The 54949-nt window shown below is 70.8% G+C and carries 51 protein-coding genes and 1 pseudogene; 28 read left to right on the top strand and 24 right to left on the bottom strand.

The window, feature by feature from the left end:
- A partial coding sequence (locus tag L942_RS05980; RefSeq protein ID WP_051165745.1) for a LysR family transcriptional regulator occupies positions 1-763 on the bottom strand: 763 nt, incomplete at its 3' end.
- Between the two features lie 110 nt (positions 764-873).
- Here L942_RS05980 and L942_RS41915 point away from each other — a divergent pair.
- From L942_RS41915 to L942_RS05960, 4 genes are read left to right on the top strand one after another with little or no spacing between them, the layout of a single operon-like run.
- Positions 874-1659, top strand: coding sequence for an alpha/beta fold hydrolase (locus L942_RS41915; RefSeq protein WP_051165744.1), 786 nt, complete (start codon positions 874-876; stop codon positions 1657-1659).
- A complete protein-coding gene (locus tag L942_RS05970; protein ID WP_051165743.1) occupies positions 1652-2452 on the top strand; it encodes an SDR family NAD(P)-dependent oxidoreductase in 801 nt (266 codons plus the stop codon). The genes L942_RS41915 and L942_RS05970 overlap by 8 nt, the downstream gene beginning before the upstream one ends.
- A complete protein-coding gene (locus L942_RS05965; protein WP_037355873.1) occupies positions 2449-3294 on the top strand; it encodes a sugar phosphate isomerase/epimerase family protein in 846 nt (281 codons plus the stop codon). The genes L942_RS05970 and L942_RS05965 overlap by 4 nt, the downstream gene beginning before the upstream one ends.
- 33 nt (positions 3295-3327) lie before the next feature.
- The gene (locus tag L942_RS05960; protein WP_051165742.1) at positions 3328-4587 is read left to right on the top strand and encodes an MFS transporter; all 1260 of its coding nucleotides are present in this window, start codon (positions 3328-3330) and stop codon (positions 4585-4587) included.
- A 32-nt stretch (positions 4588-4619) separates the two neighbouring features.
- On the opposite strand, the gene L942_RS05955 is transcribed toward L942_RS05960, so the two are convergent.
- From L942_RS05955 to L942_RS05915, 9 genes are all read right to left on the bottom strand, one after another.
- Positions 4620-5762, bottom strand: a complete 1143-nt coding sequence (locus L942_RS05955; protein WP_037355870.1) for a low temperature requirement protein A — start codon at positions 5760-5762, stop codon at positions 4620-4622.
- A gap of 261 nt (positions 5763-6023) precedes the next feature.
- Complete coding sequence (locus tag L942_RS05950) at positions 6024-7964, bottom strand: hydantoinase B/oxoprolinase family protein (protein WP_037355867.1); 1941 nt, start codon at positions 7962-7964, stop codon at positions 6024-6026.
- A complete protein-coding gene (locus L942_RS05945) occupies positions 7957-10032 on the bottom strand; it encodes a hydantoinase/oxoprolinase family protein (RefSeq protein ID WP_235078910.1) in 2076 nt (691 codons plus the stop codon). The genes L942_RS05950 and L942_RS05945 overlap by 8 nt, the downstream gene beginning before the upstream one ends.
- Before the next feature lie 11 nt (positions 10033-10043).
- Positions 10044-10268, bottom strand: coding sequence for a hypothetical protein (locus tag L942_RS05940; RefSeq protein ID WP_051165741.1), 225 nt, complete (start codon positions 10266-10268; stop codon positions 10044-10046).
- Positions 10269-10306: 38 nt separating this feature from the next.
- Positions 10307-12052 carry a class I adenylate-forming enzyme family protein gene (locus L942_RS05935; protein WP_037355864.1) on the bottom strand — a complete coding sequence of 582 codons (1746 nt, stop codon included), beginning with the start codon at positions 12050-12052 and terminating at the stop codon, positions 10307-10309.
- Positions 12049-12915 (bottom strand): SDR family NAD(P)-dependent oxidoreductase, encoded by an 867-nt coding sequence (locus L942_RS05930; RefSeq protein ID WP_037355861.1) that lies wholly within the window; start codon positions 12913-12915, stop codon positions 12049-12051. The genes L942_RS05935 and L942_RS05930 overlap by 4 nt, the downstream gene beginning before the upstream one ends.
- Positions 12916-12932: 17 nt before the next feature.
- Positions 12933-14414 (bottom strand): aldehyde dehydrogenase family protein, encoded by a 1482-nt coding sequence (locus tag L942_RS05925; protein ID WP_081654952.1) that lies wholly within the window; start codon positions 14412-14414, stop codon positions 12933-12935.
- A gap of 40 nt (positions 14415-14454) precedes the next feature.
- Positions 14455-15612 (bottom strand): CaiB/BaiF CoA transferase family protein, encoded by a 1158-nt coding sequence (locus L942_RS05920; RefSeq protein ID WP_037355858.1) that lies wholly within the window; start codon positions 15610-15612, stop codon positions 14455-14457.
- Positions 15612-16697, bottom strand: a complete 1086-nt coding sequence (locus L942_RS05915) for an NAD(P)H-dependent flavin oxidoreductase (protein ID WP_200862710.1) — start codon at positions 16695-16697, stop codon at positions 15612-15614. Before L942_RS05915 ends, L942_RS05920 begins: the two co-directional genes overlap by 1 nt.
- 218 nt (positions 16698-16915) lie before the next feature.
- Between L942_RS05915 and L942_RS05910 the strand changes: the two genes are divergently transcribed.
- Entirely contained in the window at positions 16916-17605 is a 690-nt protein-coding gene (locus L942_RS05910) for a TetR/AcrR family transcriptional regulator (protein ID WP_063695722.1), read from the top strand.
- A gap of 4 nt (positions 17606-17609) precedes the next feature.
- Here L942_RS05910 and L942_RS05905 read toward each other — a convergent pair whose 3' ends face one another.
- The 3 genes from L942_RS05905 to L942_RS05895 all read right to left on the bottom strand — a co-directional run bounded on the left by L942_RS05905 (position 17610) and on the right by L942_RS05895 (position 20132).
- The gene (locus L942_RS05905) at positions 17610-18062 is read right to left on the bottom strand and encodes a nuclear transport factor 2 family protein (RefSeq protein WP_037355855.1); all 453 of its coding nucleotides are present in this window, start codon (positions 18060-18062) and stop codon (positions 17610-17612) included.
- 123 nt (positions 18063-18185) lie between these two features.
- The gene (locus L942_RS05900) at positions 18186-19049 is read right to left on the bottom strand and encodes a helix-turn-helix transcriptional regulator (protein WP_037355891.1); all 864 of its coding nucleotides are present in this window, start codon (positions 19047-19049) and stop codon (positions 18186-18188) included.
- A 138-nt stretch (positions 19050-19187) separates the two neighbouring features.
- Complete coding sequence (locus L942_RS05895; RefSeq protein ID WP_037355853.1) at positions 19188-20132, bottom strand: alpha/beta hydrolase; 945 nt, start codon at positions 20130-20132, stop codon at positions 19188-19190.
- A 313-nt stretch (positions 20133-20445) separates the two neighbouring features.
- On the opposite strand from L942_RS05895, the gene L942_RS05890 reads away from it, so the two are divergent.
- The gene (locus tag L942_RS05890; RefSeq protein ID WP_037355851.1) at positions 20446-21786 is read left to right on the top strand and encodes an MFS transporter; all 1341 of its coding nucleotides are present in this window, start codon (positions 20446-20448) and stop codon (positions 21784-21786) included.
- Between the two features lie 135 nt (positions 21787-21921).
- Here the strand turns inward: L942_RS05890 and L942_RS05885 are convergent, their stop codons facing one another.
- Genes L942_RS05885 through L942_RS05875 form a run of 3 tightly spaced genes read right to left on the bottom strand, consistent with a single transcriptional unit; the run spans position 21922 to position 25522 of the window.
- Positions 21922-23082, bottom strand: coding sequence for an acyl-CoA dehydrogenase family protein (locus tag L942_RS05885; protein WP_037355849.1), 1161 nt, complete (start codon positions 23080-23082; stop codon positions 21922-21924).
- Entirely contained in the window at positions 23079-25028 is a 1950-nt protein-coding gene (locus L942_RS05880; RefSeq protein ID WP_037355848.1) for an AMP-binding protein, read from the bottom strand. The genes L942_RS05885 and L942_RS05880 overlap by 4 nt, the downstream gene beginning before the upstream one ends.
- A gap of 17 nt (positions 25029-25045) precedes the next feature.
- Positions 25046-25522, bottom strand: a complete 477-nt coding sequence (locus L942_RS05875) for a MaoC family dehydratase (RefSeq protein ID WP_037355847.1) — start codon at positions 25520-25522, stop codon at positions 25046-25048.
- 198 nt (positions 25523-25720) lie between these two features.
- On the opposite strand from L942_RS05875, the gene L942_RS05870 reads away from it, so the two are divergent.
- On the top strand, positions 25721-26698 hold the full coding sequence (locus tag L942_RS05870) for an AraC family transcriptional regulator (RefSeq protein WP_037355846.1): 978 nt from the start codon (positions 25721-25723) through the stop codon (positions 26696-26698).
- Between the two features lie 9 nt (positions 26699-26707).
- On the opposite strand, the gene L942_RS05865 is transcribed toward L942_RS05870, so the two are convergent.
- Complete coding sequence (locus L942_RS05865) at positions 26708-27865, bottom strand: CaiB/BaiF CoA transferase family protein (protein ID WP_037355844.1); 1158 nt, start codon at positions 27863-27865, stop codon at positions 26708-26710.
- A 274-nt stretch (positions 27866-28139) separates the two neighbouring features.
- Between L942_RS05865 and L942_RS05860 the strand changes: the two genes are divergently transcribed.
- Together L942_RS05860 and L942_RS05855 are read left to right on the top strand one after the other, a co-directional pair.
- The gene (locus L942_RS05860; protein ID WP_051165740.1) at positions 28140-28967 is read left to right on the top strand and encodes an acyl-CoA thioesterase domain-containing protein; all 828 of its coding nucleotides are present in this window, start codon (positions 28140-28142) and stop codon (positions 28965-28967) included.
- Positions 28968-29046: 79 nt separating this feature from the next.
- Positions 29047-29748, top strand: coding sequence for a GntR family transcriptional regulator (locus L942_RS05855; protein WP_200862709.1), 702 nt, complete (start codon positions 29047-29049; stop codon positions 29746-29748).
- A gap of 67 nt (positions 29749-29815) precedes the next feature.
- Here L942_RS05855 and L942_RS05850 read toward each other — a convergent pair whose 3' ends face one another.
- Positions 29816-30394, bottom strand: coding sequence for an HpcH/HpaI aldolase/citrate lyase family protein (locus L942_RS05850; protein WP_268745712.1), 579 nt, complete (start codon positions 30392-30394; stop codon positions 29816-29818).
- Positions 30395-30402: 8 nt separating this feature from the next.
- Here L942_RS05850 and L942_RS05845 point away from each other — a divergent pair, with 8 nt between their 5' ends.
- From L942_RS05845 to L942_RS05830, 4 genes are all read left to right on the top strand, one after another.
- Positions 30403-30729 carry a hypothetical protein gene (locus tag L942_RS05845; protein ID WP_037355835.1) on the top strand — a complete coding sequence of 109 codons (327 nt, stop codon included), beginning with the start codon at positions 30403-30405 and terminating at the stop codon, positions 30727-30729.
- Positions 30730-30838: 109 nt separating this feature from the next.
- Positions 30839-32302, top strand: a complete 1464-nt coding sequence (locus L942_RS05840) for a PKD domain-containing protein (protein ID WP_037355832.1) — start codon at positions 30839-30841, stop codon at positions 32300-32302.
- A gap of 41 nt (positions 32303-32343) precedes the next feature.
- Positions 32344-32640 carry a DUF1905 domain-containing protein gene (locus tag L942_RS05835; protein WP_037355829.1) on the top strand — a complete coding sequence of 99 codons (297 nt, stop codon included), beginning with the start codon at positions 32344-32346 and terminating at the stop codon, positions 32638-32640.
- A 311-nt stretch (positions 32641-32951) separates the two neighbouring features.
- Positions 32952-33737: an isoprenyl transferase gene (locus L942_RS05830; protein ID WP_440201297.1), complete on the top strand. Its 786-nt coding sequence runs from the start codon at positions 32952-32954 to the stop codon at positions 33735-33737.
- Positions 33738-33858: 121 nt separating this feature from the next.
- Here L942_RS05830 and L942_RS05825 read toward each other — a convergent pair whose 3' ends face one another.
- Positions 33859-34476, bottom strand: a complete 618-nt coding sequence (locus L942_RS05825; RefSeq protein WP_037355827.1) for a TetR/AcrR family transcriptional regulator — start codon at positions 34474-34476, stop codon at positions 33859-33861.
- A 111-nt stretch (positions 34477-34587) separates the two neighbouring features.
- On the opposite strand from L942_RS05825, the gene L942_RS05820 reads away from it, so the two are divergent.
- The 6 genes from L942_RS05820 to L942_RS05795 all read left to right on the top strand — a co-directional run bounded on the left by L942_RS05820 (position 34588) and on the right by L942_RS05795 (position 40997).
- Positions 34588-36099 (top strand): CocE/NonD family hydrolase, encoded by a 1512-nt coding sequence (locus L942_RS05820; protein ID WP_037355816.1) that lies wholly within the window; start codon positions 34588-34590, stop codon positions 36097-36099.
- An 8-nt stretch (positions 36100-36107) separates the two neighbouring features.
- Positions 36108-36890 (top strand): cyclase family protein, encoded by a 783-nt coding sequence (locus tag L942_RS05815; RefSeq protein WP_037355813.1) that lies wholly within the window; start codon positions 36108-36110, stop codon positions 36888-36890.
- The gene (locus L942_RS05810) at positions 36887-37807 is read left to right on the top strand and encodes a fumarylacetoacetate hydrolase family protein (protein ID WP_037355810.1); all 921 of its coding nucleotides are present in this window, start codon (positions 36887-36889) and stop codon (positions 37805-37807) included. The genes L942_RS05815 and L942_RS05810 overlap by 4 nt, the downstream gene beginning before the upstream one ends.
- A gap of 236 nt (positions 37808-38043) precedes the next feature.
- On the top strand, positions 38044-38868 hold the full coding sequence (locus L942_RS05805) for a hypothetical protein (protein WP_037355807.1): 825 nt from the start codon (positions 38044-38046) through the stop codon (positions 38866-38868).
- Positions 38869-38897: 29 nt separating this feature from the next.
- Complete coding sequence (locus L942_RS05800; protein ID WP_037355804.1) at positions 38898-39701, top strand: hypothetical protein; 804 nt, start codon at positions 38898-38900, stop codon at positions 39699-39701.
- Between the two features lie 81 nt (positions 39702-39782).
- The gene (locus L942_RS05795; protein ID WP_037355801.1) at positions 39783-40997 is read left to right on the top strand and encodes a cytochrome P450; all 1215 of its coding nucleotides are present in this window, start codon (positions 39783-39785) and stop codon (positions 40995-40997) included.
- A 13-nt stretch (positions 40998-41010) separates the two neighbouring features.
- Here L942_RS05795 and L942_RS05790 read toward each other — a convergent pair whose 3' ends face one another.
- From L942_RS05790 to L942_RS05770, 5 genes are all read right to left on the bottom strand, one after another.
- On the bottom strand, positions 41011-41610 hold the full coding sequence (locus tag L942_RS05790; protein WP_037355798.1) for a TetR/AcrR family transcriptional regulator: 600 nt from the start codon (positions 41608-41610) through the stop codon (positions 41011-41013).
- Positions 41611-41640: 30 nt separating this feature from the next.
- Positions 41641-42711: a hypothetical protein gene (locus L942_RS05785; RefSeq protein ID WP_037355796.1), complete on the bottom strand. Its 1071-nt coding sequence runs from the start codon at positions 42709-42711 to the stop codon at positions 41641-41643.
- Entirely contained in the window at positions 42708-44168 is a 1461-nt protein-coding gene (locus L942_RS05780; RefSeq protein WP_037355793.1) for an FAD-dependent oxidoreductase, read from the bottom strand. Before L942_RS05780 ends, L942_RS05785 begins: the two co-directional genes overlap by 4 nt.
- Positions 44169-44234: 66 nt before the next feature.
- Positions 44235-45686, bottom strand: coding sequence for an amidase (locus tag L942_RS05775; RefSeq protein WP_037355791.1), 1452 nt, complete (start codon positions 45684-45686; stop codon positions 44235-44237).
- 70 nt (positions 45687-45756) lie between these two features.
- Complete coding sequence (locus tag L942_RS05770) at positions 45757-46434, bottom strand: GntR family transcriptional regulator (protein ID WP_037355875.1); 678 nt, start codon at positions 46432-46434, stop codon at positions 45757-45759.
- Positions 46435-46662: 228 nt separating this feature from the next.
- On the opposite strand from L942_RS05770, the gene L942_RS05765 reads away from it, so the two are divergent.
- The 9 genes and pseudogenes from L942_RS05765 to L942_RS05725 form a co-directional block, all read left to right on the top strand.
- Positions 46663-47832: an acyl-CoA dehydrogenase family protein gene (locus L942_RS05765; RefSeq protein ID WP_037355783.1), complete on the top strand. Its 1170-nt coding sequence runs from the start codon at positions 46663-46665 to the stop codon at positions 47830-47832.
- The gene (locus L942_RS05760) at positions 47829-48659 is read left to right on the top strand and encodes an HpcH/HpaI aldolase/citrate lyase family protein (RefSeq protein ID WP_037355775.1); all 831 of its coding nucleotides are present in this window, start codon (positions 47829-47831) and stop codon (positions 48657-48659) included. The genes L942_RS05765 and L942_RS05760 overlap by 4 nt, the downstream gene beginning before the upstream one ends.
- Positions 48656-49804 carry an acyl-CoA dehydrogenase family protein gene (locus L942_RS05755; RefSeq protein WP_037355772.1) on the top strand — a complete coding sequence of 383 codons (1149 nt, stop codon included), beginning with the start codon at positions 48656-48658 and terminating at the stop codon, positions 49802-49804. Before L942_RS05760 ends, L942_RS05755 begins: the two co-directional genes overlap by 4 nt.
- A 9-nt stretch (positions 49805-49813) precedes the next feature.
- Positions 49814-50548, top strand: a complete 735-nt coding sequence (fabG, locus tag L942_RS05750) for a 3-oxoacyl-ACP reductase FabG (protein WP_037355769.1) — start codon at positions 49814-49816, stop codon at positions 50546-50548.
- Complete coding sequence (locus L942_RS05745; RefSeq protein WP_037355768.1) at positions 50545-51408, top strand: FAS1-like dehydratase domain-containing protein; 864 nt, start codon at positions 50545-50547, stop codon at positions 51406-51408. Before fabG ends, L942_RS05745 begins: the two co-directional genes overlap by 4 nt.
- A complete protein-coding gene (locus tag L942_RS05740; RefSeq protein WP_037355766.1) occupies positions 51401-52615 on the top strand; it encodes an acetyl-CoA C-acetyltransferase in 1215 nt (404 codons plus the stop codon). The genes L942_RS05745 and L942_RS05740 overlap by 8 nt, the downstream gene beginning before the upstream one ends.
- Positions 52612-53067 (top strand): MaoC family dehydratase, encoded by a 456-nt coding sequence (locus L942_RS05735; RefSeq protein WP_037355761.1) that lies wholly within the window; start codon positions 52612-52614, stop codon positions 53065-53067. The genes L942_RS05740 and L942_RS05735 overlap by 4 nt, the downstream gene beginning before the upstream one ends.
- Positions 53064-54752 (top strand): CoA-transferase, encoded by a 1689-nt coding sequence (locus L942_RS05730; protein WP_037355755.1) that lies wholly within the window; start codon positions 53064-53066, stop codon positions 54750-54752. Before L942_RS05735 ends, L942_RS05730 begins: the two co-directional genes overlap by 4 nt.
- Positions 54749-54949, top strand: a pseudogene (locus L942_RS05725) (enoyl-CoA hydratase); the annotation flags it as partial. The gene L942_RS05730 and the pseudogene L942_RS05725, both read left to right, overlap by 4 nt.

The raw sequence follows: 54949 nt of genomic DNA, 5'->3' as shown, positions 1-54949 counted from the left end.
ACAAGCACCAGAAGCGTTCCCCGGAGGTCCCAGCCATGAAAGAAGGTACCGCTATCAGCACCGTGTCGGCCCCTGAGCTGGTGGCGATCAGTTCGCTGTGCTCGGAGAAAGCGCGGAACAGCCAGTCGACTTCGATTCCGGCCGCGGTCGCCGCCGCGCGCAGGCTGGCCTCCTCGCTCTTGGCGGAGTGGGCCATGACGCGCAGCCCGTCCAGGTCGGTGACATCGAGCTGGTCCCGGTCGCGGGGCCCGGAGCCCTCGCGGAAGACGCAGCCGAGTCGCTGCCGGAAAAGAAGTTCCTTGTGGAGCTCGGGCGGCTGGCTGTGCACGAGGCTCAGGTCCAGCAATCCGTTCAGCAGCAGCCGGCGCTGTTCCTCGCTCGTGGCTTCGACGATCGCGAAATGGATCTCCGGCGCGGCCTCGCGCACCGCGTTCAGGTAGGACTCGATCCAGCCGGCCGGGATCCCCGACGGGACTCCCAGGTGGACGAGGCGCCGTGCGCCGGCCGCGGCCTGGAGGACCTCGGGGACCCGGTCGACCAGCTCGAAAATGGACAGCAGGTGCTCGCGCAGGCCCTCGCCGGCCGCGGTCAGCTCGGTGCCGGTCGCGGTGCGCCGCAGCAGCTGATGCCCGAGCGCCTTCTCCAGCTGCGCGATCTGCCTGCTCAGGGTCGGCTGAGTGACGTGCAGGGCCGCCGCGGCGCGCGAGATCGACCCGTACTCGGCGACAGCGCGGAAATAGTCGAGGTGGCGCAGCTCCAGCATGAGCCGAGCATATGCCTCCAAGGCATGCCCAGGGCGGCAGATAGGCATTTGATCTATAGCTGCTGGCCACGCAGGATCGTCCCCACGCACAGACGAGCGGGAAGGACGGCATGACCGCGATCATCGAGCCTGCTTTCGAGCGGGTGCCCGGACCGGAAGGGGCGCCGTTCACGTTCGTGCTCGTCCACGGCTGGGCGCGTTCCCGCTCGGACTGGCGTCCCGTGCTGCCCGGCCTGCGACGGATCGCGCCGGTCGTGCTCGTGGACCTGCGCGGGCACGGCGAGTCCCGGCCCGGGCCGGGCATGCGGCTGCCGGACGTGGCGGCGGACGTGCGCGCACTGGTGCACCGGCTCGGTCTCGGCCGGGTGGTGCTGGTCGCCCATTCCGCGGGCAGCGAGGTCGCCGCCTTCCTCGCCCGCCGCGAACCGGAATCGGTGGCCGCGCTGGTCGCGATCGATCCGGCGTTCGGGCTTCCAGACGAGGACCGGGCCCGCATCGAGGGGATCGCCGAGCGGCTCCGGCGCGAGGACCCGGCTGCGGTCGCCCGCGAACACTTCGCGGACCACGGACCCAGTCCCCTGCTCCCCGACACCGGCGACCTGGTCGCCGCTGCCCCGGCGGCCGTCCGCGACCTGTTCATCGACTTCGCTTTCGGCCCCGGGGCGCTGCACTTCCAATCTCAGGCGAAGGAATTCTTCGCCGGCTTTGCCGTCCCGCTGCTCGCGATCTACCGCAACGACGAACGCGCCCGACTGGCCCGCGACCTCCTCCCCGCCGCCACGATCACCGTGCTGCCCGGCGGGCATTGGACGCACCACGAGCACCCGGGAGACGTCGTGGCCGCGATCGCCGAATTCCTGTCCTGTCCGGAAGAAAAGGAAGCACCCCATGCCTGAACCCGACCGGGTCGCCATTGTCACCGGAGCAGCGGGAAAACTGGGCGCCGCGATCGCCGAACGCCTGCTCGAAGACGGCGTCGCCGTCGTGCTCGCCGACGTCAAAGCGGACGCGGCGGACGCGACCGCCGCCGATCTGCGCGCCAGGTTCGCCCCGCCCGCGGTCGGCGTCGGCGCGGACCTCGGGTCCGTCGAGTCGATCGAGGAGCTGATCGCCTACGTCGGCAGGCGCTTCGGCCGGATCGACGTCATCGTCAACAACGCGGCCGTGAACCGCCGCTCCACGCTCGCCGAACTGTCCCCGCGGGACTGGGACCTGATGAGCGACGTGAACCTGCGCGGCCCGGCGTTCCTCGTCAGCAGGGCGCTGGAGTTCTTCAAGGAGCAGCACAGCGGGGCGGTGGTGAACATCGCCTCGCGCAATTGGGTCTCCGGCGGACCGGTCGCCTACACCACCATGAAAGCCGGGATCGTCGGCCTGACCCGCTCCCTCGCCCCCGAGCTCGGGAAGCACAACGTCACCGCGAACGCGGTCGCGCCCAGCTTCATCCTGTCCGACTTCACCGCCTACGACCGCGACGAAGAGCAGATCCGCCGCCTGACCGCGGAGTACCGGGCCATCACGCCGATGCCGCGGATGGCCGAACCCCGGGACGTCGCCGAGGCCGTCGCTTTCCTGGCCTCGCCCGCGGCGTCGTTCATCACCGGCGAGGTCCTGCACGTCTGCGGCGGCGCGCAGCTCGCCCCGCTCCCGCAGACCCCGCTCGCCGTCGCACACGCGGGCCGGCCGTGAAGTTCGGCGTCGCCACCATCTGCCTGCCCACCGTGGACCCCCGCGAATGCATCGACCAGGTCCGCGCCGCGGGGTTCGGCGGGATCGAATGGCGGGTCGAGCCGCGCCCCGGCAGCGTCCGCGACCCCCGACCCGCGCACCCGTACCTGGTCGGCCACCGCGCCACCCTCCCGCTGGACGTGCCGGCGACGGAGGCGGCCGCGCGCGAAACGCGCGCGGCCGGACTCGACGTGATCGGCCTGGCCCCCTACCTCGAGGTGGGCGACAGCGCGATGCTCCGGCTCGTGTGCGAGCTGGCGCAAGCCGCGGGTGCTCCGCAATTTCGCGTGCAGGCGCCGAGAATCTCCCGGACCCGACTGTCCTATTCGGAGCTTTTCGAACGGACCGTCGCGTTCTTCGCGGAAATCGAGGCCGCCGCCCGCGCGGCCGGAATCCGCGCGCTGCTGGAGATCCACCACAACACCATCTGCCCCAGCGCCTCGCTCGCGCACCGGGTGGTCTCGCGCTTCGACCCCGCGCACGTCGGGGTGATCTACGACCTCGGCAATCTGGTCTTCGAAGGCTACGAGGCGCACGAGATCGCGCTCGACCTGCTCGGCGACTACCTCGGGCACGTGCACCTGAAGAACGCCGCGCACTTCCGCTCGCCAGGCGGCGGATGGCGAGCGGGCTGGACACCGCTCGAGGACGGCGAAGTCGACGTCCCCCAGGTGCTCGGCCTCATCGAGCGACGCGGCTACGCCGGCTGGGTCTCGGTCGAGGACATGAGCCTGGACCGCCGGCCCGTCGCGGCCCTGCACCACAACGCGGCTCAGCTGCGCGAGTGGGGCCTCCTGCGCTGAGCTTCCCCCCGCCACTGGACAAGGAGGTCCACAATGGACGTTACAAAGCCGTCGCCGGAGACCGCGGTGCGCGTGGCCGCGACAACTTCCCGCTACCGATGGGTGATCCTCGCCCTGTGCTGGCTGGCCTACACCCTCGTCTACCTCAACCGCACCGCCTGGTCGGTGGTCGCGGTCGACGCCTCGCACAGCATCGGGCTGTCCGTGGCCCAGCTCGGGATCTTCGCCACCGCGATGTCCATCGGCTACGTGGTCACCAACATCCCCGGCGGCATCTTCGCGGACCTGATCGGCGGCCGTCTCGCGGTCGGGATTTCCCTGGTCCTGGCGGGAGTGCTGACCTTCGCCTTCGGCACGGTGCGCCATCTCGGCGTGGGGATCGCGATCCAGATCCTCATCGGGCTGGTCAGCGGCGCCGACGTCGCGTCCTTCACCAAGCTGCTCAGCCGCTGGTTCCCGCCGCGCGAACGCGGCACCGCGTTCGGCCTGTACATCACCGCGACCGCGTTCGGCAGCGTGCTCGCCAACGCGTCCATCCCGGCGCTCATGGCACGGCTGGACTGGAGCGGGGTCTACTACCTGTTCGGCGTGCTCACGGTCGTGGTCGGCGTGGTCTGCTGGGCGCTGCTCCGCAACGATCCGCCCGTTCCGGTCGAGCCCGCCGAACCCGCCGCGAAGACGGAACCGGGCGGACGCCTCGGCTTCGCGGCGATGCTGAGAAACCGCAACCTGATGTCGCTCGCGGCGGCCGGACTCGGCATGCAGTGGGCCACCCTGGGATTCCTTGCCTGGGGCAATTCCCTGATGGTGAAGTCGCTCGGCCTCTCGGCGGGGAAGGCCGCGCTCGTCATGGTCATCGTCAGCACGACGGCGATCGGCGTCAAACCCCTGGTGGGCTTCCTGTCCGACCGCGTGCGCGGCACCCGCAAGACACACCTGATGATCCTCAGCGGATATTTCGTGCTCATCCTGGTCGTCTTCGGCCTGATCCGCGACTACCATCTCCTGCTGATCCTCGCTCCGCTGCTCGGGCTGGGCGTGTACGGCTACACAGTGCTGACCAACTCGACTGTCCCGCAATACGCCGACCCGCGTTTCGTCGGCGGCGCGTTCGGCCTCGCCAACACCGCCTGGCAGCTCGGCGGCGTCTTCGCCCCGGTGGCGGTCGGCGCGGTCTTCAGCGCGACCGGCTCGCTGACCCTCGCCTTCGGAGTCTTGGCGGTGGGCCCGCTGCTGGGCGTCCTGCTCCTCGTCCCGATCCGCGAACAAGCTCCGACCGAGCCGGTTCGCTAAGACGGATGGTCTGTCGCGGAGGCGTCCGGGGCCTACGCGGCCGTGGCGGCGCCCGCTTCCCGGGACAGGTGGACGACCAAGCCGGCCAGAATGACCACCAGCAGCGCGATCACTGCGTACGCCGGCAGCCAGTACGCCGCCGCGGCCGCGAGCCCCAGCGCCATCGCGCCGATCGCCCGCGGCCGCCAGCCCGTCCCGGTCTCGACGCGGAAGTAGACCGTCTGCGCCGCCAGATAGACCATGGGGCCGGCCAGCACCAGCACCCCGGCCGCGCCGGAGCGGCCGTCGTGCGCGTGCGCGAGGACGATCTCGAGCCCGGACGCCAGCACGACCAGGCCCGCCACCACCCCGTAGATCGCGTTGATCCCGACGTGCACCGAGCGGATCGGGTTCTCGGTCGCCGAGGTGTGCCGGACGACCTGCTGCTCGGACCGTCCGAAATAGACTTGCCACAGGAGGACGACCGCGGCGAACCCGCCCAGCGCCAGCACCAGGGTGAGCGCGTCGGAGTAGTGCTCCGAGATCGCCCGGCCCAGGGTGAGGACGGTTTCGCCGAGCAGGATGATGAGAAACAGCCGCATCCGCTCCACCATGTGCGCGGCGTCGAACGGAAGGCGCGCCGTCCGCGTCGTGCGGCCGGGCGCGGGATGCGCGGTCCACGTTCCGGCCAGGTCGATCAGCGCGGCGGCCGCCCAGAACCAGATCCGCGAGTGCGGACCGAGCGCGGCGCCGGCGATCCACAGCGGAGCCGAGGCGCCGGTCCAGGCCAGCACCCGGACGAAATGCTCCCGGAGCTGAGGCGTCGGCGAGGTCGCCGCCGCGTAGCCGCCGGCGCCGACGAGGGCGAGCACCATCGGCACGACGAACAGCCACGGCCCGGCCTCGAAGGCGTGCGCGATGCCCGCGTTCATGAACAGGCCGAGCCCCATCACTGCGACGGTGACCGCCTTCGTGCCGCTGCGCTCGACGTCGAGCAAGGTCACTTCGAACGAGGTGAACGCCCAGACTCCGCACACCCCGACGAGCATGGCGAGGGTCTCGGCGCCGGCGCGCCAGGTCAGGTGCTCGACGAGGTGGTGCGTCAGCTGGCCGATGGCCAGCACGAAGACCAGGTCGAACAACAGCTCGAGCGGGGCGACCTCGCGATGGATCCCTTCCGCGCGGGGGACGTGCACTGCTGCCTCCTCGACCCGGCGATTCCGGTTCCGGCGGGCCGGATGGCGGTCCGGTCCGCGGGTGCACAGGACATCATCGCCGGGCCGGGCGCGCAGCACGGAATCCGGCGCCCGCGCGTCGTCCCGGAGAGCGGCGAACTGCGCGCCTCCGGAGCCCCGGAGAAGAGCCGCCCGCGCCGCCGCCCGCCCAGAGCGCCGGAAAGCGCGACCGGGCTCCGGCTGCCGCGTCGAGCGGACGGCCGGAGCCGCGGCTGTGCGCCCTCAGCGCCGGGCGGCGCGGATCTTCTCGGTGGCGGGCAGGTCGAGCACGAGGCCTTCCGGGTCGGCGTGCGGGTCGCCGGTGATCACCACGCCGAAGTCGCGTTCGGCCGCGGCGATGGTCACGTACTCGTCCCGGACGTCGCGCAACACGTGCTGGGGATCGCGGTCGAGCGGGTCGCCCCAGCCGCCGCCCCCGTTGGTCACGTACCGCCAGGTCGCCCCGGCCCCGGTGGCCCAGCCCGGGTCCCGGCCGTAGTAGAAGTACTCGCCGTCCGGGCGCGGAGCCTGCGTCTTCGGGTCCAGCGTGCCCGCGACGGCCACCGCCTTCGCGTAGGACGCCTCCCCCGTCGGCAGCAAGGTTTCCGGCCCGGTGGTCGCCGCTCCGTCCCGGCCGAAGATCCACACGCCGCCGAGCGCGCCGTCGCTGCCGCCGCGCACCCCGACCCCGCTGGCGTTGCGGAACCGCAGCGGAATGGTCTGGTGCTGGCCCGGCTGGGTGTAGAGGACGTCCTTCGCGACCGAAGCGCCGCCGCGGAACGAACCCGGCCCGGCCGTGTCCGGCAGGAACTCGCGCCGCATGATCCGCAGCGGGAAATCCGCTTCCAGCGATTCCGTCGACGGCGACATCAGGTTGAAGATGTAGCTGCAGGAGAACCCGTCGCCGTCGCCGGCCGACGAACCGCCGCGCGGGCCGTGTTCGCCGCCCGCCATCGCCGAGCACATCCACGGGGTGCCGTCCGGGCCGACGCCGTAGGCGTTGTGCACGTAGGCCGAGCCGAAGTCGCCGCCGAGCGCGGCCTCCCCGAGCACCGAGCCCAATGCCCGGCACAGCACCGTGTTGATGAGCGCGGACACCTCGTAGTAGCAGAAGACCGCGCCGTCCGGCGGCAAGGCGCTGACCATCGACCCGGCCGGGATCACCAGGTCGATGTCGCGGAAGGTGCCGGAGGTGAACTCGCTTTCCGGCGACAGCAGCATTTTCAGCCCGACGCCGACCGCGGTCTTGGCGTCGAGCGCACCGGCGTTGATGCAGGTGCGCGCCTGCCGGGACGAGCCGCTGAAGTCGGCTTCCAGCTTCGCGCCCCGCTTGCGCAGAGTCAGCGCGACGACGTACTCCTCGCTGTCGTCGACGCCGTCGGCGTCCAGCGACCCGGTCGCCGAGTAGTCGCCGTCCGGCATCTCGGCGAACGCCAGCCGCATGCTTTCCGCCGACGCGTCGCAGGCGTAGCGGAGGCTGCCGAGGTACGCCTCGATGCCGTACCGCTCGATGATCTCCTGGATCAGCCCCTCGCCGAGCGCGCAGCAGCTCTGCATGGTGTGGAAGTCCGGCAGCATCAGCTCGGCCATCCGGACGTTGTCGAAGATCAGCGAGAACGTCTCCTTGACCGGCTCGCCCGCGTGGTACAGCAGCCGCGGGCTGATCGAGATGCCGTCCTCGTAGATGTTGTGCTTCGCCGCGGAGAACCCGCCGGGCGCGATGCCGCCGACGTCGAGCTGGTGCGCCCGCAGCGCGATGAAGCTCGCGATCCGTCCGTTGTGGAACACCGGGCGGATGAAGCAGACGTCGTTGTAGTGGTTGCCCATCCGGTACACGTCGTTGCAGATCAGCAGGTCGCCCGGGACCAGCTTCTCCGGCCCGAACTCCTCGACCGCGACGCGCACGCCGGCGGACATCGTGCCCAGGAAGATGGACAGCCCGTTCGTGACCGCGCTCATCGCGTAGTCCTGCTCCGGCGGCGCGCAGACGCAGGCCGCGAAGTCGTAGCAGAGCGCGATGATCGGTGAGAACGCCCGGTGCAGCAAGCCGGTGGTGACGTGCTGCGCGGAGTACCGGAGGCGGTTGGCGAGCACCGACGCGGTGAACCGGTCGCAGTCGTAGCGCTCGAGGAACTGTTCGTCGGTGAGGTCGCGAAGCAGCGTCTCGGTGGTGGTCTCAGTCATTGCCCTCGCTCCTGTCCTCGCCGGTCCCCCGGGTGATGACGATTTCGCCGATCCGGCCGACGGTGGCGATCAGGCCGGGCGGCACGAACGTGGTCGACATCGGTTCCCGGATCACCGCCGGGCCCTCGATGACGTCGCCGCGCATGAGCTGGTCGCGCTCGTACTCGCCGGCCTTCAGGTCGGTGTCCTCCAGATGCCGGATGGCGATCGTGCCGACCGGCTGGGGCGATTCGCCCGCCGGCCGTCGCGGCGGCTCGGGGTACTCGACCTTCGGGGTGGGCACCACCGCGGTGAGCCGGTAGGTGACGCCCTGCACCGGCATGCCCTCGAACCGGTTGCCGGACCGCTGCTCGTACCCGTCGTGGAAGTTGGCGATCATCGTCTCGACCGCCTCCGGGGTGATCTTCCCGTTCGGCACCTGCACGAACGGCGTCTCCCACACCTGGCCCATCAGCTGCCCGTCGAAGGAGCGGGTGAACGTGACGCGTTCGGCGTCCTTGCCCAGCGACCGCGTCATCGCCTCTTCCATGCCCGCGTAGACCGCGTCGATCTCCTCCGCCGCGTCCGGGGTCAGCACCGCGTAGGCGGTCCGGCTGTCGGCGTACACCTGGTCGGCGCTGACCAAACCGAGGGCGGAGAACAACCCCGGATGCGGCGGCACCAGCACGCTCTTGACGTGCATCTGCTCCAGCAGGCCCGGCAGCATCATCGGGCCCGCCGCGCCGTAGGCGACCAGCGCGTGGTCGCGCGGGTCGACGCCGTTCTTGACCAGGACGTCGACGATGCCCTCGGCCACGTTGTTGAGCGCCATCCGGTAGGCGAACCGGACCCGCTCGGACAGCGTCGCCTGGGTGTCGAGGGCCTCGAACGCGGCCTGTGCGAGGGCGGGGTCGAGCCGGGACCGCCCGGCGGCGAACCGGTCCGGATCGAGGATCCCCATCATCAGGAAAGTGTCGGTCGTAGTCGGCGCCTGGCCGCCGCGCCCGTAGCAGGCCGGGCCGGGGTCCGCGCCCGCGCTCTCCGGGCCGACCTTCACCTCGCCGGTCGGCGTGATGCTGACGATGCTGCCGCCGCCCGCGCCGACGCTGACGATCTCGTTCGACAGCGTGTTCACGATCAGGTCGTGTTCCAGCTCGAACGTCGTGTTCACGAACGGTTTCCCGCCGGTGACCACGCTGATGTCGCTGGAGGTGCCGCCGATGTCGGTACAGATCAGGTTCGGCTCGCCGATCAGCTCGCCCAGGTGCGCGCACGCCACGGTCCCGGCCGCGGGCCCGGAGAACACGATGCGCGAGGGACGTTCCATCGCGACCTCGACCGGGGCCAGCATGGCCGCGCAGTCGGCGAAGTTGAGGTCGCCGGCGAAGCCGAGCCGGGTGAGCCCGGCGGCCAGCTCCCGCGTGTAGGGGCCGTAAATCCGCTTCATCAGCACGTCGATCACCGTGGTCGAGGCGCGCGGGTACTCCCGCGCCAGCGGGGAGACCTCGCTGGAGATCGAGCACGCGACGTCGCCGATCTCCTCGGCGACCAGTTCGCGCAGCCGGCGCTCGTGGCTTCCGTCCACATAGGAATTGAGCAGGCAGATCGCGACGCCTTCGACGCCGCAGCGGGCCAGGATCCGCAGCTCCTCGCGGGCCTGCTCCTCGTCCAGCGGGATCACCACCGTCCCGTCCGCGCCGAAGCGTTCCCGGATTCCGCGGCGCAGATAGCGCGGCACGATCGGCGCGGTCACGTCGCCGAAGCTGCGGTGCCAGCGCGGGTCGGTGTTGGCCTCCGGCGGCCGCATCGCGCGGGCCATGTCGAGAATGTCCCGGTGGCCCTCGGTGGTCAGGAACGCGATCTTCGGCAGCCGCCGGGTGATGACCGCGTTGAGGCCGTGCGTGCTCGCGTGGTTGAACGCGGCCGCGGCGGCGACGTCCACTTCGGACGCGCCTTCCAGCACGGCCCGGTAGCTTTCGGCGACGTTGGTGGCGACCTTGACCGTTTCGATCCGGCCGCCGGAGATCGAGACGATGTCGGTGAACGTGCCGCCCACGTCGACCCCGATCATGTTCTTGCGCTCAGCCATGTCCGCGCTCCTCAGATCCGGTCGGCCAGCAGTTCGATCGGGCCGAGCTTCGGCCCCGGGACGCGCCGCACGTCGGTCAGGCAGGCGGCGCATTTGACCACGTCGAACCAGCCCGCCTCGGACAGCACCGGATAGGCCTGCAGCCGGCGCTGCCCGCAGCCCGGACAGGTTCCCTCGACGTCCTCCCGGACCACCGACAGGGTCGGCTCGGTCGGGCGGGGATTGGTGATCGCCATTGATCGCTCCTGTTTCGCCTCGATGAAAAGGATTCGTGCTAAGCGGAATCGGCCGGGCTCAGCGCGCGGACGGACACGTCCGCCCCGAGCCGCTCCCGCGCGATCGGCACGAGCTTGAACTTCTGCACTTTTCCGGTGGGGGTCTGCGGCACCTCGTCGGCGCCGAGCACGAACACGTGCCGGGGAACCTTGAACCGGGCCAGGTTCGCCCGGCAGGCCTCGACCAGGGCCGCCGGATCGGGAGCGGCTCCCGGCTCCGGGACGACGAACGCGCAGCCAGCCTCGCCCCAGCGGTCGTCCGGCACCCCGACGACGAACGCCTGGCTGACCCCGGGCTGCCCGGAGAGGAAGTCCTCGACCTCCTTGGGCATCACGAGTTCGCCGCCGCTTTTGAACAGATCCTTCGAACGGCCGGTGATCACCAGCGACCCGTCGGGCAACACGCGGCCGAGGTCGCCGGAGTACAGCCAGCCGTCCCGCAACGCCGCCGCCGTCTCCTCGGGCCGGTTCCAGTAGCCGAGCATGGTCGTCGGACCGCGCGCGACGAGTTCGCCGGACTCGCCGCGCGGAACCGGCTCCCCGGTCGCCGGGTCGAGGATCCGGTACTCCGCGATCGGGCCGCCGGCGAGGCTCGCCGCGCCGCTGGGTTTCGGCCGGCCGACCGTGGACGCGGTCACCTCCAGCGGATCGTCCGGCTGGGTCATCACGGTCGCGCCGCCGACCTCGGTCATCCCGTAGGCGGTGGTCAGTTCGCGGACGCCGAGATCGGTGCGGATCCGCTCCCACAGCCAGGTCGGCGCGACCGCGGCCGCCGACAGCATCCGTTCCAAAGAGGACAGATCGGTGTCGCGCCGCGCCGGGTGTTCGACCAGGGCGACGCTCATCGTCGGCACCGCGAGCACGTCGTTCACCCGGTGCTGCTCGATCGCCCGCAGGTACTCGCCGGCGTCGAACTTCGGCTGCGGCAGGATCGTGCCGCCGACGAAGGTCGCTGCCTGCACGCCTTGCTCGTAGGCGAACATGTGGTAGCAGGGCAGGGCGAATACCGACCGGTTGCCGTCCGGCAGCGCCCGGCAGTAGGCCGAGCCGTACACCTGGCGCAGCAGCGCGTCGTGGCTCAGCTGCACGCCCTTGGGCTCGCCGGTGGTGCCGGAGGTGTACATGATGTCCGACATCTCCAGCGGGCCGCGCAATCCGCCCGGCGCCGCCCCCGGGCTCGCGCTGCCGATCCGCTCCAGCTCCGCGACATCGAGTACGCCTTCCCGGCCTTCGCCGTTCCCCTCCGGATCCAGCGTGAGCACGCGTTCCAAGTCGCCGAAGCCGATCGCCCCGGCCCGCTCCCACCCCGGAGCCAGCTCGTCCAGCATCGCGAGGTAGTCCTGGTTCCGGAAGGACGTCATCGTGATCAGCACCCGGCTGCACGACTGCCGCAGCACGAATCCGAGTTCCTGAGTGCGGTACAGGTAATTCAGCGGGACCGCCACCGCGCCGGCCCGCGCGATCGCCAGTTTCAGCGGCTCGTACTCCGGATAGTTCGCCATCAGCAGGCCCACGTGGTCGCCCGCGCGCACGCCGAGCGCGGCCAGCCCGTCCGCGTACCGGTGCGCCCGCCGCAACACGTCGTCGTAGGTGAACACCCGGTCGCCGGCGATCACGTACGGACGGTCGGCGAACCGGGCCGCCACGTGCTCGAAGTGCTCGTCGAGCGTGCGCGGCCGCCACGGGGCGAATTCGCGCTCCAAGTCGGCGCGCCGCTGCGCGATCGACGGCCCGTCCGCGGTCACCGCGGGCTCCCCGCCACCTCGACCGTGCGGTGCACCTTCGACTTCTGGCCGGTGCTGCCGCGGTTGACCCCGACCAGCCCGTTGAGCGCCGGGTTGTTGTTGACCAGGTTCCCCAGCTGCGGTCCCGCGGCGATCATGCCGCCGTCGACGGTGATCACCTCGCCGGTGATGAACTTCGCGTCGTCGCTGGCCAGGAACGACACCACGCCCGCGACGAAATCCGGTTCCCCGGCATACGGCAGCGGCTGCACGGTGCCCAGCACCGGTTTCAGGTCCTCGGCGGTGAGCCCGATCAACGGCGTCGTGATGATGCCGGGCGCGACCGCGTTGACCCGGATCCGGTCCGCGGCGTACTCGAACGCGGCGATCTTGGTCAGATGCTGCACGCCCGCCTTGGCCACCGAGTACGCCTGCACCCCGGCTCCGGCCGCGAACGCGCCGACCGAGCCGAAGTTCACGATCGCCCCGCCGGTGCCCTGCGCCCGCATCACCCGCCCGGCGTGCTTGACGCCGAGGAACACGCTGCGCAGCACCACGTCGAAGGTGTAGTCCCAGTCGTCGACCTCGAGTTCGGTCAGCGGGCCGAACGCCCCGCCGACGCCGGCCGCGTTCACCAGCACGTCGAGCCGGCCGAAACTCTCGACCGTCTGCGCGATCGCCGCTTCGAACTGCGCCTCGTCGCTGACGTCGGTGTGGGCGAACCGCACCCGGTCGCCCGCGTCCAGTTCCGCGAGCGTGCGTTCGGCGACCTCGCGGTTGAGGTCCGCGATCACGACGTCGAAGCCGCGGTCGAGGAACCGTGCCACCGACGCGCGGCCCATCCCGCTCGCCCCGCCGGTCACCAGCGCCACTTCGTTGCCCATGTCCTGTCCCTTTCGCCTCAACCGACCAGAATCTGCTTCACGTCGGTGAATTCGCGGAGGCCCTCGGGGCCGCACTCCCGGCCCCAGCCGGACTTCTTCACCCCGCCGAACGGCGCGGCCATGGTCGGCCCGAAGGTGTTGAGCGCCACCGATCCCGCCCGGATCCGGCGCGCCACGCCCAACGCGCGGTCGCGGTCCGCGGAGAACACGCTCGCCGCCAGGCCGTATTGGGTGCCGTTCGCGATCCGCACCGCGTCGTCGACGTCCTCGTACGGCAGCACCGCGGTGACCGGGCCGAACACCTCGTTCTGGGCGACGTCGTGGTCCTCGGCAACGCCGGTCAGCAGCGTCGGCTCGTAGAACCACCCGGTGTCGAACCCTTCCGGCCGGCCGCCGCCGGTCACCACGTTCGCGCCCTGCTGGCGGGCCCGTTCCACGACGCGGCGCGTCCGGTCGAACGCCGCCCGCGTCGCCAGTGGGCCGTGGTCGGTGTCCTTCGACCGCGGGTCGCCGATCCGCAGCGCGCGGTACGCGCCGGCGAGAGCCTCGACGATCTCGTCGTGCCGCGAAGCCGGGACCAGCACCCGCGACAGCGCCGCGCACACTTGGCCCGACCCGCTCATCGCGCCGGCCACCAACGGCCGCAGCGCCTGGTCCAGGTCCACGTCTTCGAGCAGCACCGCCGGCGACTTCCCACCCAGCTCGAAAACCGTGCGCGGCAACAGATCCGCGCTCTGCCGCAGGATGGCCGACGCGGTCGCCGGACCGCCGGTGAACGAGATCATCTCGAACCGCGGATCGGAGGCCAGCCGCTGGGACACCTCGACGCCCGCGGCCAGCACGCTCAGCACCCCCGGCGGGAATCCGGCCGCCGCGGCGCAGTCGGCGACCAGCCGCATCATGAGCGCCGACTCCGGCGCCGCCTTCACCACCACCGGCGCGCCGGCCAGCAGGGCCGGCACCACCTTGCTGCCCACCGTCGTGAGCGGGCCGTTGTAGGGCATCACCGCCAGCACCGGGCCGACCGGTTCCCGCTCGATCCGCACTTCGCCGACCGGGGTGGAGCGGGTCTCCGGCGCCAGCGCCTCCTCGGCCGCCGCGAGCGCGGTGCGCCACGCGGCTTTCGCCGCGAACCGGTGCAGGGTCCGGCTCCAGCGGACCGGAATGCCCGCCTCGACCGCCCACACCAGGCCGATCTCGTCCGCCCGTTCCTCGAGCAGAGCGCAGAACCGCTGGCACACCGCGATCCGCTCGGCCACCGGCAGCCGCGGCCACGGGCTGGCGAAGGCTTCCGCGGCCGCCTCGGCCGCCGCGTCGGCGTCATCCGCGGTCGGCGCGGCGACCTCGGCCACCGCTTCCTCGGTCGTCGGCGACACGACAGTCGTGACCTCGTTTCCGGCAGACCGCCGCCATTCGCCGCCGATCAGCAACGCATCCGGCCGCGGGACCTTCAGGTCTGTCTCGAGCACGAGTTCCTCGCGGCTGTCCACCACACTCATCGGCTCTCGCTCTCCTCTCTGGCGGTAGTTCGGTGTCCGGTCAGTTCTGCTGCACGACGGTCCCCGCGGCGAGGAGGCCGGTCACTTCTTCGTGGCTGAATCCCCAGTCCTGCAACGCCTTCTCGGTGTGCTCGCCGGGCACGGCCGCCGGGCCGGCCACCGCGCCCGGGGTGCGGCCGAAGCGCGGCGCGGGCGCGGGCTGCAGCACCCCGTCCACCGGCACGAACGCGCCCCGGGAGACGCTGTGCTCGTGGTGCGGCGCCTCGTCGAGGGTCAGCACCGGGGCGAAACAGGTTTCCTTCCCCCGGAAGACCTCGACCCAGTCGTCCCTCGTCCGGGTCCGGAAAACCGCGGCGAGCCGGCCGCGCAGCTCCGGCCAGCCGCGTTCGTCCTGCTGTGCGGGCAAGTCCTCGTCCGCGAGCGCGAGCGTCTCGAGCAGGACCGCGTAGAACTTCGGTTCGTTGGCCGCGATCGCGACCCACCGGCCGTCGGCGGTCTCGTAGGTGCCGTAATACGGCGCGCCGCCGTCGAGACGGTTCGCTTCCCGTTCGTCGCGCCACCGCCCGGTCTGGCGGAGCCCGTGGAACAGCGAACCGAGCAGCAACGAGCCGTCGAGCATGGCGGCGTCGAGCACCTGCCCCCGGCCGGACCGCGCCGCTTCGAACAGCCCGGCGACGATCCCGAACGCGAGCAGCATCCCGCCGCCGCCGTAGTCGCCGACGAGGTTGAGCGGCGGGACCGGCCGCCCGCCGGCCGGTCCGATCGCGTGCAGCAGCCCGCTGAGCGCGAGGTAGTTCAGGTCGTGCCCGGGCGCCCGCGCCAGCGGCCCGTCCTGGCCCCATCCGGTCATCCGCCCGTAGACCAGCCGCGGATTGCGGGCCAGGCATGCGTCCGGGCCGATCCCGAGCCGCTCGGCGACGCCCGGGCGGCTGCCCTCGATCAGCGCGTCGGCCTGTTCGGCCAGGCGCAGCACCACCTCCGCGCCGCCGGGACGTTTCAGGTCGACGCCGGCCGAGCGGCGGCCCCGCAGCGTGGCGAACTCGTAGGACCGCTCGCCCGGAACGTGGTCGCGCACGTGGCCGGCCCGGTCCACCCGCAGCACGTCCGCGCCCATGTCCGAGAGCAGCATCGCGCACCACGGGCCCGGGCCGATCGAGCCGATCTCGACGACCTTCACCCCCGCCAGCGGCCCGGCCATCAGCTGAACTCGACGGTCTTCTCGACGCCGCGCAGCGCTTCGACGGTCTCCTCGACCAGCCGCTCGAGGATGTCCGCGGCGCCGGGCAGGTCGGTGATCATGCCCGCCCCCGCGCCCGAGGGCATGCTCATGTGCGTCTTGAGATGCGCCTTCATCGCGGCGTACTTGAACGGCATGGTCAGCACTCGCTGCACCGGATACGGCGACAGCTCGTCCTCGTGCCCCTCCCACACCTCGGTGAACCGGTTGCGCAGCATCCGCACGTGCAGGCCGTCGAACAGCAGCGAACGCAGCGTCGAGTCGTACTCCGCCTCCACGACCGCCTGCTTGAACACGTCCTCCGAACCCGACTCCTCGCTGGCGAGGAACCGCGTCCCGACCCACGCGCCCTGCGCGCCCATGGTCAGGCACGCGGCGATCTGCGAGCCCTTCACCAGCCCGCCCGCCGCGATCACCGGCACCGTCGCGAACTCCAGCACCTCGGCCAGCAGCGTGATCAGCCCGACGTCGCCGGTGTGCCCGCCGCCCTCGGTGCCCTGCACGACCACCAGGTCGGTGCCGTTGCGGATGGCGCTGCGGGCGTGCTTCGCCTGCCCCACGATGCTGAGCACCTTCGCGCCGGCCGCGTGGCAGGCCTCCACCACCCAGGTCGGGGTGCCCAGCGCGCAGGCGATCACCTCGACGCCGTGGCCGAGGGAGATCTCCAGCTTTTTCTTGTTGTCCGCCAGGCTGATCGCCTGGTCCGTGGTCGGCACGACCTCGACGCCGCGCTCGGCCAGTTCGGACTTCAGCTGCTTGAGCGGCCCGGGCAGCTCCGGCACCGCCACGTCGGAAAGCCCCTTCGGCGCGTTCGCCGGGAAGCCCAGGTCGACGCACAACGGCCGGTCGCTGAGCTTCCGGAACAGCCGGATCTCCTCGTCCACCTGCTCGGGAGTGATGTCGATGCCGCCGATCGAGCCGAGCCCGCCCGCGTTCGACACCGCGGCGGCCAGCCGCCCGTAGGCGACGTTGCCCATGCCCGCCTGCAGGATCGGCACGTCGATCTCCAGCAACTCGCAGACGGGGGTCCGCAGGGTGGGCGACATGGGCTCCTCCTCCGTGCCGTCCCGGCGGCCGGTGCTGCCGCGGGGTCCGGGGATACTCGAAAGTATTTAATATATTTCACATTTCATCGCGGCGGCCGACTCGCTCGCCGGGGACGGGGATTTTTCTAGCATCCTTTCGAAAAGCTGGCAAGCCCTGGCCTCGCTTGCCCCGTTCTTCGAGAAACCGGTAGATTTTTCCCGGACGGAGAGGTGGTCAGGTGACGAAGGCGGACGGCGGCGACCGGGAGCGGAAGTCCGACAGGACCCGGCGGCGGATCCTCGACGCGGCGGCAGACCTGTTGAGCCGCAAGGGTTTCGACGGCACCCGGCTGTCGGAGATCGCGACGCTCGCGCAGCTGCGGGTGCCCGCGGTCTACTACTACTTCGAATCGCGGGAGGCGATCCTCGAGGAGGTCGTCAACATCGGCGACCGGATGGCCGGGGACAACGTCCGGGCGCGGCTGGCCGCGCTCCCCCCGGACGCGACGGCGATGGACCGGATCTGCGCCGCCTACGCCGCGCATCTGGAGATGGTGCTGAAGGAATCGGCCTACACCGCGGCCGCGATGCGCACCCTCGGCCAGCTGCCCCCCGACATCCGGGCCCGGCAGCTGGAGCACCAGCGCGCCACCGGGCAGCTGTGGCGCGACCTCATCCAGGCCGGCGTCGACGAAGGGGAAATCGACCCGGGCCTCGACCCTCGTGCCGCCCGGATGTTCCTGCTGGGTGCGGTCAACTGGGCCACCGAATGGTGGAACCCCGCCCGCGGGAGCCTCGACGAGATCCTCGCGACCGCGCAGCGCCTGATCCGCAACGCCCTGACCGGACCGGGCTCCGCGGCGGCCCCGCCCGCGGTCGCCGCTCCGGCCGCCGCGCTGTCGCCGGTGTTCTCTCCGCCGCAGCTCTGACCGGCTAGGCCGGATCCGCGGCGAACACCGGACTGGTCGAGACGAACGGGCGGAACTCCATCCGGCGCGTCTTCCATTCTCCGTCGCGGCGGACGAACTCCAGCTCGTATCCGCCCGACAGCAGCTGGCGGACGCCGTCGTCGGTCAGCCGGAAGTAGAACACGTCGGTCTTCGCCGCCGCGGTGTCGCCGTCCACTTCGATCACCGCGTTGGTGATGTGGTGGTGACAGCGGGGCACCTGCTCCCACACTTTCCGCACCAGCGCGCGGACTCCGGCGATGCCGTGGCCCTCGCCGCGGGGCAGCACGTAGTCGGCGTCTTCGGCCCAGATGCTCAGGAACGTCTCTTCGTCCTGCTTGTCGATCCCGTGGCAGTACTTGGCCAGCACCGCCTTGATCTCTTCGACGTCGATCGCCCACTGGATTCGTTCTTCAGGGGTGCGCGCTCTGCCGGTCACCGGGGAGTCCTTCCGCCGCGGTCCGAGGTCGAAACAGACCGCGACGGTAAACGGGGCCGCCGGAGCAGGTCAATTTCCCTTTCCCGAAGCGGTGTTTCGGGAAAACCGAAGCGCCGGTCCGCGTCAGCCCTTCCGCGCGACCGAGTCCCGCAGCCGGTCCAGCCGTTCCGCCGACTCCGAGCCGGGTTCGGCCGACCAGATCACCAGCTGCTGCTCGCCGTTCCCGGCCTGCTGGAAGCTGTCCCAGTCCAGCGACATCTCCCCCACCCGCGGATGCGCGACCGTCTTCGTGCCGAAATTCTGGTGCGCCACCCGGCGCTCGGCCCACCACCGGCCGAAATCCGCGCTCGTCAGGGACAGGTCGCCGACCAGCCGCGACAACGCCGGATCGGTCGGGTTGCCCGCCGCGTTCATCCGCAGCACCGCCACGCACGTCCGCGCGACCTGCTCCCATTCCGGGTAGAGGGCCCGCATCCGGGAGTTCGTGAACACCAAGCGGATGTAGTTGCGGTCGCGCTCGGGGATCTCGGCGAAATCGAGCAGCAGCGCCGCGGCGAGGTCGTTCCACGCCAGGATGTCCAGATACCGGCTGAACACCAGCGCCGGAACGCGGTCCAGCTGCCCGAGCAGCCGCTCCAGCTGCGGCCGGATCGCCCGGCGGCGCCGCGCGGGTTCCCGCGGCGCCGGCGCCGAACCGGCCCGGGGCAGCAGGGTGCGGACGTAGTCGCGCTGCTCGTCGTCCAGTCCCAGCGTGCGTTCCAGCGCGGCCAGCACCGGTTCGGACGGGGCGAGGCGGCCCTGCTCGATCCGCGTGTAGTAGTCCGTGCTGATCGAAACCAGCTGCGCCACTTCCTCGCGGCGCAGCCCGGGGACGCGACGGCGGTCGGCGGCCGGGACGTCGAGGCCGACCTGGTGCGGCTGCAGTTCGGCGCGGCGATGCTGGAAGAACTGTCCCAGCTCGCGCAGCTCCGTCGTCGCCTCGGCCATGGTCGCCATCCTACGGCCCTGCCTCTCGCGTATCCGGGGAAGAATCTTCCCGGGTTGGTTCTACTGGTCTCGGGGACGACCGAACATTGCCCGGCCGACCGGATCGTGGTCGGCCGGGCAGCGGTCGTCGGCCGAGGATCAGAGCTTCTCGGTGAAGAAGGGCACGATCGTCTTCAGCGCCTCGCCCGCCCCGTTCGGCCGGTCGTAGAGGTCGTAGTGCGAAGCCGTGTCGATCTCCAGGAGCTTCTTGTCGGTGGACGCGGCCCGCTCGTAGATCTCGTGGCCGTCGCGGTACGCGCCGAACGCGCCCTGCTTGTCCTTGTCGCCGATCACGATCAGCAGCGGCTGGTCGAGCAGCTCCTCGGCCAGGTGGAACGCGTCCCAGCCCAGCACCGCCGAGCCGTGCGCGGCCTCGAACAGGACGCAGCCGTGGTCCGCCTGGCCGCGGTCGGTGCGGTAGTACTCGAAGGCCTCGATGATGTCGATGTCGCCGGTCTGCTTCGCGGCCTCAGCCGTGTCGGGCAGGAACCCGTTGACCGCGCTCTTCTCGCCGCGCGCCTCCGTCGTGCGCTGCTGGCCGATCGCGGCGAGCGCCTGGAGAACGCCGCCGTTCTGGCCCGCCGTCTCCCGCTGGAGCCGGCCGAAGTTGGCGCCGGTGACCGACACCACCGCCTTGAAGCGCTTCTCGGTCTTCGCGGCCGCGAGGGTGTACCCGCCGCCTCCGCAGATGCCGAGCACACCGATACGGTCGGCGTCGACGTACGGAAGGGTCACCAGGTAGTCGACAACGCGGCTGAAGTCCTGGACGCGCTGCGCTGGGTCCTCCAGGAACCGCGGTTCGCCGCCGCTCGCGCCCTGGAAGCTGGCGTCGAACGCGATGACCACGTTTCCGGCCTCGGCCAGCGCCGGGGCGTACACGTTGCCGGAGGTCTGTTCCTTGCAGCTGCCGATCGGGTGCGCGACCACGATCGCCGGATAGGTCTTGGAGTTGTCGAAGTCCGGCGGGAAGTGCAGATCCGCCGCGATGTCCCAGTACATGTCGCGGTTGCGGAACTTCACGTGCTCGACGGTGCCGGTGGCCATCCTGCCTCCTCAGTCGTGCTCGGGGCGTTTCCCCGGCTCGTCTTCCACCATCGTCTCCCGCTCGCGCCGGTACCAGTTCGGGTTCTTTCCTGGGAAGGATTTATCCCTGGATACCCCGGCACCGCCGCGGCGCGGCCGGGCAGGCTTTTCCGCACCGGCGCGCACGTCGCGAAAAATTCCCCAGATAACGCTTCCCGCCCGAATCCCGCCCGCTCGCGGCCGACCGGTTGACACCCGCGCTTCCGCCACGGACAGTGTGACCCTGCATTTTATATTTTACTTCTGCCGGACCCCGTCCCCTCAAGGAAGAGTCATGGACCAGCCTCAGCAGACCGCCGGCGTCCAGCCGCCCAGCACCCTCGCACCGTCGAAAAAGGACATGCGGCGCATCGCGATCGCCAGCGCCACCGGGACGGTGATCGAGTACTACGACTTCCTGATCTACGGAACTGCCTCCGCGCTGGTGTTCCCGCACGTGTTCTTCCCCGCCCTGGGACCGGCCGCGGGCACCGTCGCCGCGTTCGCGACCCAGGGCGTCGCTTTTCTCGGGCGGCCGCTCGGCGCGATCCTCTTCGGACACTTCGGCGACCGGGTCGGCCGCAAGAAGACCTTGATCACCACGCTGTTCCTGATGGGTCTCTCGACCGTCCTCATCGGACTGATGCCGACCGCGGCCCAGATCGGCGTGGCCGCTCCCCTGCTGGTGCTGCTGCTGCGCGTGCTGCAAGGCCTCGCGGTCGGCGGCGAATGGGCCGGCGCGACCCTGCTCGCGGCGGAAAGCGCGCCCAAGGCCAAGCGCGGTTTCTACTCGATGTTCGGCTCGCTCGGCGGCGCGGTCGCGGTCGTGCTGGCCAACCTGACGTTCCTGATCGCCGGCCTCACCATGAGCAACGAGGACTTCCTCAGCTACGGCTGGCGCATCCCGTTCGTGGCCAGCGTGGTGCTGATCGCCGTCGGCCTCGTCGTGCGGCTGAAGATCGAGGAGTCCCCGGTGTTCCGCCGCGAAGCCGTCCGGTCCGGAACCGCGTCCGCGCCGCTCGCCGAAGCGTTCCGCAAGCAGCCGCGCCAGATGCTGTTCGGCTCCGGCGTGCTGGTCATGGTGTTCGCCTTCTTCTACCTCAGCGGCAGCTTCCTCGCCTCCTACGGGACCGCTCACCTGCATCTGGCGAAGACCACGGTGCTCTCGATCGGCGTGCTCGCCGGCGTCGTGTGGTGCATCTCGATGATCGCCGGCGCGGTGCTGTCCGACCGGTTCGGCCGCCGGCGGGTCATCCTCGTCTCCACCTTCGTCTCGGTGGCCTGGGCGCTGGCCCTGTTCCCGGTGCTGGACCTCGGCACCGCCGTCTCCTACGGCGTGGGCGTGTGCCTGACGCTGGTCTTCGCCGGACTCGTCTTCGGCCCGGTCAGCGCCTTCATGCCGGAGCTGTTCATCACCCGCTACCGCTACACCGCGGCCGGATTCTGCTACAACGTCGCCGGCATCCTGGGCGGCGCCGTTCCGCCGCTCGTGGCCGCACCGATCATCGGCGCCGCCGGATCGCTCGCGCTGGGCGGATTCCTGGCGGTGCTGGCGCTGCTCAGCGCGGTGTGCACCCTCGGGCTCAAGGAAACCCGCCACTACGAGATGGACCGGGGAGAACTCGTCGCCGGATGAGTCATCAGGCCGCTGGCCGGGCGCCTGCCGCGACGGCAGATGCCCGGCCAGTTTGCCGTGCGCCCGGAACTCGCCCTGCGAGCGAAAAGGGCGGGCCCCCGGCAATCCGCCGGGAGCCCGCCCTTTTCGCTCGCCTCAGTAGGAGCGCGGCAGCCCCAGAACCTGCTGCGAGATGTAGTTCCGCACCATCTCCTGCGAGAACGGCGCGTTGCGCAGCAACCGAACCTCCCGCCAGAGCCGCTCGACGTGGTACTCCTTCGCGTACGCGTAGCCGCCCAGCGTCGAGAACGCCCGGTCGCACGCCTCGAACCCGGCCTCGGCGCCCAGGTACTTCGCCGCCGCCGCTTCCGGGCCGCACGGTTTGCCTTCGTCGAACAGCCGGGCCGCCCGCATCACCATGCCCTCGGCGGCTTCCAGCCGGATCCACGAATCCGCCAGCGGGTGGGCCACGGCCTGGTTCTGCCCGATCGGCCGGTCGAACACCACCCGGTTCTTCGCGTACTCCGCCGCGATGTCCAGCGCGGCCCGGCCGAGGCCGATGCCCTCCATGCCGACCACGATGCGTTCCGGGTTCAGCCCGTCCAGCAGGTAGTAGAAGCCCTTGTCGACCTCTCCCACCAGCCGGTCCTCCGGCACGAACAGGTCGTCGATGAACAGCTCGTTGGTGTCGATCGCCGCCCGGCCGAGCTTCTCGATCTCGCGGACCGTGATGCGGTCGCGGTCCATGTCGGCGAAGAACAGCGACATCCCGTACAGCGGTTTGTCGTCGCGCCGCGGCGAGGTCCGGGCCAGCAGCAGGATCTTCTGCGCGTTCTGGGCGTTGGTGATGAAGACCTTCTTGCCGTTGATCTTCCAGCCGCCGTCGACCTTGGTCGCCTTGGTCTTGATCCGCGACGTGTCCACGCCGGCATCCGGCTCGGTGACGCCGAACGCCATCAGCAGCTCGCCTGTCGCCAGCTTCGGCAGGAACTCGCGCTTGAGCTCCTCCGAGGCGTACTTCACCAGCGGCGCGGGCGGGAACACGTAGAAGTGGATCGCCGAACCGCCGGCCATCCCGGCGCCCGAGGCGGAGATCTCCCCCATCATCACCGCGGCCTCTTCCAGGCCGAGGCCGATGCCGCCGTACTCCTCCGGGATCATCGCGCCGAGCCAGCCGCCCGCCCCGAACGCCTTCACGAACTCCCACGGGTACTGGTGGTTGCGGTCCTTGTCGAGCCAGTACTCGTGGTCGAACTTGCGGGCCAGTTCCCTGGTCGCCTTCCGGACGATCTCGACGTTGCTTTCCGGATCGGTCATTTCGCGTTCTCCTCAGCGAGTACGGGGATGTCTTCCAGCGGCGTGGCCGGGTCGAGCGACGACAGGTCGCCGACCGGCGCGCCGACGAACCGGGCCCGGATCGCGCGCCGCATGATCTTGCCGTTCTTGGTCTTGGGCAGCGTCGGCACGACGTACACCTCGGGGGCGAACGACTTCCCCGCGTTTTCCAGCGCGGCGGCCGCCAGATCCGCGCGGTCGGCGCCGGGCGTGCGCAGCACCGCGAACGCCACCGCGCGCTGCCCGCGCAGCTCGTCCGGAGCGCCGATCACGGCCACCTCGGCGATCCGCTCGTCGCGCAGCAGCGCCGCCTCGATCTCGGCCGGGCCGACCCGGCGGCCGGCCAGCTTGAGCGTGTCGTCGGAGCGGCCGTGGATCCGCCATTGCCCGCGCTCGTCCACACTGGACAGATCGCCGTGCACCCAGATGCCCTCGAAGCGCGACCAGTACGTCTCGAGGTAGCGCTCGCGGTCGTGCCAGAACGCGTGCGTCATGCCCGGGAAAGTGTTGCGCACGGCCAATTCGCCGATCGCGCCGACGACCGGCTGCCCGGCGTCGTCGAGCACCGTCGCGTCCACTCCGGGCAGCGGGCCGGTGAACGCGGCCGCCTCGCCCGGCAGGAACGGGTAGCCGACGAGCAGCCCGCCGCCGACCTCGGTTCCGCCGCTGTAGTTGACGATCGGCACCCGGCGCTTCCCGACCTGCTCGAACAGCCACCACCAGGTCGGCTCGTCCCACGCTTCGCCGGTGGAGACGAACGCGCGCAAGCTCGCCAGCGCGTGCTCCGGCTTATCCTGCGCCGCCCGCAACGCGCGGGCCGCGGTCGGCGCGATCCCTTGCACGGTCACGCCGTTGCGCTCGACGACCTCCCACATCCGGTCCGGCGTGGGATGCGTCGGCAGGCCCTCGATCATCACGATCGTCGCGCCGAGCTGCAGCGGGCCGGTCATCAGCATGGGGCCGACGAGCCAGCCGAGGTCGGTGATCCAGCAGACGACGTCGTCCTCGTGCACATCGAAGCCGTAGGCGAAATCGACCGCGGTCTTCACCGCGAACCCGCCGTGGGAATGCACGATCCCCTTCGGCCGTCCCGTGGTGCCCGAGGTGTACACGATCGTGAGCGGATCGTTCGCCTCGGTCGCCGCGGTTTCGACCGGCGCGGGCGACGGGTCCAGCTCGTCGAAGTAGACGTCCCGGCGGTCCGTCATCGGCACGTCGGCGCCGAGGTGGCGGACCACGACGACGCGCTTCACCGAGGGCACGTCCCGCAAGGCCGCGTCCGCGGTCTCCTTCAACGGAACCTGCTTGCCCCGCCGGGTCGTCCCGTCCGCGGTGATCAGCACGACCGCTTCCGAATCCTGCAGCCGGGTGGCGAGGGCGTCCGCTGCATAGCCGCTGAACGTCGGCACCGCGATCGCACCGAGCATGGCGATCGCGAGGAACGCCACCACCGCTTCCGGGACCACCGGCATGAACAGCACGACCCGGTCGCCGCGCTCGACGCCGAGCGCGGCGAGGTTCGCGGCGAACCGCCGCACCTGCTCGTCCAGCTCGCCGAAGGTCAGCGTGCGGCGCTGGCCGGAATCGCCTTCGTAGACGACCGCGGTCTTGCCCGCGAGTTCGCCGCGGGCGTGCCGGTGCGCGCACAGTTCGGCGACGTTGATCCGGCCCCCGGGGAACCAGCGCGGGAACGGCTTGCCCTCGGACTCGTCGAGCACCCGCGCGAACGGCTCGGCGAAGGCGACGTCCAGGTCCTCGACCACCGCGCGCCAGAACCACTCCGGATCGGCGATCGCCCGCCGGTTCGCCGCGGTCACGCCGTCCGCGTCGCCGGGCAGCCCCCACTTGCGCAGCGCGGCGAGGTACCGGCTGCGGTCCAGCACCTCGCGCGGCGGCGCCCAGGCGAAACCCGTCTCGTCCTCGGCCATGTCCGCTCCTTTCCCGCTCAGCTCTGCGCGGCGGGCGCCTCGGCGGCGGACCGCTTCAGCATCAGGCCCGCGCGCAGCGCGTCGCACACGATCTCGTCGCGCTGGTTGATCCCGAGGTGCCGGAACATGACGATCCCCGAGTCGCCCCGGCTCTTGGACTCGCGCTTGCTGACGATCTCGGTCCGCACGTGGATGGTGTCGCCGTGGAACACCGGCTTGGGGAAGGTGATCTTCTCGAAGCCCAGGTTGCCCAGCGTGGTGCCCTGCGTCGTCTCCGGCACCGTCACCCCGGACACCAGCCCGAGGATGAACAGGCTGTTCACCAGCCGCTGGCCGTAGATGGTGCCCTTGCTGTACTCCGCGTCCAGGTGCAGCGGAGCCAGGTTGAGCGTCATCACGCTGAACAGCGTGTTGTCCGCCTCGGTGACCGTGCGCCGCGTCGGGTGGTCGATCACCATCCCCGGTTCGAACTCCTCGAAATACAAGCCTGCCATCGGGTGTCCTCTCCCCGCCGCGCGCTCGGCGCGGCGCGTGATCGATCCTCGTCGCCGGGAGGCGCGGCGGTTCTTCCGCGAGCTCTGCCCACCCGGTGAATATAAAATATACTATCTGCTGGAGGCGCGTCCAGCGTCGATCCGCGCATCATATATTCTGGACGTCCATTCCGCGTCATCGGAGACGAGGAGGCACCGATGCCTGACCACCAGCGGCCGTCCGGCCCGGTCCGGTTCCGCACCGCGGACCTCGAAACCGCCCGCGAGCAGGTGACCCGGACCTTCGCCAGCCACGAGGTGCGCGTCGCCGACCGGGCCGGGATGCGGTTCCGGCTCGACATCGCGCCGTCGCCGAACCTCACCATCGGCCGGATGGCCTACGGCGCGGACACCACGATCGTCGGACCGCCGATGCGGCTGTGCTACCACGTGAACCTGCCCGCCACCGGCACCAGCACGGTCGAGCAGCACGGCGTCCGCCGGGCGTTTTCGGCCGGCGAAGCGGGCGTGGCGTTCGTGCCGCAGTCCCCGGTCCTGGTGCAGTGGAGCGCCGATTCCTGGCAGTACCACGTCAAGCTGCCCAAGGACCTGCTCGAAGCGCACGCGGCGAAGCTCACCGGGCAGCCGATCCGCGAGGAAATCGACTTCGACCTTACCTTCCCGCTCCGGTCGAGCACCGCGCAGGCGTTCCTCGCGACGGTGAGCTTCCTGTACGCCGAGCTCAACCGCGAGGGCGGCCTGGCCGCGGTCCCGGCGGCGTGCCACGAGTTCGAATCGGCGCTGATGACCCAGCTGCTCATGACGGTGCCCAGCCGGCTCAGCGCCCAGCTGCACAGCCGGCCCGCGCACACCCGCGGCTCCCGCACCCGCGAGATCGTCGACTACCTCGACCAGTGCCCCGAAGGCACCGTGACCACCGCCGACCTGGCCGCGATGGCGTCGATCAGCCCGCGTGCCCTGCAAGCCGGCTTCCAGGAGGTGGTCGGCAAGTCCCCGATGGCCTACCTGCGCGCGGTACGGCTGGACCGGGTGCACCGGGAACTGCTCGCCGGCGGCCCGGGCTCGGTCACCGACATCGCGGCCCGCTGGGGCTTCTATCACCCGGGCCGGTTCGCCCGCCAATACCGCGAGCGGTTCGGCGTGCTGCCCTCGGAATCCGCCCGCCGGCGCGGCTGAGCGAGCCGCTCAGGCCGACTGCGCGCGTGCCGCCGGCGAGGTCCATTCGGCCAGCAACTCGTCCAGGTCGAGCACGCTCGCGTCCGGCGCGGACGGCTCGACGCCTGGAGTACGGCTGAAGCGCGGAGCCGGTCGCGGGTGGAGCACGCCGTCGACCCGCTCGTACACCGCTCGTTCGACGTTGTGCGGATGCTCGGCCGCCTCGTCGAACGTGAGCACCGGAGTGACGCAGGCATCGGTGCCCGCGTAGATCCGCGCCCATTCGTCGCGGTCCTTCGCGGCGAACGCCTCGGCGATGAGGGCGCGCAGGCGAGGCCAATTCGCCCGGTCGTCCTGGTCTGGCCAGTCGCTCAGGTCGGCGCCGAGCCGGGTCACGAACTCCCGGTAGAAATCGGGCTCCAGCGCGCCGACCGCCACATACCGGCCGTCCGCGCAGCGGTACGTGTCGTAGAACGGCGCGCCCGAATCGAGATAGTTCGTGCCGGGTTCGTCGCGGTAGCGGCCCGCCGCGCGCAGGCCCTGGATCTTCGCGGTCAGCAGAGCGACGCCGTCGATCATCGCCGCGTCGAGCACCTGGCCCCGTCCGGTCGACCGGGCCGACAGCAGCGCGCTCACGATGCCGTAGGCCGCCACCAGCGCCCCGCCCGCGTAGTCGCCCAGCAGGTTGATCGGCGGCCGCGGGGCCTCCCCCGCGCGCGCCATCGCGTGCAACGCGCCGGTCTGAGCGACGTAGTTGATGTCGTGTCCGGCCTGCCGCGAGAGCGGACCGGACTGGCCGTAGCCGGTCAGCCGCGCGTAGACCAGCGCGGGATTGCTCGCCAGCAGCACGTCCGGCCCCAGCCCGAGCCGCTCGGCGACCCCGGGCCGGTACCCCTCGATGAACACCTCCGCGGCATCGGCGAGCCGCCGCACCGCACGGACGCCGTCCGCGGATTTGAGGTCGGCCTGGACGGTCGCGACGCCCCGGTTGGCGAGGTCGTGTTCGGCGGCCATGCCCTCGGTCTGGCCGAGGGCGCGCGCCCGACGGCTCGCCGGCCGCGCCACCCGCACCACTTCCGCGCCGAGGTCGGCCAGCAGCATGCTCGCGAACGGCGTCGGGCCCATCCCGGCGAGCGCCACCGCCCGTACTCCCGCCAGCGGTCCGGTCCGGGTCGTCTCGGTCGTCATCGGCGCTCCTCGGCGGTCCGGGCGAAGTCAGCGGGCATGATTTCATATTATGTATTGTCGGCGGGAGATAGCAAGGACGCTCCCCCGCGGCGCGGATCCGGTCCGCGCGCCCGGAATCCTTTGCCGCTCCGGGGATCGATCACGCGTCGGCCCCGTGTCAACCCCGCCGAGGCCAGTATGGCACGGTTGTTCGAGGTGCTCGCGGGCTCGCCGGACAGGGCCGCCGGATCGCCTGCACAGATCACATATAAAATGTTATATTTGCGCGGTGACTATGGCGTTCTTCACCGCGGAACCGACCCCGGACGGCGAGCTGCTGCATCCGCTGCCCGACGCGCGCGCAAGCTGGGGCGACGGGGCCCAGCTGCGCGGGATGGCGACCAGCGGGGCCCTCGCCCGCGCGGCGGAACGCGCTGCGGGGCCGGGGGTGCTCCAGCCGGCTCGCTGGACCGTCGACCTGCTGCGCCCGGCCGGGTTCGCCCCCTCCGCGGCGCGGACCGAGGTCGTGCGGCGAGGACGTCGCCTGTGCCTGGTCGAAGCGACGTTGTGGCAGGGGGAAATCCTCGTCGGGAAGGCGTCCGGCCTGTTCCTCGCCGCCGGTTCGTCCGCGGCGGGCAGCGTGTGGGCTCCGTCCGGCCACCCGGCGCCGCCGCTGGACGTGCTTCCCGCGACCGAGGAACCGCGCGTCTTCCACAGCGAGGGCGTCGGCTGGACCGGCTCGCCGGAGCCGCACCAGAACTCGGCGCGCAAGACGCTGTGGGTGTTCCCGCAGGAGATCGTGCGCGGCGAGCGGCCGACGCCGTTCCAGCACGCGGCCACCGCGGCGGACCTGGTGAACCTCGTGACCAACTGGGGCGACGCCGGTTTGGAGTTCATCAACGCGGACCTGACGCTCACCCTCGGCCGCGCTCCGGCGGCGGACCTCGAACTGGGCCTGACCGCCGAGCACCGCGTCGAGCACGACGGCGTGGCGGTGACCGCCGCGACCGTCTTCGACCGCGAAGGGCCGCTCGGCACGGTCAGCGGCACCGCGCTGCTCGCGTCCGCGCCGGTGGATCCGCGGCGGGTCAGCGCCCCGGAGAGCGTGCCGGCCGTGCCATAATCACCTGCCGTTCATATATCATGTTCTCTGTTAAACATCGGATCCTCGAAGCTGCTTCGAGGCGTTGGGGAGGTGGCCCGTGGCCGACGAACTGGCCCGGCTGCGCAGCGGCGACCGTCGCCAGCAGCTGCCCGAGGAAGTCGCGACCTACGTCCGCGAGCTGATCATGTCCGGCCAGGTCAAACCGGGCGAGTTCCTGCGGACCGAACCGATCGCCGAGGCGGTCGGGGTGAGCAACACGCCGGTGCGCGAAGGGCTCCTCTCGCTGCGCAGCGAGGGGTTCGTGGAACTGGTCCCCCGCCGGGGCTTCGTGGTGGCGCCGGTCTCCCGCCAGGACGTGCGCGACCTGTTCTGGGCGCAGGCCCAGTTCTCCGCCGAGCTCGCCGCGCGCGCCGCCAAGAAGATCACCCCTGAGCAAATCGCCGTGCTCGAAGGGATCAACGAGGACTTCGAGAAGGCCGCGGACGCCGGCGACCAGGAAGCCATCACCCGGGTGGGCCACGAGTTCCACCGCCAGCTCAACCTGGCCGCCGACTCCCACCGGCTGACGCTGCTGCTCAGGTCCGTGGTCAAGCACCTGCCGAACCGTTTCTACGCCTCGATCGAAGGCCACGTGGAGCACACGCTGGCCGACCACGCGGAGCTGCTGCAGGCGTTGCGCGGCAGGCACGTCCGCAAGGCGCGCACGATCGCCGAACGGCACATCCTCGACGGCGCGGACAACGTCGTGCGGATGCTCGAGGAACGCGGTCTCTGGGCGGACGCCGAAGAATCCGAATAGGTCCGAACAGGACAGTGCCCGGGCCCCCGAAGGGCGCCCGGGCATTTTCGCGTCCGAGGAGAACCGGTCAGGCGTTGGCCGCGATCGCGTCCGCCTGCGCGACGATTCCTTCCGCCGTCTTCACGTGCGCGATGTCGATGTGCTGGCCCTCGAAGTCCACCGCGGCGCTGCCCGCCGCCTCCGCCGCGCGGAACGCCTCGATCAGTCGGCGCGAGTGGTCGACCGCCTCGGGCGTCGGCGTGAACACCTCGTTGGCGATCGCCACGTGCGACGGGTGGATGCACACCATGCCGCGGTAGCCCAGCTGCTTGTTGTCCAGGCAGAACTGGCGCGCGCCGTCCAGATCGCGGATGTCCTGCCACACTCCGGCCACCGGATGGTGCAGCCCGGCCGCGCGGGCGGCGAGCACCAAGCGGCTGCGCAGGTACAGCGTCTCCAGCCCGGCCGGCGTGAACTCGAAGCCCAGCTCGCGGCCGACGTCGGCGCTCGGCCCGGTCGCGCCCAGCAGGCTGGACACCCGCGGCGTCGCGGCGGCGATTTCCTCGCAGTGCGCCATCGACACCGCGGTCTCGAAGCTCACGATCAGCCCGACGCTGCCCGCTTCCAGCCCCTCGCGCGCCTCGATGTGCGAGACGACCGCGTCGATACCTGCCGATGGCGGCCGGCTTCGTGCTGCTGTTCCTGGCAGTCAGCGCGAACTCCGCCGCGGAGCCGACGTTCTTCGCGCTGTCTTTCCCGCCGTCGATCCGGTACAGCGGGCTGGCGGTGTCCTACGGCTTGGGTGCGGTGCTCGGCGGTTCGTTCGCCCCGCTGATCTCGGCGGCCCTGTTCAAGTCCAGCGGCAGTTGGACGGCGGTCGCGATCTACAACGGCGGCGCGGCGCTGATTTCCGTGGTGGCCGGGCTGCTGCTGCGGGAACTCCCCCGGCTGAGCGCGAAAACGGCACCGGCCCCGTCCGATTCCGCCCCGCAGGCCGTTTGACCGGCCTCGGGTAGCCGGACTGTCCGAGAAGCTGGACAGTCCGGCTCCCGGAACCGCCCTAGATTGCCGGTGCGGGGGGCAAATCCGGTCTGGCGGAAGGAAACGAGCGATGTCGACGGACAAAACCCGGTCAGCAGGGCGGCGCAAGCGCACCGCCACCGCACTGGCCACCGCTGGCTGTGTCGCGGTGACCTCGGCGCTCGCGCTCTCGGCGCCGCCGTCGCGAGCGGACACCCCGCTCCCGTTGCACCATTACCTGCTGGTCGGCGGATTCGCCTCGCCCGGCATCAGTTCGGTCAGCGTCACCCGGGACAGCGCGCTGACCACCGTGCCCGGCTCCCCGTTCGCCGGCGGTCTCGGTTCGCTCGGCATGGCGATCACGCCCGACGCGCAGAAGGTGTACTCCGTCGACAGCGGATCGGGCACCATCATCGGCTACCGCATCGGCGCGGACGGCACCCTGAGTCCGATCGACACGGTCCTGGTCGGCCTGCCGGTCGTCGGGGCCGCCATCACTCCGGACGGTTCGCGGTTATTCGTCACGCTCGGCGGCGGCACCGCCGGCGGGGGGTCGGTGCGCTCGTACGCGATCTCCCCGTCCGGCACGCTCAGCCGCACCGGCGCGCCCGACGCACCGATCGACAGCGCGATCAGCCAGGTCGCGATCTCGCCGGACGCCAGCCACCTCATCGTCACGAACTACCTCGCGAACAGCGTGACGTCCTTCGCGATCGCTCCCGACACGACGCTGACCCAGGTCGGCGCACCGGTTGCCGCCGGGAACAAGCCGGTCATCCCCGCGTTCACGCCGGACGGGAAATTCCTGTATGTCAGCAACGAAGGCAGCGGCGACCTCTCCGGTTACACGGTCGGCCAAGACGGTGCACTGACCGCTATCCCCGGGACGCCGTACCCCAGCGGCGGCACCACGCACGGTGCCGTGATCACCGCCGACTCGCACCGGCTCTACGTGCCGAACACGACCGCGAACACTGTCACCGGGTGGAACATCGGCCCCGACGGCCAGCTGACTCCGCTGCCCGGTTCGCCCTACCCGATGCCGGTCATGCCGGGACGCGTCACGCTCAGCGCGGACGGCAAGTACTTGTTCGTCATCCAGGCGATCGCGGTGAACAACCCCGCGTTGCACAGCCAGGTGTACAGCTATGTGCTCCAGCCAGACGGTCAGCCAGTCGCCAGCGGCCTCCCGCCCGCCGACACCGGCCTGGTCTGGCACGACGGCTCGAACGCGTTCCTCACCCCGAACCAGGGCCCGCTGGCCGTACTGAGCCCATCAGGACCCACGTCCGGCAAAACCCGCGCGTTCTCCGCGGCGGGTTCCTCCGACCCGGACGGAACGGTCACGCGGTACGCGTGGGATTTCGGTGACGGCCAACGGCTGGTGACCACCACCCCTGATGTCTCGCATACGTACGCCAAGCCCGGCACCTGGGCCGTCACGGTGACCGTCACCGATGACGAAGGCTGCTCGACCAGCTTGATCTACGAGGGCACCACCGTCACCTGCGGCGGCGGACCGCGCGCGCAGGCACGGACGACGATCACGACGTAGCCGCCCCGGAAACTGTCGGTGTCGCGTGCGAAGCTGCTCTGGTGGAAGTGCACTTCGACGCTGAACTGTGGATCTGGGACGCCCGACGGAGCGAAACCTGGACCTTCGTGACCCTGCCCGGCGACATCTCGGACGAAATCCGCGAACTGGGCGGACCGCGCCGCGGGTTCGGCTCGCGGCGCGTGCAGGTCCGGGTCGGGGCGACGACCTGGCGGACGTCGATCTTCGCGGACAGCTCGCGCGGCTACGTGCTCCCGGTCAAACGCGCGGTACGCAAAGCCGAAAACCTCGACCCCGGCGACGTGGCCCGGGTAACGGTCACGGTCCTCGACCTGTGACGCCGAAGGGCGCGGTCCGCCCGGAACACGGCTGACCGATCGGGAAACGCCCCCGTTCACACTGTCCGGCTCTGCTCCACGCCGCAGACGCCGACTGATTCTCCGGCAGCGCAATTCGGCCCATTGCCGGAAACAGGGCAATTCGCGCACCACACGAACACGCCGCTGGACGGCTCATCGCGCGACAAGAATCGGCGGTCCGCAGCGGCTCCACCACCGATTCCGCAGTAGGCAACCGTGGCCGCGGAAACGAAACAAGGTTGGCTACGATCAGCCGGAACCCGCGCGACCCCACGGCGAACGGAGTGCGCATCGTGCTTCCCGATCTGGTCCAGCGAATCGTCTACGGGATTTACACGCACCGGTTGCGAAAGCAGCTCGTCGGCGCCGAATTGCCGGGACACATCGGGATCATCATGGACGGCAACCGCCGCTGGGCTCGCCAGATGGGCATGACCGACCTCAGCCTCGGGCACAAGCACGGCGCCGAACACGTCGAAACCGTGTTGTCCTGGTGCGAACGCGCGGGCGTGAAGCACGTGACGATCTACCTGTGCTCGACCGAGAACCTCGCGCGCCGCGACGACGCCGAAGTCTCCTACCTGATGCAGCTGATCGAGCAGGTCATCACCGATAAGCTCGCTCAGCCCGACGCGGGCTGGCAGGTCCACGTCGCCGGCAGTCTCGACACGCTGCCGGACACCACGGCGCACGCGCTGAAGAACGCGGTCGAAGTCACCCGCGACAGCGACAGCGGCTACCACATCACGCTAGCCATCGGCTACGGCGGCCGTCAGGAGGTCGTCGACGCGCTCCGCTCCCTGCTGACCGAACACGCCGCCGCGGGGACACTGCACGAACTCGCCGACACCATCACCATGGAAGACGTCTCCCGGCACCTTTACACCGCCGGGCAACCCGATCCCGACCTGGTCATCCGCACCAGCGGGGAACAACGCCTCTCCAACTTCCTGGTCTGGCAGAGCGCCTACTCCGAATTGTACTTCTGCGACACCTTCTGGCCGGCCTTCCGCGAAGTCGACTTCCTCCGGGCACTGCGCAGCTACGCGCGCCGGAACCGCCGCTACGGCCGCTGACCGCAAGGGCCCAGGGCGGCCAGTGCGTCGACTTGAGGCCGTCCCCGAAACCGGTTCGGAAATACCCGTTCCGTCCACAAAGGACGGATGGGGGAACTTGATTCTCGGCGGCTCCCGCGGGTCAGGAGGATTGCCGTCCCGGCTGCGGTGAGTCGGCGGTGCCGAGCCCGCTGAGAAGCGTGTCGACGATGCGAGCGGGCAACTCCGGGTCGAGCGGCTCGCGGGTCAGCACGATTCGGAAGTGCAACGGCGCGACGAGCATCTGGAGCACGAAGCGGGGGTCGGTGCCGTCGGGCAGTTCTCCGCGCTGGATCGCCCGGGCGGCCATCTGGCCGGAGTGGGAGTAGCGGGTGTTCCAGTACTCGTCGCGCAGGCGCCGGGTGGCCGGGTCGTCCCCGGCCGAGGCCAGGGTTCGATCCAGGGCGTTGCCGGCGGGCGAGGTCAGGTATTTCGCGAGCGAGGTGGCGTAGCCGATCAGATCGTCCCGCAGGCTCCCGGTGTCGGGCACCGGGAGTTGTTCGGCGGCGTCGGCGAGGAGGGCGTCGATGATCAGGTTCTCGCGGGTGCCCCACCGGCGGAAAATCGTCGTCTCGTTCACCTGCGCGCGCCGGGCCACCTCGGACACCTTCAGGTCAGCCAGCCCCTGCTCCTGCAGCAGCTGGCTGGTGGCCTCGAAGACCGCGGCTCGGACGCGTGCCGCTCGTCCCCCGGGCCGTCGCCGGACCTCCGTATCGCTCACGGGACGCCACTCTAATACAAGTCCGCTTGCTTTTAGCGCCGGACGACCGCATACTCCTGACGCAAGTCGACTGGCTTTAACAGCGGCTGCCCACCCCACAGGAGTTCTGAGATGCGCATCGAACGGGACGTCGAGGTCCCTACCCGCACCGGCTCGCCGATCCTGGCCGACGTGTTCCTTCCCGACGACGAAGGCGCGTTTCCCGCGCTGGCGTCGATCAGCCCCTACGGCAAGGACGTGCACTGGCCGGACCGCTATCCGCTCTACGAGCTGGTGCCGCAGAACGAGCACATGGTCTGGGAGACCCCGGATCCCGAGTGGTGGACCGCCCGCGGTTACGCGGTGCTGCGCGCGGACACCCGGGGCACCGGCAAGTCGCCCGGCCCGATGGACCTGATGAGCCCGGGCGACTCCGAGGACTTCTACGACGTCGTCGAATGGGCGGGCGAACAACCGTGGTCCAACGGCAAAGTGGCTTCCAGCGGAATCTCCTGGCTCGCGATGATGGGCTGGCGGGTGGCGGAACTCCAGCCGCCGCACCTCGCCGCGATCGTGGCTTGGGAAGGCGCGACCGACTTCTACCGCGACTTCGTCTACCAGGGCGGCCTGTACGCCCACGGGTTCCTCGAGTTCTGGTGGAACCGTCAGATCACCCCGCAGCGCAACAGCGACGACGGCGACGATTGGCGCGAGGTGCTCCCCCAGCATCCCGTGCTCGACGACTACCACCGAGCGCACCTCGTCGATCTCGACCGCGTCACCGTGCCGGTGCTCTCGGCCGGCAACTGGGGCGCCCTCCACGTGCACCTTCGCGGCAACATCGAAGGCTGGGCCCGCGCGGCGTCGCGGGACAAGTGGCTCGTGGTGCACACCGGCACCCACATCGATCCCTACTACGCCGAGTGGGCGCTGGACCTGCAGCAGCGCTTCCTCGACCAGTTCCTCAAAGACCAGCCCGGCCGCATGGACGGCGTGGCCCCGGTGCGGCTGGCGATCCGGCACGGACGGGAGATCGAATGGCGCGACGCCACGGACTTCCCGCTCCCGCAAACCCAGTGGCGGGAACTTCACCTCGGCGACGGCGTCCTCGACTGGGACCCGCCCGCGGACGCCGCGACGGTGCGCTATCCCGCCCGCTTCGACACCGCCCCGGTGTCCGAACCGCTTGAGCTGACCGGTCCGATCGCACTCCGTCTGTGGCTCAGCGCCGACCAGGACGACCTCGACGTCTTCGCGCGGGTGCAGCACCTCGGTGCCGACGGCGAGCCGATCCCGGCGGTCGGCCCGCAAGGCGGCCCGATCCCGATGGCCATGGGCTGGCTCAAGGCTTCCCATCGCGAGACCGACCCGGAGCGGTCGCTGCCGCACCGGCCGTGGCACCCGCACACCCGGGAGATCCCGCTCGTGCCCGGCGAGCCGGCCCTGCTCGAGGTCGAGATCTGGCCCACCAGCATCACTCTCGCCCCGGGCGAGCGGCTGCGGCTCGAATTGGTCGCCGGGGACAGCGATCTCGGCTTCATGACCCACGACCATCCCGATCTGCACCGCCCGGCGACCGGCGCCGCCGTCCACGTCGGCGGCGACCACGCGTCGCATCTGCTCGTCCCGGTCATCCCGCGATAAGGAGCGCCATGCGAAAGCTCGTGGACATCTCGGTCCCGCTGCGCGGCGGGATCGCCTCCGACCCGCCCGGCCACCGGCCCTCGATCACCTACGTCGACCACCAGCAGTCCGTCCCGGACCTGCTCCGCTTCTTCCCCGGCGCGACGGCCGCGGACCTGCCCGACGGCGAAGGCTGGGCGATCGAGCGGATCGAGGCCACCACCCACACCGGGACCCATCTCGACGCCCCCTACCACTACGCGTCCACTATGGACGGAGGACGCCGGGCGACGACGATCGACGAAGTGCCCCTGCACTGGTGCTTCCAGCAGGGGGTCAAGCTGGACTTCCGCCATCTGCCCGACGGCCACGTCGTCACCCCGGCCGAGCTCGACGCCGAGCTCGACCGGATCGGCCATCGGCTGCGCCCGCTCGACATCGTGGTGGTCAACACCCGGGCCGGCGCCCGCTACGGGCAGGACGACTACGTCGACTCCGGTTGCGGAGTCGGCCGCGCCGCCACCCTGCACCTGCTCGAGCACGGGGTGCGGGTGACCGGGACCGACGCTTGGAGCTGGGACGCCCCGTTCCGGTACACCGCCGAACGCTACGCCCGCGACCACGACCCCTCCGTCATCTGGGAGGGCCACCGAGCCGGGCGCGAGATCGGCTACTGCCATCTCGAGAAGCTGCACAACCTGGAAAGCCTCCCGGCGACCGGATTCCAGATCGCCTGCTTCCCGGTCAAGATCCACGCGGCCTCGGCCGGATGGACCCGCGCGGTGGCGATCTTCGACGAGGAGACGGCATGAGAATCGGTTCCGTACTCGTCGACGGCGTGCGGCGCTACGGTGTCGTCGACGGCGATCGCATCGAGCTGCTCCCCGCGACCGCGGACGTGTTCGAAGTGCTCGCTGCCGGCCGTCCCGCCGCGGCCGGGCAGCAGGCGGTCTGGGACGAAACCGGATCGATCGCGGTCCCGGTGCCGGTCGCCAGCATCCGGGACTTCATCACCTTCGAACAGCACACCGCCGGCTCGCTCCGCGCGATCACCGGAAGCAGCGAGGTCCCGGACGCCTGGTACGAAGCTCCCGCGTTCTACTTCACCAACCCGCACGCGGCGATCGGCTCCGGCACGCCGGTCCCGATGCCGCCCGGATGCGAGGTGCTGGATTTCGAGCTCGAAGTCGCGGTCGTGGTCGGGAAAGCGGGCTTCAACCTTTCCGTGGCCGAGGCCGTGGACCACATCGCCGGGTTCACCGTCCTCAACGACTGGTCCGCGCGCGATCTGCAGAGCCGGGAAATGCGCGTCGGCCTCGGACCGGCGAAGGGCAAGGACACCGCCACCACCCTCGGCCCCGTGCTCGTCACCCCGGACGAACTGGCCGACTGCGAAAGCGGCGGCCGGTACGACCTCGCCATGGAGGGCTTCGTCAACGACACCCGCATCGGCGGCGACACGCTCGCGAACATGGCCTGGACGTTCGCCGAACTGATCGCCTACGCCAGCCGGGGCACCTGGGTCCGGCCCGGCGACGTGCTCGGCTCGGGCACCTGCGGAGGCGGCTGCCTCGCCGAACTGTGGGGCTGGCGCGGCGAGCGGCAGCCACCGCCGTTGCGCGTCGGCGACGACGTCCGGATGACGGTGCAGGGGATCGGAACCATCCACAACACGGTGGTCGCCGGCCCGCCCCTTCACGACGTTCCCCCTGCGCGCCGCTCACGCTGAGGAGAAATCCGCCACGACGGCCGACATTCACGGGAACTTCAAACGGATTCCCGGCCGCCCATACCGCTGGGACGCAACGGCATGGGCGCGCTTTCCTTGCCCGACAGCGAACCGCCCCGAGGCTGACACCGGCACTGCCCGGGTGCCTTCCCGCGTCTGCACCGTGACAGCCGCGTGTCTGCCCAGCGGGCGAATGTGGTCACCACGAACCACCAAGCCACGCAGGGAGACTCCAAATGTCCACGTTCACCACCCCCAACCCCATCACCGCCGCCCTCACCACCGCCGGGGCGAAGGTCCGGATCACCGCAGGAGAGCGTGCCGAGACCGCCGTGCGGGTGCGGCCCGTCGACGCGGCCGATCCCACCGACGTGAAGGTCGCCGAGAAGACCAAGGTCGAGTTCGCCGACGGCGTGCTGGCCGTCAAGACGACCAAGTCCGGCCGCCAGACCGGTTCCGTCGACATCGCGATCGAACTCCCCGCCGGGTCCACGCTGGTCCTGAACACGGCCTGGACCGAGGTGCGGGCGGACGGCACGCTCGGCGACTGCGAGGTCAACATCGGCTCCGGCCAGGTGCGGCTCGACCGGGTCGCGGGGCTGCGCGGCAACCTCGGCGCGGGCGGCCTCGTGGTCGCGCACGTCGGCGGCGACGCGGTGATCGAGGGCAGCGCGGCGGGTCTGCGGCTGGGCGAGGTCGAAGGCGAGATCCGCTGCCAGGGCGCCAACGGCGAGGTCTGGATCGGCCACGCCCGGTCCGACGTCGCGCTCGGCGGCGCGAACGGCAGCTTCGACATCGGCACGGCGGACGGCAGCGTCGTCGCCAAGGCCGCGCACTGCCCGATCCGGATCGGGCGGGTCACGCGCGGTCAGGTGGAGCTTTCGAACGCGGCCGGCGGGATCGAGGTCGGGGTCAGCGCGGGCATCGCCGCCGACGTGGACGCGAAGAGCACGAAGGGCGCCGTGCGCAACAGCCTGAGCACGCCCGGCGGCGGCAGCGGCGCGCTCAAGGTCCACGCTCGCACGCGGCTCGACGACATCGTGCTCTATTCCGCTGCCTGACCACCCGATCGGATGGCAGGATCGGGCGGGTGCAGATCAAGCTCCTGGGTCCGTTCGAGGTCCGCGACCGCGACGTGGCCGACGTTCCCGGCGCGCGGTTGCGCGGGCTCCTCGCCGCCCTCGCGCTCCGGCCGGGCCAGGTCGTTCCGAAGGCCACGCTGATCGACTGGATCTGGGGCGAGCACTTCGAACAGGCGATCGCGGTCGTCGAAGAACTGGCCGCGCTCGACGACGTGGTCCAGATGCGCATGCGGCAAGCCCGGCTGCACTGGCTCGCCGGAGACAAGGACGCCTGCGCCGCCGCGGTCGCTGAGGCGGAGAGGCTCGCGGAAGGCGTCACCTGGCCCGGGACGCTGGCCTCGCTCGCACTGGTCCGGGCAGAGCTGGCCCGGTGGGAGGGCAACGCGCCGGAGGCCTTCGAGCAGTTCGGCCACGCGATGAGCCTGCTGGGCGAAGAGGCTCAGCAACCGCACCTGCGAGCGGCGAGCCACGACCTGCACGCCTGGTTCGCCGCCGATCTCGACGAAGCGCGCGAACACCGTGCCGCCGCCTGCGCCGCGGCCGCGGAGACCGGACGCGCGCCAGAGATCGCACACGCGCTCGTCGGGGTCGCTGACCTGGCGCTTCGCCGCGCCCAGCACGACCACGCCGCGCGGCTGCTCGCGGCGAGCGCGCAGGTCCTCGGCCAGAAGGACTTGTCGGACCCGGACGTAGCGCGAATCGAGCAGGAGGCGCGAAACCAGCTCGGAGACGAAGCGTTCGACCAGGCCGCTCGGGAGGGTGCCGCGACGGCGTGGACCGAACTGGTCGCGGTGCCGCTGACGCGGGCCTGAGCTCGTGTCAGCGCCGTGACGGCTCCGTGTCTGGCCTCCCGGAGATCGTGGGGACACCAAGCCACCACGAAAGGATTCCCGATGAGCCAGCAGCTTTCCCCGGTCAACGGCCTGCCGATGGACCGCGACGCCGGCCCGTTCGACCCGCCCGCCGCGATCACCGCGCTGCGCGAAACCCGTCCGGTCAGCCCGATGCTGTTCCCGGACGGCCACGAGGGCTGGCTGGTCACCGGCTACGACGCGGTGCGGCAGGTCATGTCCGACGCGCGCTTCAGCAGCCGCCAGGACCTCGGCGCGCTCCACGTGCCCTACGAAACGCCGGGAATGCCGGTCGCCACCGAGCCGTCGCCGCAGATCCCCGGCCTGTTCATCAGCATGGACGCGCCCGACCACACCCGGTTGCGGCGCAAGCTCACCGGGGCCTTCACTGTCAAGCGGATGAAGCAGCTCGAAGACGGCATCATCAAGATCACCGAACAGCAGCTGGACGCGCTCGCGCAGCTCCCCCAGCCGGTCGATCTCGTGCGGGAGTTCGCGCTTCCGGTGCCGTCGCTGGTGATCTGCGAGCTGCTCGGGGTTCCCTACGCCGACCGCGAGACCTTCCAGGCGAACTCGTCGAAGTTCATGGAACGGGACGTGAACCTCGAAGACAAGATGGCCGCGTTCGGCGCGATGATGGGCTACCTCGGCCAGCTGTGCGCGGACAAGCGCGCCGACCCCGGCGAGGACATCCTTTCCGACCTCGCCCGCGACGAGGACCTCAGCGTCGAAGAGCTGACCGGCATGGCGTTCCTGCTGTTGCTCGCCGGACACGAGACCACCGCGAACATGCTGTCGCTGGGCGCGTTCGCGTTGCTGGAGAACCCCGCGCAGCTCGCTGAGCTGCGCGCCGACCCGACGCTGTTCCCGAACGCAGTGGAAGAGCTGCTGCGCTACCTGTCGGTGGCGGACATCTTCTACCGCTACGCGACCGAGGACGTCGAACTCTTCGGCGAGACGATCCCGGCCGGCTCGACCGTCGTCGTGTCCCTGCTCGCGGCCAACCGCGACCCGCGGCACTTCGAGCACCCCGACACCATCGACCTGCGCCGCAAGGTCCGCGGGCAGGTCGCGTTCGGGCACGGCATCCACCAGTGCCTGGGACAGCAGCTGGCCCGGATCGAGATGCGCGCCGGGTTCGAGGGGTTGTTGCGCCGCTTCCCCGGCCTGCGGCTGGCGGTTCCGGCGGAGGAGGTGCCGTTGCGGACCAACATGAACATCTACGGGTTGCACCAGCTTCCGGTCGCCTGGTCCTGACCGGGCGGGCGGATCACCCGCGCAGGGCCGGTCCGATCCAGCGGCGCACCATCCCGCGGAGTTCGTCGTCGGTCGCCGGGGGCGTCGAAGGGTATTGCAGGAACGACATGAACAGCCGCATCAAGATCTCGGCGAGTTCCTGGAGTTCGGCGTCGGTGCGCACCCCGGCGGCGGCCCAGTCGACCTCGGTGTCCCGCAGGATCCGCGCGCCCAGGGAAAACGACGGCGGCGTGGCGGTTCCGGCGGTGAAGTAGTCGGCTTCCCCGGCCTGCAGGAGGAGACCGAGGTAAGGCTCGTCGGGCAGGCTGCGGACGGCGAAGACGACGGATTCGACGGCGACCTCGACCGGGCTGTCGAACGTGGACAGGTGCTGCCGCATCCGTTCGGCGAACTCGTCGGCGCCCGCGTGCGCGACGGCCCGCAGGATCTCGGCCAGGCCGGGGAAATAGCGGTAGACGGTCTGCCGGGTGACCCCGGCTTCCGCGGCGATGTGGGAGAGGTTGGTCTTCGCCAGCCCGGCGCGGTCGATGCACGCGATCGCCGCCTGCACGATCCGGCGGCGTGCCTCGTCCTCGGCGCCGGGCGGGTGGCCCTGCCATCCGTGGTACCCCATGGCGGCTATCGTCCCAGACGAAACCTCGGCTCAACGACGGACGGCGCGTTGCGCGGCCAGCAGCAGGCCGGCGCCGACGAAACACGCGAGCGCGTACGGGCCGCTTCCGATCGGAGAACCGGCGCTGGTGACGCCGTTCCGGGCGCCGAGGTAAGCAGGCAGCGCGCCGAGCCAGAACACCGCCATCCCGCCCAGGTAGATCCAGGGGTAGTACCGGCCGAAGGCCGACAGCGGCTCGTTCCGGCGCTCGCCGGAACGCACCTGCGCCCCGACGATCCATGCGCCGCCGAGCCAGACGAGGGCCAATTCCGCGCCCAGCACCCACGTCTGCACCGGGCGGTTGCCGTCGAACAGGCTCGCCGGGAGCCCGGCGACCGCCATGGTGAACGGAGTGAGGACGCCCGCGGCGAGAACGCGCGGAACCAATCGCCAGCCGCGGCGCGTCGGGCTGCCGGTGAAACGCACGACCAGGTAAGTCATCGCCGCCATCGAAACCGAGGCGAACAGCAGCATGCTGGTCATCGGCACGGAAGCCAGCGCGGGCTGGTTGACGATGCGGTTGGCCGGGTTCCAGGCCCACCACTTCAGCTGCGGGCCCACCTGGTCGAAAACCTCGTAGAAGATCTGGCAGGCGAGCGCCACCGCGACGGACCCGGCCAGCGGGCCGCGGCTGCGGAAAATCCCCAGCGACCGCACGAGTTCGTAGGCGAGCTGGCTGATCACCGGATAGAACGCCACGATGTAGAGCGGCAGCCGGTCCCCCATGAACTGCACGGTGAACCGGTTGTGCGCGAAGATGAATCCGTACAGCCGGTCCAGGCCGAACCATTCGGGGAAATACAGCGGCGGTTCGGTGACGACGAGATAGACCAGCGAAGCCCACCACAGCGCCAGGTTGACCGGGTCGCCCGCGCGGTAGCGGCGGATGGCGTGCCAGAGCGCGAAAACCGCGCCGCTGATGATCAGCAGCTCCAGCAGCGGCATCGTCCAGTGCGCCAACTCCCACGGCGCCCGGACCGAGACCACCGGGCTGACCTGGTGGCAGTCGAAGCCGAGCTGCCGGGTGACCTCCTCCGCCTCCGGCCCGCAGGCGGCGCTCATCCCGCGACCGCGACCGGCGAATAGTCGGTGGCGGGCGGCTCCGCTTGCGGATCGAAGCCGAAGGGCACGCGGTGCCTGCCGAGCGCGGAGCGGACGCAGTAGCGAGCCAGTCCGGCGAGCACACGCGGGCTGCGCATCATGTCGCCCAGCGACTCGTCCAGGTTGAACACCTTGGCGAAGTGCTCGTCGACGACGTCGTCCTCCCGGGCGGCGCCGACGATGAGGCTGAACGCGGGAGCGGAGACAGCCGCGAGCAGACGGCGTTGCCACGCGGGCAGCCGTTCGGTGCCCTCCGCGCACTCGTAACCCCGATCGCGGGCCATCGCCAGCGTCCACGGCACCTGGAGCAGTTTGCGTTGCGCCCGCAGGAATCGCGCGCTGAAACCGGGGTCGAGACTGGCGGCGCGGGCCAGATGTGCGCGCAGCAGCAGCGCCGAACCCGAAGCGGAACTGATGCCCTGTGCGTAGAACGGATTGAACGCGCAGATCGAGTCGCCGACGAACACGAGGCCGCGCGGCGGGCTCGCCCAGCGGTCGTAGCGCCGCCAGCGGTTGCCGGTGGACCGCGTCAGATGCACCTCCGAGGCCGGCGTGCACCGGTCCATCGCGGCCGCGAACAACGGCGTCCGCGTCCGGCGCGCGGATTCGACGAAAGCGTCGGCCGTCCGCGGCATTTCCAGCCCCCATGAGCCCATGCAGGCGATGACCCGGTCGCCTTCGATCGGAAAGAAGTTGACCAGGTACTCGTGCTCGGCGGGGTGCCGGCCGCGGTCCTGCGTCGGCATCAGCACCAGATGCCGCCACCACCAGGACGCCGGACGGCGCTCGGGCGGGGGCAGTTCGTACCAGCGCGACGTGTAGGTGACCTTGGCGTCGAGCGTCCGCACCTCCGGCTCCGGCCAACCCGCCGCCACCAGCCACTTCGCGACCGGCGAGCCGCGGCCCATCGCGTCCACGACGAAGTCGGCGTCCACATGCTCCTCGCCGCCGGGCGCGGTGAGGTCCACGCCGGTGACCGCTCCGCCCGCAGTGGCCAGGCCGCGCACCGAGACGTGCTCCCGGATCTCCACATTGGACAGTTCGCGCACCTTGTCCCGCAGCACGCGTTCGATCAGGACGCGCGAGCTGTAGACCATCGTCATCGCACTGCGCTTGCGCGCCGACCAGCCCTCGCGGTCCAGGTAGGCGGCGTCCATCGACGGCATCAGATGCAGTCCGCCCGCCGCGACGAGGTCGTCCTCGAACCCGGGAAAGAGCTCGGTGATCGCCCGGCGGCCGGAGTTCAGCAGGAAGTGCGGGTGCTTGCTCTGCGGCACGCCGCGCCGATGCTCGGCTCCCTCCGGAAGCTCGTCGCGCTCCAGCACGAGCACCTGGTCGAAGTGCGGGGCCAGCGCCCCGGCCGTGCACAGGCCCGCGACGCTTCCGCCGAGGACGACAGCGGTCTTGCCGAGCTTCATCCGAACCAGCTCCGCTCCGTCATTCATGCAAAGTTGGAGATAATGTATGAATGACGGAGCGGAGTGTCAATGCGGCTCCCGGAACCCGCCGATCTTCTGCTCCAGCAGCTCAGCCAGCCGCAGCGGTGTCCGGTCCTCGAACATCGGGCCGACGATCTGCACCCCCACCGGCAAGCCCTCCGGGGAAAGGCCCGCGGGCACGGCGGTGGCGGGCAGTCCGGGCATGGTGGCCAGACCGGCCCAGACCAGCTGGTCGAAGAACGGGTACTGGACGCCGTCGATGTCGATCCGGCAGGCCAGCAGATCGGGATCGGGGTCGTGCGGGAACGCGGGGGTCGGCGTCACCGGGCACACCACCGCGTCGAACTCGGCGAAGAACTGCCGCCAGGCGTGCCGGTGGAGTTCGCGGCGGTGGTCCGCCGCGAGCCAGTCGCGGTGGGTGAGCACCATTCCCCGCAGCCGCGCCGCGTCCAGGCCCTGGTCGTTGTCGCTCAGTGCGGCGGCGCGGGTCTGCAAGTGCTCGTAGGCGTCGACGGGGAACCGCGCGACCGAGCCGGAGAACAGCAATTGGGTGTAGAGCGTCGCGGCTTCCTCCAGATCGGGCAGCAAGGGGCTGTGACGTTCGACTTGGGCGCCGGCGTCGGCCAGGGCGTCGGCTACCCGCTGCACTCCGGCGCGCACGGCGGCTCCGGTCGGCAGGAACGGGTGGTCGTCGAGCACCAGGACCCGGAAGTCGCTCAGCTTCTCGTGGCGCGCGGGCGGAAGGGCCAGTTCGTGGGCCACGCCGTAGGTCAGCGGGTCCGGTCCGGCCATGACGTCGAGCAGGAGCGCGAGGTCGCGGGCGGTGCGGGCCATCGGGCCGACGACGGCGAGGTCCAGGTCGACCGGCAACGCGGGCGTGTCCGGCAGGACCATGCCGCGGTTCGGCACCAGGCCGAGCGACGGCTTGTGCCCGTAGACCCCGCAGAAATGCGCGGGGGTGCGCAGCGAACCGCCGATGTCGGAGCCGATGGACAGCGCGCCGAAGCCGGCCGCCAGAGCCGCGGCCGATCCGCCGGAGGAGCCGCCCGGCGTGCGGTCGTGGTCCCACGGGTTGTTGGTGGTGCCGTAGACCGGATTGGCACTCTGCAGACCCTGCAAGCCTCGGGGCACGTTGGTCTTGCCGAGAAGGACCGCGCCGGCGGATTTGAGCCGCGAGACCTGCAGTGCGTCTTCGGCGGGGCGGAAGTCCCGGTGCTCGGGCAGGCCCCAGGTCGTGGGAAGTCCGGCGACGTTGTAGCACTCCTTGACCGTGACCGGGATGCCGAGCAGCGGCCGGTCTTCGCCGCGGGCGCGCGCCTGGTCGGCCTCCCGCGCGGCGGCGCGGGCCCGGGCGAAGTCCGGCACGCAGATCGCGTTGAGCGCCTTGTCTTCCCGCTCGATGCGGGCGATCGCCGCGTCGGTCAAGTCCACTGAGGACACTTCACCGGCCCGCAAGGCGGCCGCGAGGTCTTCGGCCGACTGAAAGTTCCGCTCCATGAAATCGACCGTAACGGGGGCCGGGCGGAGCCATAAAACCTCACTTCGCACAACCGTGCGGCGGCCTCGCTCAGCGGTCCCAGAAGCCTTGCCGCTCCAGCAACGCCACCGCGCGTTCGCCCGCGTCGGCGAGGTGCTTCTCCACCAGCGTGCGCGCCTTGGCGGCCGAGCGGGCCGACAGCGCGGCCAGGATCAGCCGGTGGTCGTCGCGCGCCTTGTCCGGCCAGTCTTCGTGTGCCTCGTAGAACCCGTGCGACACGGTTTTGACCAGGATGCCGAGCAGGGAGAGGAGCCGGCGCGAGTCGGCGGCGTAGTTGATCCGCCGGTGGAACTCGTAGTTCAGCCGTTCCTGTTCGGCCCGGTCCGCCGCGGACTCCATCCGGTCCGCCAGGTCGTGCAGCGCTTGCAGGCTTTCCGGGGACAGGTTCTTCGCCGCCCGCTCCGCGGCCAAGCCGGACACGACGCCGAACACGCGGAAGTGGTCCCGGATGTCGTCCCTCGTCATCTGCGCGACGAACGCGCCGCGCCGGGCGATGTGCTCCACCACGCCCTCGTGGTCGAGCGTGATCAGCGCTTCGCGGATGGGCAGCTTGCTGATGCCGAGTTCGTCGGCGAGCGCCTCCTGGTCGATCTTCGCCCCGGCGCGCAGCTGACCGGAGAAGACGCGGCGGCGGATCTCCTGCGCGGCCATCGCCTTGAGGTTCGCCGGACCGGTGCGGCGCGGTCCGGCGCTCGCGGTTTCGGGCATCGCCACGACCTTCTCCCATCCTGCCTCGGCGGCGGTATCGGATGAAGTATTACACGACCGTGGCACCCGCAGCGGCCGCTCCGGTCTCCCGGAGGAGCGCTCGCCGCGCGCGCAATATCGCTCTGACCTGCGGTGATGATAGCCGCGGAGATCATCCGGCAGTGTGAGGCATTCGATGATTTCTGATAAAGTATTTTCTCAGCGGGCGGTCTGCGTCATAGTGGGGGCATGGCAGCAGCGGTTACCCCCGAGGACTTCCGGCCGATCCTGGAGCTGGTGCGCGACTTCGTCCGGGCGAAGGTCGTTCCGCGCGAGCAGGAGATCATGGACGGCAACGCCATCCCCGACGATCTGCGCGCGCAGGCGGCGGAGATGGGCCTGTTCGGCTACGCGATCCCCCAGGAATGGGGCGGGCTCGGGCTCGACCTGACCCAGGACGTCGAGCTGGCGATGGAATTCGGCTACACCTCGCTCGCGCTGCGGTCGATGTTCGGCACGAACAACGGCATCGCCGGGCAGGTGCTGGTCGGCTTCGGCACCGAGGACCAGAAAAAGCAGTGGCTCGAGCGCATCGCCTCGGGCGAGGTCGTCGCGTCGTTCGCGCTGACCGAGCCGGGCGCCGGGTCCAATCCCGCCGGGCTGCGCACCAAGGCGGTGCGCGACGGCGACGACTGGGTGCTCGACGGGCAGAAGCGGTTCATCACCAACGCGCCCATCGCGGACCTGTTCGTCGTCTTCGCGCGCACCCGCCCCGCGGACGACTCCGGGCCCGGCATCGCGGTGTTCCTCGTCCCGGCGGACACGCCGGGCCTGGAGGTCGGGCCGAAGGACAAGAAGATGGGCCAGGAAGGCGCCTGGACCGCGGACGTCACCTTCAACAACGTTCGCGTGCCGGCCTCCGCGCTCGTCGGCGGGAACGAGGACGCCGGATACCGCGCCGCGATGACGTCGCTGGCTCGCGGCCGTGTCCACATCGCCGCGCTCGCGGTCGGTTCCGCGCAGCGGGCGTTGGACGAGTCCGTCGCGTACGCCGCGTCGGCGACGCAGGGCGGTCAGCCGATCGGCGATTTCCAGCTGGTGCAAGCAATGCTGGCCGACCAGCAGACCGGCGTGATGGCCGGGCGTGCGCTGGTGCGCGAGACCGCGGCGCGCTACGTCTCCGGCGAGGACCGCCGGATCGGGCCGTCCGCGGCGAAGCTGTACTGCACGGAGATGGCGGGCAAGGTCGCCGACCTCGCGGTGCAGATCCACGGCGGCACCGGGTACATGCGCGAGGTGCCGGTCGAGCGGATCTACCGCGACATCCGGCTGCTGCGGCTTTACGAAGGCACCAGCGAGATCCAGCGCCTGATCATCGGCGGCGGCCTGGTCCGCCAGGCGAAGAAGGCGCAGAAATGACCAGCCGCGCGGCTGCCCGGGCCCGGGAAGCGGCGACCCTCCTGTTCGTCCCGGGCGACCGGCCGGAACGCTTCGGCAAGGCGATGGCCGCCGGACCGAGCCTGGTCGTGCTCGATCTGGAGGACGCCGTCGCCCCGGACCGCAAGGAGTACGCGCGGGAACAAGTCGTCGCGTGGCTCGAGGAGAACCCCGAGTGCGCGGTGCGGGTCAACGCCGCCGGCACCGCCTGGCACGACGAAGATCTCGCCGTGCTCAGGCGGCGCCGGTGCACCGTGATGCTGCCGAAGGCCGAACCCGCGACGACCCGCGCGGCGGGCGAACAGCTCGGCGTGCTGCCGGTCGTGATCGCGCTGGTCGAAACCGCGCGCGGCGTGCTGGACGCGCGGGAGACCGCGACCGTCCCGAACGTGCAGCGCCTCGCGTTCGGCAGCTTCGATCTCGCCGCGGAACTGGGCGCCGACCCGGCCGACCGGGACGCGTTCGTCGCGGCGCGGGGCGCGCTCGTGCTCGCCTCCGCCGCCGCCGGACTGCCGGGGCCGATCGACGGCGTCACCGCGGATCTGGACAACGAGGCACACCTCACCGACGAAGTCCACTACGCACGGCGACTCGGGTTCGCCGGAAAGCTGTGCGTGCACCCGAAACAGGTACCCGTCGCCGCCGCGGCACTGCGGCCGTCACGCGAAGAAGTCCGCTGGGCGCGGTCGGTCCTCGACGCCGCCGAAACGGGCGGCGCGGTCGCGGTGGGCGGGCAGATGGTCGACAAGCCGGTGCTGGAGCGCGCCCAGCGCGTCCTCCGGCAGGCACGAGAAGGGAACGGGCGATGACGCTCACCGACGACGAACAGCAGATGGTCGCCCTGGTCGCGGAGTTCGTGGACGAACGGGTCCGGCCCCGGGTCCGCGAATTCGAAGCCGACGACATCTATCCGGCCGAGTTCATCGACGAGATGAAGAAACTCGGCTTCTTCGGCCTGCTCGCGCCGGCCGAATACGGCGGCGTGGACGTCAGCACCGCCTGTTTCGCCCGGGTCACCGAGGAACTCGCGCGCGGCTGGATGAGCCTCGCCGGCGCGATCGGCGGGCACTCCGTCATCACCTACCTGATCAAGACGTTCGGCACTCCGGAGCAGCGCGAGAAGTACCTGCCCGCGATGGCCGAAGGCCGCATCCGCGCGACGATGGCGCTGACCGAACCGGGCGGCGGCAGCGACCTGCAAGCGATGCGCACCCAGGCGGTGCCGACCGACGACGGGTACACGATCACCGGCTCGAAGACCTGGATCTCCAACGCCGCGCACTCCGGCCTGATCGGCCTGCTGTGCATCACCGACCGCGACGCGAAACCCGCGCACCGCGGCATGAGCGTGCTCCTCGTCGAACCCGGCGACGGTCTCACCATCTCCAAGAAACTGCCGAAACTCGGCTACCGCGGCGTCGAGGCCTGCGAGCTGGTGTTCGACGGACAGCGGGTGCGCAAGGACGCGGTGCTCGGCGGCGAGCCGAACCAGGGCTGGTCGCACATGATGCGCGGGCTGGAAGTCGGCCGGATCCAGGTCGCCTCGCGGGCGCTGGGCGTCGGGCAGGCCGCGTTGAACGACGCCGTCCGCTACGCCCAGGAACGCGAATCCTTCGGCAAGCCGATCTGGAAGCACCAGTCCGTCGGCAACCTGCTCGCCGACATGGCCACGAAGATGCGCGCGGCCCGGCTGCTCACTTTGGACGCCGCGGAGAAGCTCGACGCGGGCGTGCGCGCGGACATGGAAGCCGGGATGGCCAAGCTGTTCGCTTCGGAAACCGCGATGCAGGTCGCGCTCGACGCCATCCGCGTCCACGGCGGCTACGGCTACTCCCGGGAATACGACGTCGAACGCTATTTCCGCGACGCGCCGCTGATGATCGTCGGCGAAGGCACCAACGAAATCCAGCGCAACGTCATCGCCGCCCAGCTCGTCGCCCGCAACAAGATCTGAGGGAACGCCATGACTCTGCTCAACGGCCGGACCGCTGTCGTCACCGGCGGCGCACAAGGCATCGGACTCGCCATCGCCCAGCTTTTCGTCGCCCAGGGCGCCCGCGTCGTGCTCGGCGACCTCAACGGCGAAGCGGCCGCGAAAGCCGCCGAAAGCCTGGACGGGGAAGCTGTCGGCGTCGCGTGCGACGTCACCAAAGCGGCCGATGTGGACGCTCTGCTCGCCGCTGCGGACGAGGCGTTCTCCCCGGTCGACGTGTTCGTCAACAACGCGGGCATCACCCGCGACGCGACCATGCGGACCATGACCGAGGAAGACTTCGACCAGGTCATTTCCGTGCACCTCAAGGGAACCTGGAACGGCACCCGCAAGGCCGCGGCGATCATGCGGGAACGCAAGAGCGGCGCGATCGTGAACCTGTCGTCGCTGTCGGGCAAGGTCGGCATGGTCGGCCAGACGAACTACTCCGCGGCCAAGGCCGGGATCGTCGGCCTGACCAAGGCCGCGGCGAAGGAGATGGCGCACCACGGCGTCCGGGTCAACGCGATCCAGCCCGGCCTGATCCGCACCGCGATGACCGAGGCCATGCCGCAGAAGGCGTGGGACCAGAAGATGGCCGAGATCCCGATGCGCCGCGCCGGCGAGGTCGGCGAAATCGCTTCGGTGGCACTGTTTCTCGCCTCCGATCTGTCGTCGTACATGACCGGCACGGTGCTCGAGGTGACCGGCGGGCGGTTCATGTGACCGGCTGGGAACCGCACGCGGTCACGACCGCGGAGCTGGTCGACCCGGCCCCGGTCGCGGCGCTGGCCGCGCTGTTCGACAACGGGCTGCCCGCGCCGCGGCCGGGCGACGACCTGCCGCCGCTGTGGCACTGGGTCGCGCTCCCCCGCTGGCCGGTTTCCTCGGAACTCGGCTCGGACGGGCATCCGGCGCGCGGGACGTTCCTGCCGCCGGTCGACCTGCCGCGGCGGATGTTCGCCGGCGGCGAGGTGACCGTGCACCGGCCGCCGAAGATCGGCGAGACGGTGACCCGCCGGTCCGTTGTGGACTCGGTGACGGAGAAATCCGGCCGCTCCGGACAGCTGGTGATCGTCGTCGTGCGGACCGTGCTGTCCGGAGTGGACGGCTCGCCGCTCGTCGAGGAACGGCAGGACCTGATTTACCGCGAAGCCGGCGCGACCGCGTCCGAAGCACCGGTCGAACCCGCCGCGCTGGCGGGCGCACCGTTCCGGCGCGGCGAGGACGGCTGGGAGTTCGCCACCGACCCCGCCTTGCTGATGCGCTTCTCCGCCGCCACCGCGAACGCGCACCGCATCCACTACGACTGGCCGTACGCGACCAGGGTCGAGGGCTATCCCGGCCTGGTCGTGCACGGGCCGCTGATGTCGCTGGCTTTGGCCGAGGTGTTGCGCCTGGACTCCCCCGGCGCGCGGGTCACCCGGCTGGCGCACCGCAACCTGGCCCCGCTGTTCTGCGGCCAGCCCGCGCACCTGCGCACCGAGCCGCGGCCCGGCGGCGCGACCCTGACCCTCGTCGGGGACGCCGGGCCGCGCACCAGCCTCGAAGCCGACTATCACGAGGAAGGCACTCCCCATGCGTGACGCCGTCATCTGCGAACCTGTCCGCACCCCGATCGGCCGCTTCGGCGGTTCGCTCAAGAGCGTGCCCGCCGCCGACCTCGGCACCATCGCGCTCAAGGGCCTGCTGGAGCGCACCGGCCTGCCCGCCGACGCGATCGACGACGTGATCCTCGGCCACTGCTACCCCAGCGCCGAAGCCCCCGCCATCGGCCGCGTCGTCGCGCTCGACGCGGGACTGCCGGTCACCGTCCCCGGCATGCAGGTCGACCGCCGCTGCGGCTCCGGGCTGCAGTCGGTGCTGCTGGCCGCGCTGCAGGTGCAGGCGGGTGCGAGCGACCTGATCGTCGCGGGCGGCGCGGAAAGCATGTCCAACACCGTCTTCTACGCCAACGACCTGCGCTGGGGCGCCGGCGGCGCGGGCGTCCACCTGCACGACTCGCTCACCCGCGGCCGCCAGACCCCCGGCGGCAAGCACTACCCGGTGCCCGGCGGAATGCTGGAGACCGCGGAGAACCTGCGACGGCAGTACGGCATCACGCGCGAGGAGCAGGACCGGCTCGCCGCCGAATCGCACCGGCGGGCCGTCGCCGCGCAGCAGTCCGGGGTGTTCGCCGAGGAGATCGTTCCGGTCCCGGTGGAGACGCGGAAGGGCACCATCGTCGTGGACACCGACGAGCACCCGCGGCCGGACACGACCGTCGAAACGCTCGCGAAGCTGAAGCCGGTGCTGGGCAAGCAGGATCCGGAGGCGACGGTCACCGCGGGGAACGCGAGTGGCCAGAACGACGCCGCCGCCGTGTGCATCGTGACCACCCGCGAACGCGCCGCCGAACTGGGCCTTCGCCCGCTGGTGCGGCTGGTCTCGCACGGTGTGGCCGGGGTCGAGCCGAAGGTGATGGGCATCGGTCCGGTGCCCGCCACGGCGCTCGCTCTGGAACGCGCCGGGCTCAAGATCTCCGACATCGACCTGATCGAACTCAACGAGGCGTTCGCCGCGCAGGCGCTGGCCTGCACCCGCGAATGGGGCTTCGGCGAGTCCGACTTCGACCGGCTCAACGTGCACGGTTCCGGGATCTCGCTGGGCCATCCGGTCGGCGCGACCGGCACCCGCATCCTCGCCACCATGGCACGGGAAATGCAGCGCCGCGAGGCCCGCTACGGGCTGGAAACCATGTGCATCGGCGGCGGGCAGGGCCTGGCCGCGGTCTTCGAGCGGGTGTCGGAATGAGCCGCGTCTTCGCTTCGGCCGACGAAGTCCGGGCGGCGATCGGCGAGGAAATCGGGCCGACCGAGTGGTTCGCCGTCGACCAGGCGCGGATCGACGCGTTCGCCGAAGCCACCGAAGACCGCCAGTGGATCCACACCGACCCCGAGCGGGCCGCGAACGGACCGTTCGGGACGACGATCGCGCACGGTTTCCTCACCCTGTCGCTGATCCCGTATTTCAGCGCGCAGCTGGTCCGGCTCGACTTCGGGTCCGCGCGGATCAACTACGGGCTGGGCAAGGTCCGCTTCCCGGCCCCGGTTCCGGTCGGCTCGCGGCTGCGCGCCCGCGCGACCTTCGCCGAGGTGAAAGAGGGCGCCGCCGGCGTCACCGTCACCACGCGGTACACGGTGGAACTCGAAGGCGCGGAGAAACCGGCGTGTGTCGCCGAAACTTTGGTGGTCGTGGCCGGATGACCGAGTTCTGCCGCCTGGACGAAGCTGTCGCCCGCCATGTTCGCGAGGGCGACGCGCTGCACGTCATCCTCGGACACAGCCGCTGGAGCGCGCTGGTGCGCGAGATCGCGCGGCAGCACTGGCAGCGGCCGTCGCGGTTCACGCTGATCATGGCCAGTCTGTCGTCGCTCGGCGCGGTGCTGTTCCGCGCCGGGTGCCTGGAAAAGGTCGTGACTGTCTACTCGGGAGACTCGTTTCCCGTGTTCACGCCCAATCCGGTGTTCCAGCAGTCCTATGCGGACGGTTCGGTCGAGGTCGAGAACTGGTCGTTCCTGAGCTACATCCAGGGTTTGCGCGCCGCCGCGACCGGCGTGCCCGCGGTGGTCACCGGCTCGGTGCGCGATTCTTCGATGGCCGAGAACCCCGGTTACGCCGAGGTCGACACGCCGTTCGGGCGCGTCGGTCTCGTCGCCCCGCTCACGCCGGACGTCGCGATCGTGCACGCCGCGGTCGCCGACCGGCAGGGCAATCTGGCCATCGCGCCGCCGATGTTCGAGGGTTCGATCGGCGCGTTCGCCGCGCGGCGCGGGGTGCTGGCGACGGTGGAGAAGGTGGTCGACGACCTGCGGCCGTGGGCGTCCTTCGTCCGCGTTCCGGCGCACCGGGTGCTGGCCGTCGTTGAGGCGCCCTTCGGCGCCCATCCGGGCGGGGTCTTCCCCGGCACCGAGGGCGCGCGGCTGCCGGTGGACGGCTACGCCGAGGACGTCGAGTTCTGGATCGCGGCGCGGGAGGCCAGCCGTTCGGCGGACTTCGACGACTGGATCCGCGAGTGGATCCTCGTGGACCACGACGCTTACCTGGCCAAGCTCGGCGAAGCACGGCTCACCGAGCTGACCCGCACGCTGGGCCGGCCGACGCCGCCCACCGGCCGCGGGGAGCACACCGGGCCGGTGACGCGTCCGGAACGCGCGGCGACCTGGCTCGCCGCGCTCGTCCGGTCCCGGATCGCCGAAACCGGCGCCGACGGGGTGCTGGCCGGCGCCGGGCTCGCGAACCTCGCCGCCTGGGTGGCCGTCGAACAGGCGAAGGCGGACGGGCACGAGGTCGCGCTGGCGGCCGAACTCGGCCTCTGGGACTACACGCCGACGCCCGGCGACCCGTTCATCTTCAGCTTCGCCAACTTCCCGTCGTCCTCTGTGCTGCTCGACACCGAGCAGGCGCTCGGGAACCTGGTGAACGGCCCGGCGACCCGGTCGATCGCCTGCGTCGGCGCGGCGGAGATCGACCGCGAGGGCAACATCAACACCACGCGCATCGAAGGCGGCCCGTACCTCGTGGGTTCGGGCGGCGGCAACGACGTGGTGACCGGGGCTGACGAGACGTACGTCGTCGGCACGATGAGCCCGCGGAGGTTCATCGAAAAATGCAGCTACGTCACCAGCCCCGGCGCGCGGGTCCGGGCCGTCGTGACCGACCTGGGCGTCCTGACCCGGCGGGACGGGGAACTGGTGCTCACCGCGATCGCGCCCGGGCCGGAGCCGCTGGCCGAACGCGTCGAGCACGTCCGGTCGCGGTGCGGCTGGGATCTCGCGGTGGCGGACGATCTGCGCGAACTGCCCGAGGTGACCGCGGACGACGTCCAGCAGCTGCGGAAATACGACCGCGAGGGCTTGTTCCTCGGCGACGGCAGGAAAGGAACGGCATGAGCCGCTACGCACAATTCGAGAACTTGCGGGTCGACGGGCCGGACGAGGACGGCGTCATCGAACTGGTCCTCGACGCCCCGAATCTCAACGCGGTCAGCGAAGCCGCGCACGCCGAACTCGCCGACATCTGGCGGGAATTCGACCGCGACCCGGCGGTGAAAGCCGTTCTGCTGCGCGGCGAGGGCAAGGGCTTCTCC

The organism is Amycolatopsis orientalis DSM 43388 (assembly GCF_000411975.1).
Taxonomy (GTDB): domain Bacteria; phylum Actinomycetota; class Actinomycetes; order Mycobacteriales; family Pseudonocardiaceae; genus Amycolatopsis; species Amycolatopsis orientalis_D.
This window is presented reverse-complemented; position numbering and strand designations above follow the sequence as displayed.

What these genes read in the sequence shown, in the direction of transcription:
- L942_RS05915 (WP_200862710.1), bottom strand. Translation starts at nt 16,697, where the DNA reads ATGTCGCCCACCCTGCGGACCCCCGTCTGCGAGTTGCTGGAGATCGAC.
- L942_RS05795 (WP_037355801.1), top strand. Translation starts at nt 39,783, where the DNA reads ATGAGCCAGCAGCTTTCCCCGGTCAACGGCCTGCCGATGGACCGCGAC.
- L942_RS05930 (WP_037355861.1), bottom strand. Translation starts at nt 12,915, where the DNA reads ATGGGCAACGAAGTGGCGCTGGTGACCGGCGGGGCGAGCGGGATGGGC.
- L942_RS05895 (WP_037355853.1), bottom strand. Translation starts at nt 20,132, where the DNA reads ATGGCCACCGGCACCGTCGAGCACGTGAAGTTCCGCAACCGCGACATG.
- L942_RS05920 (WP_037355858.1), bottom strand. Translation starts at nt 15,612, where the DNA reads ATGGCCGGGCCGCTGGCGGGGGTGAAGGTCGTCGAGATCGGCTCGATC.
- L942_RS05730 (WP_037355755.1), top strand. Translation starts at nt 53,064, where the DNA reads ATGACCGAGTTCTGCCGCCTGGACGAAGCTGTCGCCCGCCATGTTCGC.
- L942_RS05890 (WP_037355851.1), top strand. Translation starts at nt 20,446, where the DNA reads ATGGACCAGCCTCAGCAGACCGCCGGCGTCCAGCCGCCCAGCACCCTC.
- L942_RS05865 (WP_037355844.1), bottom strand. Translation starts at nt 27,865, where the DNA reads ATGACGACCGAGACGACCCGGACCGGACCGCTGGCGGGAGTACGGGCG.
- L942_RS05925 (WP_081654952.1), bottom strand. Translation starts at nt 14,414, where the DNA reads ATGAGTGTGGTGGACAGCCGCGAGGAACTCGTGCTCGAGACAGACCTG.
- L942_RS41915 (WP_051165744.1), top strand. Translation starts at nt 874, where the DNA reads ATGACCGCGATCATCGAGCCTGCTTTCGAGCGGGTGCCCGGACCGGAA.
- L942_RS05820 (WP_037355816.1), top strand. Translation starts at nt 34,588, where the DNA reads ATGCGCATCGAACGGGACGTCGAGGTCCCTACCCGCACCGGCTCGCCG.
- L942_RS05805 (WP_037355807.1), top strand. Translation starts at nt 38,044, where the DNA reads ATGTCCACGTTCACCACCCCCAACCCCATCACCGCCGCCCTCACCACC.
- L942_RS05735 (WP_037355761.1), top strand. Translation starts at nt 52,612, where the DNA reads ATGAGCCGCGTCTTCGCTTCGGCCGACGAAGTCCGGGCGGCGATCGGC.
- L942_RS05950 (WP_037355867.1), bottom strand. Translation starts at nt 7,964, where the DNA reads ATGACTGAGACCACCACCGAGACGCTGCTTCGCGACCTCACCGACGAA.
- L942_RS05940 (WP_051165741.1), bottom strand. Translation starts at nt 10,268, where the DNA reads ATGGCGATCACCAATCCCCGCCCGACCGAGCCGACCCTGTCGGTGGTC.
- L942_RS05765 (WP_037355783.1), top strand. Translation starts at nt 46,663, where the DNA reads ATGGCAGCAGCGGTTACCCCCGAGGACTTCCGGCCGATCCTGGAGCTG.
- L942_RS05870 (WP_037355846.1), top strand. Translation starts at nt 25,721, where the DNA reads ATGCCTGACCACCAGCGGCCGTCCGGCCCGGTCCGGTTCCGCACCGCG.
- L942_RS05770 (WP_037355875.1), bottom strand. Translation starts at nt 46,434, where the DNA reads ATGCCCGAAACCGCGAGCGCCGGACCGCGCCGCACCGGTCCGGCGAAC.
- L942_RS05775 (WP_037355791.1), bottom strand. Translation starts at nt 45,686, where the DNA reads ATGGAGCGGAACTTTCAGTCGGCCGAAGACCTCGCGGCCGCCTTGCGG.
- L942_RS05945 (WP_235078910.1), bottom strand. Translation starts at nt 10,032, where the DNA reads ATGGCTGAGCGCAAGAACATGATCGGGGTCGACGTGGGCGGCACGTTC.
- L942_RS05760 (WP_037355775.1), top strand. Translation starts at nt 47,829, where the DNA reads ATGACCAGCCGCGCGGCTGCCCGGGCCCGGGAAGCGGCGACCCTCCTG.
- L942_RS05815 (WP_037355813.1), top strand. Translation starts at nt 36,108, where the DNA reads ATGCGAAAGCTCGTGGACATCTCGGTCCCGCTGCGCGGCGGGATCGCC.
- L942_RS05960 (WP_051165742.1), top strand. Translation starts at nt 3,328, where the DNA reads ATGGACGTTACAAAGCCGTCGCCGGAGACCGCGGTGCGCGTGGCCGCG.
- L942_RS05875 (WP_037355847.1), bottom strand. Translation starts at nt 25,522, where the DNA reads ATGGCAGGCTTGTATTTCGAGGAGTTCGAACCGGGGATGGTGATCGAC.
- L942_RS05810 (WP_037355810.1), top strand. Translation starts at nt 36,887, where the DNA reads ATGAGAATCGGTTCCGTACTCGTCGACGGCGTGCGGCGCTACGGTGTC.
- L942_RS05755 (WP_037355772.1), top strand. Translation starts at nt 48,656, where the DNA reads ATGACGCTCACCGACGACGAACAGCAGATGGTCGCCCTGGTCGCGGAG.
- L942_RS05885 (WP_037355849.1), bottom strand. Translation starts at nt 23,082, where the DNA reads ATGACCGATCCGGAAAGCAACGTCGAGATCGTCCGGAAGGCGACCAGG.
- L942_RS05840 (WP_037355832.1), top strand. Translation starts at nt 30,839, where the DNA reads ATGTCGACGGACAAAACCCGGTCAGCAGGGCGGCGCAAGCGCACCGCC.
- L942_RS05790 (WP_037355798.1), bottom strand. Translation starts at nt 41,610, where the DNA reads ATGGGGTACCACGGATGGCAGGGCCACCCGCCCGGCGCCGAGGACGAG.
- L942_RS05970 (WP_051165743.1), top strand. Translation starts at nt 1,652, where the DNA reads ATGCCTGAACCCGACCGGGTCGCCATTGTCACCGGAGCAGCGGGAAAA.
- L942_RS05780 (WP_037355793.1), bottom strand. Translation starts at nt 44,168, where the DNA reads ATGAAGCTCGGCAAGACCGCTGTCGTCCTCGGCGGAAGCGTCGCGGGC.
- fabG (WP_037355769.1), top strand. Translation starts at nt 49,814, where the DNA reads ATGACTCTGCTCAACGGCCGGACCGCTGTCGTCACCGGCGGCGCACAA.
- L942_RS05740 (WP_037355766.1), top strand. Translation starts at nt 51,401, where the DNA reads ATGCGTGACGCCGTCATCTGCGAACCTGTCCGCACCCCGATCGGCCGC.
- L942_RS05785 (WP_037355796.1), bottom strand. Translation starts at nt 42,711, where the DNA reads ATGAGCGCCGCCTGCGGGCCGGAGGCGGAGGAGGTCACCCGGCAGCTC.
- L942_RS05860 (WP_051165740.1), top strand. Translation starts at nt 28,140, where the DNA reads ATGGCGTTCTTCACCGCGGAACCGACCCCGGACGGCGAGCTGCTGCAT.
- L942_RS05900 (WP_037355891.1), bottom strand. Translation starts at nt 19,049, where the DNA reads ATGGCCGAGGCGACGACGGAGCTGCGCGAGCTGGGACAGTTCTTCCAG.
- L942_RS05845 (WP_037355835.1), top strand. Translation starts at nt 30,403, where the DNA reads ATGGCGGCCGGCTTCGTGCTGCTGTTCCTGGCAGTCAGCGCGAACTCC.
- L942_RS05880 (WP_037355848.1), bottom strand. Translation starts at nt 25,028, where the DNA reads ATGGCCGAGGACGAGACGGGTTTCGCCTGGGCGCCGCCGCGCGAGGTG.